The sequence below is a fragment of the Escherichia sp. WS1450 genome (assembly GCF_046487395.1).
Lineage (GTDB): Bacteria > Pseudomonadota > Gammaproteobacteria > Enterobacterales > Enterobacteriaceae > Escherichia > Escherichia coli.
Genome location: NZ_JBJQJO010000016.1, coordinates 57,672 through 115,342, shown reverse-complemented (window position 1 = coordinate 115,342; position 57,671 = coordinate 57,672). Strand labels below are relative to the sequence as shown.

Below are 57,671 nucleotides of genomic sequence, written 5' to 3'. Positions count from 1 at the left end.
AACCACCAAAGACAAGATCTACGACTTCTTTATGAATTACGGCAAAACGCCGGAAGAGAAAGCGGTGCTGGAACGCCTGGGCTGGGCCCCGTTCCGCGCCTCCAGCGACCTGCAACTGGTGCCGATTCGCCAGCTCGCGCTGTTTAAAGAGATGCAGGGCGTGAAAGGCAATAAAGGGCTGAATGAGCAGGACAAGCTGGCAAAAACCAGCGCCATTCAGGCGCAACTGGATGACCTGGACCGCCTGAACAACGCGTTAAGCGCGATGAGTTCGGTGAGTAAAGCGGTGCAGTAATGTGCTCGATCGGTCCCCTCTCCCTTGAGGGAGAGGGTTAGGATGAGGGGAAAATGCGCACGCTGATGCCCTCACCCCGGCCCTCTCCCACAGGGAGAGGGAGAAAACATTAAACGGAGCCAAACATGCAAACCATCACCATCGCCCCAACCAAGCGCAGCTGGTTCTCGCTTCTGAGCTGGGCCATTGTTCTCGCCGTGCTGGTCGTCTCGTGGCAGGGCGCGGAAATGGCCCCGCTCACGCTGATTAAAGACGGCGGCAACATGGCGACGTTCGCTGCCGACTTCTTCCCGCCCGATTTCAGCCAGTGGCAGGATTACCTCACCGAAATGGCCGTCACGCTGCAAATCGCCGTCTGGGGCACCGCGCTGGCGGTGGTTCTCTCCATCCCCTTTGGCCTGATGAGCGCCGAAAACCTGGTGCCGTGGTGGGTTTACCAACCCGTTCGCCGCCTGATGGACGCCTGCCGCGCCATTAACGAGATGGTCTTCGCCATGCTGTTCGTGGTCGCCGTCGGTCTCGGTCCGTTCGCTGGCGTACTGGCGCTGTTTATCCACACCACCGGCGTGCTCTCCAAACTGCTTTCCGAAGCGGTAGAAGCAATTGAACCCGGCCCGGTGGAAGGTATTCGCGCCACCGGTGCCAACAAGCTCGAAGAGATCCTCTACGGCGTGCTGCCGCAGGTGATGCCGCTGCTGATCTCCTACTCCCTCTATCGCTTCGAATCCAACGTCCGTTCGGCCACCGTTGTTGGCATGGTCGGCGCGGGCGGGATCGGCGTCACCCTGTGGGAAGCGATTCGCGGTTTCCAGTTCCAGCAAACCTGCGCCCTGATGGTGCTGATTATCGTCACGGTCAGCCTGCTGGATTTCCTCTCTCAACGGTTGCGTAAGCACTTTATCTGATAAGCGAGGCATTGATATCTATGCACTTGTCTACACATCCGACCAGCTACCCAACACGCTATCAGGAGATAGCCGCAAAACTTGAGCAGGAGCTTCGTCAACACTACCGCTGCGGCGACTATCTTCCCGCCGAGCAGCAACTGGCGGCGCGCTTTGAGGTGAACCGCCACACCCTGCGCCGCGCCATCGACCAACTGGTGGAAAAAGGCTGGGTACAGCGCCGTCAGGGCGTCGGCGTGCTGGTGCTGATGCGCCCGTTCGATTACCCGCTCAACGCCCAGGCGCGTTTTAGCCAGAACCTGCTGGATCAGGGCAGCCATCCCACCAGCGAAAAACTGCTGTCTGTGCTGCGCCCGGCCTCCGGTCACGTCGCTGACGCGCTGGGGATAACCGAGGGCGAGAACGTTATCCACCTGCGCACCCTGCGCCGGGTCAACGGCGTCGCGCTCTGTTTAATCGACCACTACTTTGCGGACCTCACCCTCTGGCCGACGCTGCAACGCTTCGACAGCGGCTCGCTGCACGATTTTCTGCGCGAGCAAATGGGGATTGCGCTGCGCCGCAGCCAGACGCGGATCAGCGCCCGCCGCGCCCAGGCCAAAGAGTGCCAGCGTCTTGAAATCCCGAATATGTCGCCGCTGCTGTGCGTGCGCACCCTTAACCACCGTGACGGTGAAAGCAGCCCGGCGGAGTACTCCGTCAGCCTGACGCGCGCCGACATGATTGAATTCACTATGGAGCACTGAATGCACGCAGATACCGCGACCCGCCAGCACTGGATGTCCGTACTGGCACACAGCCAACCGGCGGAACTGGCAGCCCGCCTGAAGGCGCTGAACATCACTGCCGACTATGAAGTAATCCGCACTGCCGAAACTGGCCTGGTGCAGATTCAGGCTCGAATGGGCGGCACCGGCGAACGCTTTTTTGCTGGCGACGCCACGCTCACCCGCGCCGCCGTCCGCCTGACTGACGGCACGCTCGGCTACAGCTGGGTGCTGGGGCGCGACAAACAGCACGCCGAACGCTGCGCGCTGATCGACGCGCTGATGCAGCAATCTCGCCACTTTCAAAACTTATCAGAAACTCTTATTGCCCCGCTGGACGCTGACCGTATGGCACGCATTGCCGCACGCCAGGCCGAAGTAAACGCCAGCCGGGTCGACTTCTTTACGATGGTTCGCGGAGACAACGCATGACCCTGGAAACCGCTTTTATGCTTCCCGTGCAGGATGCCCAGCACAGTTTTCGTCGCCTGTTAAAGGCCATGAGCGAGCCGGGCGTGATTGTCGCCCTGCATCAGCTCAAACGCGGCTGGCAGCCGCTGAATATCGCCACCACCAGCGTGCTGCTGACACTGGCCGATAACGACACGCCGGTGTGGCTTTCTGCGCCATTAAGTAACGATATCGTCAGCCAGAGCCTGCGTTTTCATACCAACACGCCGCTGGTCAGCCAGCCGGAACAGGCGACCTTCGCGGTAACGGATGAGGCGATTTCCAGCGAACAGCTCAACGCTCTTTCCAGCGGCACCGCTGTTGCGCCGGAAGCGGGCGCGACGCTGATTTTACAGGTCGCCAGCCTGAGCGGCGGGCGCATGCTGCGCCTTACTGGCGCGGGTATTGCCGAAGAACGAATGATCGCCCCGCAGCTGCCGGAGTGCATTCTGCACGAACTTACCGAGCGCCCGCACCCGTTCCCGCTCGGCATCGACCTGATCCTGACCTGCGGCGAGCGGCTGCTGGCTATCCCGCGAACCACTCATGTGGAGGTGTGCTGATGTACGTTGCCGTGAAAGGGGGCGAGAAGGCGATCGACGCCGCCCACGCCCTGCAAGAGAGCCGACGCCGGGGCAATACCGATTTGCCTGAACTGAGCGTCGCCCAGATTGAACAGCAGCTTAACCTCGCGGTAGATCGCGTGATGACCGAAGGCGGCATTGCCGACCGCGAACTGGCGGCGCTGGCGCTGAAACAGGCCAGCGGCGATAACGTCGAAGCAATTTTCCTGCTGCGCGCCTACCGTACCACGCTGGCGAAGCTTGCGGTAAGCGAGCCGCTCGACACCACCGGGATGCGTCTCGAACGGCGTATTTCAGCGGTGTATAAAGATATTCCCGGCGGCCAGCTGCTTGGCCCAACCTACGACTACACCCACCGCCTGCTCGATTTCACCCTGCTGGCAAACGGCGAAGCGCCGACGCTGACCACAGCCGACAGCGAACAACAGCCGTCGCCGCACGTTTTCAGCCTGCTGGCGCGTCAGGGGCTGGCGAAGTTTGAAGAAGATAGCGGCGCACAGCCGGACGACATCACCCGCACGCCGCCGGTTTACCCCTGCTCACGCTCCTCCCGCCTGCAACAATTAATGCGCGGCGACGAAGGCTATTTGCTGGCGCTGGCCTACTCCACCCAGCGTGGTTACGGACGCAATCATCCGTTCGCAGGCGAAATCCGCAGCGGCTATATCGACGTGTCGATTGTGCCGGAAGAGCTGGGATTTGCGGTGAACGTCGGCGAACTGCTGATGACCGAATGTGAAATGGTCAACGGTTTTATCGACCCGCCGGATGAGCCGCCGCACTTCACGCGCGGCTACGGGCTGGTGTTCGGCATGAGCGAGCGCAAAGCGATGGCGATGGCGCTGGTTGACCGTGCATTGCAGGCTCCGGAGTACGGCGAGCACGCGACAGGCCCGGCGCAGGATGAAGAGTTCGTGCTGGCGCATGCCGACAACGTCGAAGCCGCAGGCTTTGTCTCGCACCTTAAACTCCCGCACTACGTCGATTTCCAGGCCGAACTGGAGCTACTCAAACGTCTGCAACAGGAGCAGAACCATGGCTAATCTGAGCGGCTACAACTTTGCCTACCTCGACGAGCAGACCAAACGCATGATCCGCCGCGCCATCTTAAAAGCGGTAGCGATCCCCGGTTATCAGGTACCTTTTGGCGGGCGCGAGATGCCGATGCCGTACGGCTGGGGAACTGGTGGTATCCAGCTTACCGCCAGCGTGATTGGCGAAAGCGACGTGTTGAAGGTGATTGACCAGGGTGCGGATGACACCACCAACGCCGTGTCGATTCGCAACTTCTTTAAGCGCGTGACCGGGGTAAACACCACTGAACGTACGGACGATGCGACGCTTATCCAGACGCGTCACCGCATCCCCGAAACGCCGCTGACCGAAGATCAGATCATTATCTTCCAGGTGCCAATCCCGGAACCGCTGCGCTTTATCGAGCCGCGCGAAACGGAAACCCGCACTATGCACGCGCTGGAGGAGTACGGCGTGATGCAGGTGAAACTGTATGAAGATATCGCCCGCTTCGGTCATATCGCCACCACCTATGCCTATCCGGTGAAGGTGAACGGGCGCTACGTGATGGACCCGTCGCCGATCCCGAAATTCGATAACCCAAAAATGGACATGATGCCCGCCCTGCAGCTGTTCGGCGCAGGACGCGAGAAGCGCATCTATGCGGTGCCGCCGTTTACCCGCGTGGAAAGCCTCGATTTCGACGATCACCCGTTCACCGTTCAGCAGTGGGATGAGCCATGCGCCATCTGCGGATCGACCCACAGCTATCTCGACGAAGTGGTGCTGGATGACGCCGGAAACCGCATGTTTGTCTGCTCCGATACCGATTATTGCCGCCAACAGAGCGAGGCAAAAAACCAATGAATCAACCGTTACTTTCGGTCAATAACCTGACCCACCTTTACGCGCCGGGCAAAGGCTTTAGCGATGTCTCTTTTGATTTATGGCCGGGGGAAGTGCTGGGCATCGTCGGGGAATCCGGCTCCGGGAAGACCACGCTGCTGAAATCAATTTCCGCGCGTCTGACGCCGCAGCAAGGGGAGATTCACTATGAAAACCGTTCCCTCTATGGCATGAGCGAGGCCGACCGCCGTCGCCTGCTGCGCACCGAATGGGGCGTGGTGCATCAGCATCCACTCGACGGCCTGCGCCGCCAGGTGTCGGCAGGCGGCAATATCGGCGAGCGGCTGATGGCGACCGGGGCGCGTCATTACGGCGATATTCGCGCCACCGCGCAGAAGTGGCTGGAAGAGGTGGAGATTCCCGCTAACCGGATCGACGACCTGCCAACCACCTTTTCCGGCGGCATGCAGCAGCGTTTGCAGATTGCCCGCAACCTGGTGACGCATCCGAAGCTGGTGTTTATGGATGAACCGACCGGCGGGCTGGATGTATCGGTACAGGCGCGCCTGCTCGATCTGCTGCGCGGTCTGGTGGTGGAGCTGAATCTGGCGGTGGTGATTGTCACCCACGATCTGGGCGTCGCCCGCCTGCTGGCGGACCGTTTGCTGGTGATGAAACAGGGGCAAGTGGTGGAGAGTGGGTTAACCGACCGCGTGCTCGACGACCCGCACCACCCGTACACCCAGTTGCTGGTGTCATCGGTTTTGCAGAATTGAGCCAGTGCTGGATACGGCGTAAACGCCTTATCCGGCCGACAAATGCGCTCCCCGTAGGTCGGATAAGACGCGTCAGCGTCGCATCCGACACCCGAACCACGAGGCGAAAAATGATTAACGTACAAAACGTCAGTAAAACCTTCATCCTGCACCAACAAAACGGCGTGCGCCTGCCCGTCTTACAACGTGCCTCGCTCACCGTCAACGCAGGCGAATGCGTGGTGCTTCACGGCCACTCCGGCAGCGGAAAATCAACCCTGCTGCGCTCGCTGTACGCCAACTATCTGCCCGACGAAGGGCAAATCCAGATCAAACACGGTGAGGAATGGGTAGACCTGGTCACCGCGCCAGCCCGCAAAGTGGTGGAGATCCGCAAAACCACCATCGGCTGGGTGAGCCAGTTTCTGCGCGTCATCCCGCGTATTTCGGCACTGGAAGTGGTGATGCAGCCTCTGCTCGATACCGGCGTACCGCGTGAAGCCTGCGCCGCTAAAGCCGCCCGATTACTGACGCGCCTGAACGTGCCTGAACGCCTGTGGCACCTTGCACCATCGACCTTCTCCGGCGGCGAACAGCAGCGCGTCAACATCGCCCGTGGCTTTATCGTCGACTACCCCATTCTGCTGCTCGACGAACCTACCGCCTCGCTGGACGCCAAAAACAGCGCCGCGGTGGTGGAACTAATTCTCGAAGCTAAAGCCCGTGGCGCAGCCATCGTCGGTATCTTCCATGACGAAGCCGTACGCAATGACGTCGCCGACCGCCTGCACCCGATGGGAGCCTCTTCATGATTATCAATAACGTCAAACTGGTGCTGGAAAATGAAGTGGTGCACGGTTCACTGGAAGTACAGGATGGCGAAATTCGCGCCTTTGCCGAAAGCCAGAGCCGCCAGCCGGAAGCGATGGACGGCGAAGGTGGCTGGCTACTGCCCGGACTGATTGAGCTGCATACCGACAACCTCGATAAATTCTTCACCCCGCGCCCGAAAGTCGACTGGCCCGCCCATTCGGCGATGAGCAGCCACGACGCGCTGATGGTGGCAAGCGGCATCACCACCGTACTGGACGCCGTGGCGATTGGTGATGTGCGCGACGGCGGCGATCGGCTGGAGAATCTGGAGAAGATGATCAACGCCATCGAAGAGACGCAGAAACGCGGCGTCAACCGCGCCGAGCACCGCCTGCACCTGCGCTGCGAACTGCCGCACCACACCACGTTGCCGCTGTTTGAAAAACTGGTGCAGCGCGAACCGGTGACGCTGGTATCGCTGATGGACCACTCGCCGGGCCAGCGCCAGTTCGCCAATCGCGAGAAGTATCGCGAATATTATCAGGGCAAATATTCCCTCACCGATGCGCAGATGCAGCAGTACGAAGAAGAGCAATTGGCGCTCGCCGCACGCTGGTCGCAGCCAAATCGCGAAACCATCGCCGCAATGTGCCGCGCGCGACACATTGCGCTCGCCAGCCACGATGACGCCACGCACGCCCACGTTGCCGAATCCCACCAGCTTGGCAGCGTGATCGCCGAATTTCCCACCACGTTCGAAGCGGCACAAGCCTCGCGCAAGCATGGCATGAACGTGCTGATGGGCGCGCCGAATATCGTGCGCGGAGGTTCGCACTCCGGCAACGTGGCGGCCAGTGAACTGGCGCAGCTTGGCCTGCTGGATATCCTCTCTTCCGACTACTACCCCGCCAGCCTGCTCGATGCGGCATTTCGCGTCGCCGATGACGAGAGCAACCGCTTTACGCTGCCGCAGGCGGTGAAGCTGGTGACTAAAAATCCGGCGCAGGCGCTTAATCTTCAGGATCGCGGAGTGATTGGCGAGGGCAAACGCGCCGACCTGGTGCTGGCGCATCGCAAGGGCAACCACATTCATATCGACCACGTCTGGCGTCAGGGTAAAAGGGTGTTCTGATGACGGGAAAACTGATTTGGTTAATGGGGGCCTCTGGCTCCGGAAAAGACAGTCTGTTGACGGAACTCCGCCAGCGGGAACAAACTCAGCTACTGGTAGCGCATCGCTACATCACGCGCGCCGCCAGCGCCGGAAGTGAAAACCATATCGCCCTGAGCGAGCAGGAGTTTTTTACCCGCGCGGGGCAGAACCTTCTGGCCTTAAGCTGGCACGCCAACGGCCTGTATTATGGCATCGGCGTCGAGATTGATCTCTGGCTGCACGCTGGATTTGACGTGCTGGTCAACGGCTCACGCGCCCATCTGCCGCAGGCGCGGGCGCGCTATCAATCGGCGCTGCTGCCCGTTTGTTTACAGGTTTCGCCAGAGATCCTGCGCCAGCGCCTGGAAAACCGTGGTCGTGAAAATGCCAGTGAAATTAACGCCCGACTAGCACGCGCTGCCCGCTATACTCCTCAGGATTGTCTTACGCTCAATAATGACGGCAGCCTGCGCCAGTCGGTCGACAAGCTGCTGACGCTGATTCATCAGAAGGAGAAACACCATGCCTGCTTGTGAGCTTCGCCCGGCTACGCAGTACGACACCGACGCGGTTTACGCGCTGATTTGTGAGCTAAAACAGGCGGAGTTTGACCATCACGCGTTTCGCGTGGGCTTTAACGCTAACCTACGCGACCCGAACATGCGCTACCATTTGGCGCTGCTGGATGGCGAAGTTGTCGGCATGATCGGCCTGCATTTGCAGTTTCATCTGCATCATGTCAACTGGATCGGCGAAATTCAGGAACTGGTGGTGATGCCGCAGGCGCGCGGTCTGAACATCGGCAGTAAATTACTGGCATGGGCAGAAGAAGAAGCCCGCCAGGCCGGGGCAGAAATGACCGAGCTTTCCACCAACGTCAAGCGCCACGACGCGCACCGTTTCTATCTGCGCGAAGGCTACGAGCAGAGCCACTTCCGCTTCACCAAGGCGCTGTAACATGAGCCTGACCCTCACACTTACTGGCACTGGCGGCGCACAGGGCGTTCCCGCATGGGGCTGTGAGTGCGTGGCCTGCGTCAGAGCGCGGCGCTCACCGCAGTATCGCCGCCAGCCATGTAGCGGCGTCGTGAAGTTTAACGACGCGATCACCCTGATCGACGCCGGGCTGCACGATCTCGCCGATCGCTGGTCGCCCGGATCGTTCCAGCAGTTTTTGCTGACGCACTACCATATGGATCACGTGCAGGGGCTGTTTCCGCTGCGCTGGGGCGTGGGCGATTCGATCCCGATCTACGGCCCGCCGGATGAACAGGGCTGCGACGATCTGTTTAAACATCCGGGCCTGCTTGATTTCAGCCACACGATGGAACCGTTTGTGGTGTTTGATTTACAGGGGTTACAGGTCACGCCCCTGCCGCTCAACCACTCAAAACTGACCTTCGGTTATCTGCTGGAAACGGCACACAGCCGGGTGGCGTGGCTGTCTGACACCGCTGGCCTACCGGAAAAAACGCTGAAATTTTTACGCAATAATCAGCCGCAGGTAATGGTGATTGATTGCAGCCACCCGCCGCGCGAGGATGCACCGCGTAATCACTGTGATTTAAACACCGTGCTGGCGCTGAATGAGGTTATCTGCTCGCCGCGCGTGATTCTGACGCATATCAGCCACCAGTTTGATGCGTGGCTGATGGAGAACGTACTGCCGTCGGGGTTTGAGGCGGGGTTTGATGGGATGGAGATTGGGGTGGAGTGATGGGTGAGGGGCGATGCCTGCTCTAGACTCAACATCACCGCCCATACTCATCTTCCATTCTCCGCTCTTCATCTTCTAGCTGCCGACGCTCCTGATCCAGCTGGCGCTGGCGATCGTCCAGATGCCTGCGGCGATCTTCAAACTGGCGGCGGCGATCGTCATATTGTCTGCGCCGATCGTCGTTCACTTCACGCTGCCAGCCGTCGTCGCGCGAATCTTCATAGTCTCGCCCACGGTCAGGGTTATAAGCATCGTTAATCGCCTGCTGAATATTGCCAATGGTGTCGTCGATAATATCGGCCTGGGCCGGAACGGTGGACAGCGTGAGCAGGGTGAATAAAAGAAATAGCGGAAAGCGTTTCATTAGCCAACCTCAAAAAAGAAACTCTATCCACATTAGTCATTACTCATCCATGCAAGTAGTGGATGAATCTCAATTTCTCCGCTGCTCTATTGCCGTAATCGCCTCCACGCGTTGTTGATGACGACCGCCTTCGTACTGTGCGCCCAGCCACGCATCCACAATCATTTTTGCCAGTTCGAGGCCAACCACTCGTGAACCAAAAGCCAGCACGTTGGTGTCGTTATGCTGCCGCGAAAGTTGCGCGGAATAAGGTTCGCTACAGACGACCGCGCGAATTCCGGCAAACTTGTTCGCCGCTATCGAAATACCGACGCCAGTACCACAAATCAAAATCCCGCCATCAACCTCTCCGCCAGCAACAGCCAGTGCGACTTGACTGGCGTAATGCGGATAATCAGTACGCTCTGACGACCAGGTTCCTTTATCAATCACTTCAACGCCACGCTCAACTAAATGTGCCACTATTTCATGTTTTAAAATGAAACCGACATGATCACAGCCAAATGCAATCTTTTTCATTCATCTTCCCCGCCCGTGCAAAACTTCACAATCAAAAAACATTTGTGATGTAAATGAATTAAAAACACCCAAAATCGATGAAACCCGCCTTCCTGATCTGTTTTACAGAGTTACATCTGACAGCGCAATAGCGTTAAAGACACTCACCATCCAGCAACATCTATCATCTAAAAAACCAGAAAAACAAATAACATCATGTTTTTAAAGTAATTGAATGAAATAAAATTTTAAGCCACTCTCCATTGTTCACAATAAAATAAACTTTATAAATTTTATTTTTTTGTGAAGTCGCCAGCATCTTTTCTGTTCTTGCTGTGGTGATATAGTGGCGTCTTCAATTCAAGGACAAGAGAACGTGATGAGCCAGTCAGAGTTTGATTCAGCGCTTCCGAACGGTATAGGGTTAGCGCCTTACCTGCGAATGAAGCAGGAAGGAATGACAGAAAATGAAAGCCGCATCGTGGAGTGGTTACTCAAACCCGGTAACCTGAGTTGTGCACCCGCAATTAAAGATGTCGCAGAAGCTCTGGCGGTATCTGAAGCGATGATAGTTAAGGTATCAAAGCTGCTGGGGTTTAGCGGCTTTCGTAACTTACGCAGTGCGTTGGAAGATTATTTTTCTCAGTCAGAACAGGTATTGCCTTCCGAGTTGGCTTTTGATGAAGCGCCGCAGGATGTGGTGAATAAGGTATTTAACATCACTTTACGCACCATTATGGAAGGTCAGTCGATCGTCAACGTTGATGAGATCCACCGTGCCGCTCGCTTTTTCTATCAGGCCAGACAGCGGGATTTGTACGGTGCCGGAGGATCAAATGCTATCTGTGCTGATGTACAGCACAAGTTCTTGCGCATTGGCGTACGCTGTCAGGTCTATCCGGACGCTCACATCATGATGATGTCCGCTTCGTTGTTACAGGAAGGAGATGTTGTGCTGGTAGTGACCCATTCCGGGCGAACCAGTGATGTAAAAGCGGCCGTAGAACTGGCAAAAAAGAACGGGGCAAAGATTATTTGTATAACGCATAGCTACCATTCACCAATAGCGAAACTGGCCGATTATATTATTTGCTCACCAGCCCCGGAAACGCCGTTATTAGGTCGTAATGCCTCGGCAAGAATATTACAACTAACTTTGCTGGACGCTTTTTTTGTTTCTGTCGCCCAGCTCAACATTGAACAAGCTAATATTAATATGCAAAAAACCGGCGCAATTGTTGATTTCTTCTCACCAGGCGCGCTGAAATAAGAAAAAGGTAATTCCGCCATCGCGGAGTTACCTGTCCCCTTACCGTGAGAACATTATTATGAATAAATATCTGAAATATTTCAGCGGCACACTCGTGGGCTTAATGTTGTCAACCAGCGCTTTTGCTGCCGCCGAATATGCTGTCGTATTGAAAACACTCTCCAACCCATTTTGGGTAGATATGAAAAAAGGCATTGAAGATGAAGCAAAAACACTGGGCGTCAGCGTTGATATTTTTGCCTCTCCTTCAGAAGGCGATTTTCAATCTCAATTGCAGTTATTTGAAGATCTCAGTAATAAAAATTACAAAGGTATCGCCTTCGCTCCATTATCCTCAGTGAATCTGGTCATGCCTGTCGCCCGCGCATGGAAAAAAGGCATTTATCTGGTTAATCTCGATGAAAAAATCGACATGGATAATCTGAAAAAAGCTGGCGGCAATGTGGAAGGTTTTGTCACCACCGATAACGTTGCTGTCGGGGCGAAAGGCGCGTCGTTCATTATTGACAAATTGGGCGCTGAAGGGGGTGAAGTCGCAATCATTGAGGGTAAAGCCGGTAACGCCTCCGGTGAAGCGCGTCGTAATGGTGCCACCGAAGCCTTCAAAAAAGCAAGCCAGATCAAGCTTGTCGCCAGCCAGCCCGCCGACTGGGACCGCATTAAAGCACTGGATGTCGCCACTAACGTGTTGCAACGTAATCCGAATATTAAAGCGATCTATTGCGCGAATGACACGATGGGAATGGGTGTTGCTCAGGCAGTCGCAAACGCCGGAAAAACGGGCAAAATATTGGTCGTCGGTACAGATGGAATTCCGGAAGCCCGCAAAATGGTGGAAGCCGGACAAATGACCGCGACGGTTGCCCAGAACCCGGCAGATATTGGCGCAACGGGTCTGAAGCTGATGGTTGACGCTGAGAAATCCGGCAAGGTTATCCCGCTGGATAAAGCACCGGAATTTAAACTGGTCGATTCAATCCTGGTCACTCAATAAAACTGAATGATGCCGGATGATGATGCTAATGAAGTGTCTTATCCGGCCAACAAAATAACCTGAACGTAGACCTGATAAATGTAGCCATCAGGCAATAATACGATATTTCGTGCAGAGAGGTTATTTATGGCCACGCCATATATATCGATGGCGGGGATCGGCAAGTCCTTTGGTCCGGTTCACGCATTAAAGTCGGTTAATTTAACGGTTTATCCTGGTGAAATACATGCATTACTAGGAGAAAATGGCGCGGGTAAATCCACGCTAATGAAAGTTTTATCCGGAATACATGAGCCGACCAAAGGCACCATTACCATTAATAACATTAACTATAACAAGCTGGATCATAAATTAGCGGCACAACTCGGCATCGGGATTATTTATCAAGAACTCAGCGTTATTGATGAATTAACCGTACTGGAAAATTTATATATTGGTCGTCATCTGACGAAAAAAATCTGTGGCGTCAATATTATCGACTGGCGAGAAATGCGTGTCCGCGCCGCCATGATGTTATTACGCGTGGGCTTGAAAGTTGATTTAGATGAGAAAGTGGCGAATTTATCTATCAGCCACAAGCAGATGCTGGAAATTGCCAAAACGCTGATGCTCGATGCCAAAGTCATCATCATGGATGAACCCACCTCCTCACTCACCAATAAAGAGGTGGACTATCTGTTTCTGATCATGAATCAGTTGCGTAAAGAGGGTACGGCCATCGTCTATATCTCGCATAAGTTGGCGGAAATTCGCCGTATTTGCGACCGCTATACGGTGATGAAAGACGGCAGCAGCGTTTGCAGCGGCATGGTGAGCGATGTATCAAATGACGATATCGTCCGTCTGATGGTAGGCCGCGAACTGCAAAACCGTTTTAACGCGATGAAGGAGAATGTCAGCAACCTTGCGCACGAAACGGTTTTTGAGGTGCGGAACGTCACCAGCCGTGACAGAAAAAAGGTCCGGGATATCTCATTTAGCGTCTGCCGGGGAGAAATATTAGGCTTTGCCGGGCTGGTCGGTTCCGGACGTACTGAACTGATGAATTGCCTGTTTGGCGTTGATAAACGCGCTGGCGGAGAAATCCGTCTTAATGGCAAAGATATCTCTCCACGTTCCCCCCTGGATGCCGTGAAAAAAGGGATGGCTTACATCACTGAAAGCCGCCGGGATAACGGTTTTTTCCCCAACTTTTCCATCGCTCAGAACATGGCGATCAGCCGCAGTCTGAAAGACGGCGGCTATAAAGGCGCGATGGGTTTGTTTCATGAAGTTGACGAGCAACGTACCGCTGAAAATCAACGCGAACTGCTGGCGCTGAAATGTCATTCGATAAACCAGAATATCACCGAACTCTCCGGGGGGAATCAGCAGAAAGTACTGATCTCCAAATGGCTGTGCTGTTGTCCGGAAGTGATTATTTTCGATGAACCTACCCGCGGCATCGACGTTGGCGCGAAAGCCGAAATTTACAAAGTGATGCGCCAACTGGCGGACGACGGAAAAGTCATCCTGATGGTGTCATCTGAACTACCTGAAATTATCACCGTCTGCGACCGCATCGCCGTGTTCTGCGAAGGACGACTGACGCAAATCCTGACGAATCGCGATGACATGAGCGAAGAGGAGATTATGGCATGGGCTTTACCACAAGAGTAAAAAGCGAAGCGAGCGAGAAGAAACCGTTCAACTTTGCGCTGTTCTGGGATAAATACGGCACCTTTTTTATCCTGGCGATCATCGTCGCCATCTTTGGTTCGCTGTCACCAGAATATTTTCTGACCACCAATAATATTACCCAGATTTTTGTTCAAAGCTCCGTGACGGTATTGATCGGCATGGGCGAGTTTTTCGCTATCCTGGTCGCTGGTATCGACCTCTCGGTTGGCGCGATTCTGGCGCTTTCCGGTATGGTGACCGCCAAACTGATGTTGGCAGGTGTTGACCCGTTTCTCGCAGCGATGATTGGCGGTGTACTGGTTGGCGGCGCACTGGGGGCGATCAACGGCTGCCTGGTCAACTGGACGGGGCTACACCCGTTCATTATCACCCTTGGCACCAACGCGATTTTCCGTGGGATCACGCTGGTGATCTCTGATGCCAACTCGGTATACGGCTTTTCATTTGACTTCGTGAACTTCTTTGCCGCCAGCGTAATTGGGATACCTGTCCCCGTTATCTTCTCGCTAATTGTCGCGCTCATCCTTTGGTTTCTGACAACGCGTATGCGGCTCGGGCGCAACATCTACGCACTGGGCGGCAACAAAAACTCGGCGTTCTATTCCGGGATTGACGTGAAATTCCACATCCTGGTGGTGTTTATCATCTCCGGTGTTTGTGCAGGTCTGGCAGGCGTCGTCTCAACTGCACGACTCGGTGCCGCAGAACCGCTTGCCGGTATGGGTTTTGAAACCTATGCCATTGCCAGCGCCATCATTGGCGGCACCAGTTTCTTCGGCGGCAAGGGGCGCATTTTCTCTGTGGTGATTGGCGGGTTGATCATCGGCACCATCAACAACGGTCTGAATATTTTGCAGGTACAAACCTATTACCAACTGGTGGTGATGGGCGGATTAATTATCGCGGCTGTCGCCCTTGACCGTCTTATCAGTAAGTAAGGAATTGAACATGAAAATCTCCCCCTCGTTAATGTGTATGGATCTGCTGAAATTTAAAGAACAGATCGAATTTATCGACAGCCATGCCGATTACTTTCACATCGATATCATGGACGGTCACTTTGTTCCCAATCTAACACTCTCACCGTTCTTCGTAAGTCAGGTTAAAAAACTGGCAACTAAACCGCTCGACTGTCATCTGATGGTGACGCGGCCGCAGGATTACATTGCTCAACTGGCGCGTGCGGGAGCTGATTTCATCACTCTGCATCCGGAAACCATCAACGGCCAGGCGTTCCGCCTGATTGATGAAATCCGCCGTCATGACATGAAAGTGGGGCTGATCCTTAACCCGGAGACGCCAGTTGAGGCCATGAAATACTATATCCATAAGGCCGATAAAATTACGGTCATGACTGTGGATCCCGGCTTTGCCGGACAACCGTTCATTCCTGAAATGCTGGATAAACTTGCCGAACTGAAGGCATGGCGTGAACGAGAAGGTCTGGAGTACGAAATTGAGGTGGACGGTTCCTGCAACCAGGCAACTTACGAAAAACTGATGGCGGCAGGGGCGGATGTCTTTATCGTCGGCACTTCCGGCCTGTTTAATCATGCGGAAAATATCGACGAAGCATGGAGAATTATGGCCGCGCAGATTCTGGCTGCAAAAAGCGAGGTACAGCCTCATGCAAAAACAGCATAACGTCGTAGCGGGCGTGGATATGGGGGCAACGCATATCCGCTTTTGTCTGCGGACAGCAGAAGGTGAAACGCTACACTGCGAAAAAAAGCGGACCGCAGAAGTCATTGCTCCCGGCCTGGTGTCGGGTATCGGCGAAATGATTGACGAGCAACTCAGGCGCTTTAACGCTCGCTGTCATGGTCTGGTGATGGGATTTCCGGCGCTGGTCAGTAAAGATAAACGCACCATTATTTCTGCGCCTAACCTGCCGTTAACAGCGGCGGATTTATATGATCTCGCCGATAAGCTCGAAAATACGCTGAATTGTCCGGTTGAGTTTTCCCGCGACGTTAACCTGCAACTCTCCTGGGACGTAGTAGAAAACCGCCTTACGCAACAACTGGTTCTGGCGGCCTATCTCGGTACGGGGATGGGGTTCGCAGTGTGGATGAACGGTGCGCCGTGGACGGGTGCACACGGTGTGGCAGGCGAACTGGGTCATATCCCCCTGGGAGATATGACCCAACACTGCGCGTGTGGCAATCCTGGGTGCCTGGAAACCAATTGCTCTGGAATGGCGCTAAGACGCTGGTACGAACAACAGCCCCGAAATTACCCATTGCGCGATCTTTTCGTCCATGCGGAAAACGCCCCTTTCGTCCAGAGTCTGCTTGAAAACGCGGCACGGGCCATTGCCACCAGCATTAATCTGTTCGATCCCGATGCGGTGATTCTGGGCGGTGGCGTGATGGATATGCCCGCCTTCCCACGCGAGACTCTCATTGCCATGACCCAAAAGTACCTGCGCCGTCCACTGCCGCATCAGGTCGTGCGCTTTATTGCCGCCTCATCTTCTGACTTTAATGGCGCTCAGGGTGCAGCAATATTGGCGCATCAACATTTTTTGCCACAGTCCTGTGCTAAAGCCCCATGAGTAAAGCGTTGGCACAGTAGCGCAATGTCCCGCTGTGCCAACGACAGGTACAATATATATAATAAACACATAAAACGGCTCATATTATTTTCTGCAATGATAGTTTTACTGTAATTTTCCCTCTTCAGCACAAATGCCTAATAAAATGGCTCGTTCCGCTCACACTTCCACTTATTAAAGTCGCAATTTCCCAATTATGATAACGCCAGCTTTAAATGACGTATTTTGCATGGATTATATATTTACGACACAAATGATAAATGGAGATTTATATGAATAACTCTCGGTTATTCCGTTTGAGCAGGATTGTTATTGCGTTAACTGCCGCCAGCGGCATGATGGTAAATACCGCTTACGCAACAGATGAAGCGAAAGCCGCCACTCAATATACCCAACAGATTAATCAGAATTACGCCAAATCATTACCGTTTAGCGATCGTCAAGATTTTGACGATGCCCAGCGTGGATTTATCGCTCCGCTGCTGGATGAAGGTATTCTGCGTGATGCTAACGGCAAAGTTTACTACCGCGCGAATGATTACAAATTTGATATTAATGCCGCTGCGCCGGAAACCGTAAACCCCAGCCTGTGGCGTCAGTCGCAGATCAACGGCATTTCTGGCCTGTTCAAAGTCACCGATAAAATGTATCAGGTGCGCGGCCAGGATATCTCTAACATTACATTCGTTGAGGGCGAGAAAGGCATTATTGTTATCGACCCACTGGTGACGCCGCCTGCCGCAAAAGCCGCACTTGACCTTTACTTCCAGCATCGTCCGCAAAAACCGATTGTTGCTGTGATTTACACCCACAGCCACGCCGACCATTATGGCGGTGTGAAAGGCATTATCTCTGAAGCGGATGTTAAATCCGGCAAAGTACAGGTGATCGCTCCGGCAGGCTTTATGGACGAAGCCATCAGCGAAAACGTGCTGGCGGGTAATATTATGAGCCGCCGTGCGCTCTACTCTTACGGTCTGTTACTGCCGCACAACGCGCAAGGCAACGTGGGTAATGGCCTGGGCGTGACGCTGGCAACCGGCGACCCGAGCATTATTGCACCGACTAAAACTATCGTCAGAACTGGCGAGAAGATGATTATCGACGGCCTGGAGTTTGACTTCCTGATGACCCCAGGTAGCGAAGCACCAGCCGAAATGCACTTCTATATTCCGGCCCTGAAAGCCCTGTGTACCGCCGAGAACGCCACGCATACTCTGCACAACTTCTACACTCTGCGCGGCGCGAAAACCCGCGATACCAGCAAGTGGACCGAGTACCTGAACGAAACGCTGGATATGTGGGGTAACGACGCGGAAGTACTGTTTATGCCTCACACCTGGCCGGTCTGGGGCAATAAGCATATCAATGATTATATTGGTAAATATCGCGATACCATCAAGTACATTCACGACCAGACCCTGCACCTGGCGAACCAGGGCTACACCATGAATGAAATCGGCGACATGATTAAGCTGCCGCCTGCACTTGCCAATAACTGGGCCAGCCGCGGCTATTACGGTTCTGTCAGCCACAACGCCCGCGCGGTGTATAACTTCTATCTTGGCTATTACGACGGTAACCCGGCTAACCTGCATCCGTATGGTCAGGTGGAGATGGGTAAACGTTACGTGCAGGCTCTGGGCGGTTCTGCCCGCGTTATTAACCTGGCGAAAGAAGCGAACAAGCAAGGTGATTATCGCTGGTCGGCAGAACTGCTGAAACAGGTGATTGCCGCCAACCCGGGTGACCAGGTCGCGAAGAATCTGCAAGCGAATAACTTTGAACAGCTGGGCTATCAGGCTGAGTCCGCCACCTGGCGCGGTTTCTACCTGACCGGCGCGAAAGAGCTGCGCGAAGGGGTACATAAGTTCAGCCACAGCTCCACCGGTTCCCCGGACACCCTTCGCGGGATGTCGGTCGAAATGCTGTTCGACTTTATGGCCGTTCGCCTCGATAGCGCGAAAGCCGCAGGTAAGAATATCAGCCTGAACTTCAATATGAGCAACGGCGATAACCTCAACCTGACGCTGAACGATAGCGTGCTTAACTACCGTAAAACGCTGCAACCTGAAGCCAACGCCTCTTTCTACATCAGCCGTGAAGATCTTCACGCCGTGCTGACCGGACAAGCCAAAATTGCGGATCTGGTAAAAGCGAAGAAAGCCAAAATTATTGGCAATGGCGCGAAACTGGAAGAAATTATTGCCTGTCTGGATAATTTCGATTTGTGGGTGAATATCGTAACCCCAAATTAATGCCTCTCACTTTTGGGGGCGCTTAAGCCCCCAAAAGCATTTATTTTAAAAATACATACAACAAATTAATTCATAAAATATATAAGTTATGAATGCGGTGGCTGAATAAAGCTATTTTTATTCATCGAGAAAATAGCCATACTGACGCCTTCAATGGAAATTGATATTCACTACAGATATTGTTCGCAGCAGACAGGATGTATTTAATATGCCAACAGTTCTCTCTCGCATGGCGATGCAACTCAAAAAAACAGCCTGGATAATTCCCGTCTTCATGGTTTCGGGTTGCTCATTATCTCCGGCAATCCCGGTGATCGGCGCTTATTATCCCAGCTGGTTTTTCTGCGCCATTGCCAGCCTTATTTTGACGCTCATCACGAGGCGAATTATTCAGCGGGCAAATATCAATCTGGCATTTGTCGGAATTATTTATACCGCCCTTTTTGCTCTCTACGCCATGCTGTTCTGGCTGGCATTTTTCTAATCTATTTGAGACGCGCTCATGGAAAGTACGCCGAAAAAAGCTCCTCGCAGTAAATTCCCTGCTCTGTTAGTGGTTGCGTTGGCGCTGGTTGCCCTTGTTTTCGTTATCTGGCGCGTAGACAGTGCGCCATCAACTAATGACGCCTACGCGTCAGCAGATACCATTGATGTGGTGCCGGAAGTCAGCGGTCGCATTGTAGAACTGGCGGTCACCGACAACCAGGCGGTGAAACAGGGCGATTTGCTGTTCCGCATCGACCCGCGCCCGTACGAAGCCAATCTGGCGAAAGCCGAAGCCTCCCTCGCGGCGCTGGATAAGCAAATTATGCTCACCCAGCGTAGCGTTGACGCACAACAGTTTGGTGCCGACTCGGTTAATGCCACGGTAGAAAAAGCCCGTGCCGCCGCGAAACAGGCCAGTGATACATTACGCCGCACCGAGCCATTACTGAAAGAAGGTTTCGTCTCAGCGGAAGACGTTGACCGTGCAAGAACGGCGCAGCGCGCCGCAGAAGCCGATCTTAATGCCGTATTGTTGCAGGCGCAGTCAGCCGCCAGCGCCGTCAGCGGCGTGGATGCATTAGTTGCCCAGCGTGCGGCAGTGGAAGCGGATATTGCGTTGACGAAACTGCATCTGGAAATGGCGACCGTTCGCGCGCCGTTTGATGGCCGGGTCATTTCCCTCAAAACCTCCGTCGGGCAATTTGCTTCTGCCATGCGCCCTATTTTCACCCTAATCGACACTCGTCACTGGTACGTGATCGCCAACTTCCGCGAAACTGATCTGAAAAATATTCGCTCAGGTACACCCGCAACCATTCGCCTGATGAGCGACAGCGGCAAAACCTTCGAGGGTAAAGTGGATTCGATTGGCTACGGCGTGCTACCGGATGACGGCGGCCTGGTGCTGGGCGGCCTGCCGAAAGTGTCTCGTTCTATTAACTGGGTCCGCGTTGCCCAGCGTTTTCCGGTCAAAATCATGGTTGATAAACCTGACCCGGAAATGTTCCGCATCGGCGCTTCGGCAGTCGCTAATCTTGAGCCGCAATAATGAGCGCGCTCAACTCCCTGCCATTACCGGTGGTCAGGCTGCTGGCGTTCTTTCATGAAGAGTTAAGCGAGCGGCGACCAGGCCGCGTGCCGCAGACTATGCAACTCTGGGTAGGCTGCTTGCTGGTGATTCTGATCTCGATGACTTTTGAGATCCCTTTTGTGGCGTTATCACTGGCAGTGCTGTTTTACGGTATTCAGTCGAACGCGTTTTACACCAAATTTGTCGCGATCTTGTTTGTGGTCGCCACGATGCTGGAAATCGCCAGCCTGTTTTTGATCTACAAATGGTCATATGGCGAACCGTTGATCCGATTGATCATTGCCGGACCGATCCTGATGGGCTGTATGTTTTTGATGCGCACCCATCGGTTGGGGCTGGTCTTTTTCGCCGTCGCCATTGTCGCTATTTACGGGCAAACCTTCCCCGCCATGCTCGACTATCCCGAAGTGGTCGTGCGCTTAACCCTGTGGTGTATTGTTGTCGGCCTCTACCCGACGTTATTGATGACGTTAATCGGCGTGCTGTGGTTTCCCAGCCGCGCTATCACGCAGATGCATCAGGCGCTTAATGATCGGCTTGATGATGCCATTAGCCACCTGACGGACAGCCTCGCACCGCTACCCGAAACGCGGATTGAAAGAGAGGCGCTGGCGCTGCAAAAACTCAATGTCTTTTGCCTCGCGGACGATGCCAACTGGCGAACTCAGAGCGCATGGTGGCAAAGCTGCGTGGCAACGGTAACCTACATTTACTCGACGCTGAATCGCTACGATCCCACCTCTTTTGCTGATTCTCAGGCAATTATTGAATTTCGGCAAAAATTAGCCTCAGAAATCAACAAACTGCAGCATGCCATTGCCGAAGGTCAGTGCTGGCAAAGCGACTGGCGGATCACTGAAAGTGAAGCAATGGCGGCACGGGAATGTAACCTGGAGAATATCTGCCAGACGTTATTGCAACTGGGTCAGATGGACCCGAATACGCCGCCAACGCCCGCCACCAAACCGCCATCAATGGTCGCCGATGCTTTTACCAATCCAGACTATATGCGCTACGCGGTAAAAACGCTGCTCGCCTGTTTGATCTGTTACACCTTCTACAGCGGCGTGGACTGGGAAGGCATTCACACTTGTATGCTGACCTGCGTGATCGTCGCTAACCCGAATGTTGGTTCGTCGTATCAGAAAATGGCGCTGCGTTTTGGCGGTGCCTTCTGCGGTGCAATTCTGGCGCTGTTATTCACGTTACTGGTCATGCCCTGGCTGGACAATATTGTCGAATTGCTATTTGTGCTGGCACCGATTTTCCTGTTGGGCGCATGGATTGCCACCAGCTCTGAACGCTCTTCTTATATCGGCACACAGATGGTGGTCACCTTCGCGCTCGCCACGCTCGAAAACGTTTTTGGCCCGGTGTACGACCTGGTGGAAATTCGCGATCGCGCCCTGGGTATCATCATTGGTACCGTGGTGTCCGCGGTGATTTACACCTTTGTCTGGCCTGAAAGTGAAGCGCGCACACTGCCGCAAAAACTGGCTGGCGCGCTGGGTATGTTGAGTAAAGTAATGCGGATCCCACGCCAGCAGGAAGTCACGGCTCTACGCACTTATCTGCAAATTCGTATAGGTCTGCATGCGGCGTTTAATGCCTGTGAAGAGATGTGCCAACGCGTGGCGCTGGAGCGTCAACTGGACAGCGAAGAACGCGCTTTACTGATGGAACGTTCGCAAACGGTTATTCGTCAGGGCCGCGATATTCTTCACGCCTGGGATGCAACCTGGAACTCGGCGCAGGCGCTGGATAACGCACTACAGCCGGACAGAGCAGGTCAGTTTGCCGACGCACTGGAGAAATACGCTGCCGGTCTGGCAACCGCACTCAGCCGTTCTCCTCAAATAACGCTTGAAGAGACACCCGCCTCGCAGGCCATCCTGCCCACCTTATTAAAACAGGAACAACACGTCTGCCAGCTTTTCGCCCGCTTGCCAGACTGGACAGCCCCGGCATTAACGCCCGCCAAGGAACAGGTACAAGGAGCCACGCAATGATCAATCGTCAACTTTCACGTCTGCTGTTGTGCAGCATTCTCGGCAGCACGACGCTGATTTCCGGCTGTGCCCTGGTACGTAAGGATTCTGCACCTCATCAACAGCTCAAACCGGAACAAATCAAACTGGCCGATGATATTCATCTTGCCAGCTCCGGCTGGCCGCAGGCGCAGTGGTGGAAACAACTCAATGACCCGCAGCTGGATGCGCTGATCCAACGGACGCTAAGTGGTTCACACACCCTCGCCGAAGCGAAACTGCGGGAAGAAAAAGCGCAGTCGCAGGCCGATTTGTTAGATGCCGGTTCACAATTACAGGTCGCAGCGTTAGGGATGCTCAACCGCCAACGTGTCTCGGCGAACGGCTTTTTAAGCCCTTATGCGATGGATGCGCCAGCACTGGGTATGGACGGGCCGTACTATACGGAAGCCACAGTAGGTTTGTTTGCCGGACTGGATCTCGATTTGTGGGGTGTGCATCGCTCAGCGGTTGCCGCTGCCATTGGCGCGCATAATGCCGCGCTGGCAGAAACCGCAGCAGTAGAGCTATCGCTGACCACGGGCGTAGCGCAGCTTTATTACAGTATGCAGGCCAGCTATCAGATGCTCGATCTGTTAGAACAAACTCGCGATGTGATTGATTACGCGGTAAAAGCGCACCAGAGTAAAGTGGCGCACGGTCTGGAAGCGCAAGTGCCTTTCCACGGCGCGCGGGCACAGATTCTGGCGGTCGATAAACAAATTGCTGCCGTTAAAGGGCAAATCTCCGAAACGCGAGAATCTCTGCGCGCATTGATTGGCGCGGGAGCCAGCGATATGCCGGAGATCAGACCGGTGGCATTACCGCAAGTCCAGACCGGCATTCCGGCGACACTCTCTTATGAGTTGCTCGCCAGACGCCCGGATCTGCAAGCCATGCGCTGGTATGTTCAGGCGTCATTAGATCAGGTGGATTCCGCGCGGGCGTTGTTCTACCCGAGCTTTGATATCAAAGCGTTTTTCGGCCTGGATTCTATCCACCTGGATACCTTATTCAAAAAAACCAGTCGCCAGTTCAACTTTATCCCAGGTCTGAAATTGCCGCTGTTTGACGGTGGACGGTTGAATGCCAATCTCGAAGGCACTCGCGCCGCCAGCAACATGATGATTGAACGTTACAACCAGTCAGTGCTGAATGCGGTGCGCGACGTTGCCGTCAACGGCACGCGTCTGCAAACGCTCAACGACGAGCGAGAGATGCAGGCTGAACGCGTGGAAGCAACGCGCTTCACCCAGCGCGCTGCCGAGGCCGCCTATCAGCGCGGCTTAACCAGCCGCTTACAGGCCACCGAAGCCCGGTTGCCAGTGCTTGCCGAGGAGATGTCATTACTGATGCTGGACAGCCGCCGGGTGATCCAAAGCATTCAGTTGATGAAATCGCTGGGCGGCGGGTATCAGGCAAGTCCCGTCGTCGAGAAAAAATAAAATGTCTGCCGCGTGATGGCTGTCACGCGGTATTTCGTTTCGTCACGTCAAAACTGACGACAGCCTGTTTTTCGTCAGAGTTTTGAATAAATAGTGCCCGTAATATCAGGGAATGACCCCAAATAAAATGTGGCATAAAAGATGCATACTGTAGTCGAGAGCGCGTATGCGTGATTTGATTAACTGGAGCGAGACCGATGAAAAAAGTCGTCACGGTTTGCCCCTATTGCGCATCAGGTTGCAAAATCAACCTGGTCGTCGATAACGGCAAAATCGTCCGGGCGGAGGCAGCGCAGGGGAAAACCAACCAGGGTACCCTGTGTCTGAAGGGTTATTATGGCTGGGACTTCATTAACGATACCCAGATCCTGACCCCGCGCCTGAAAACCCCCATGATCCGTCGCCAGCGTGGCGGCAAACTCGAACCTGTTTCCTGGGATGAGGCACTGAATTACGTTGCCGAGCGCCTGAGCGCCATCAAAGAGAAGTACGGTCCGGATGCCATCCAGACGACCGGCTCCTCGCGTGGTACGGGTAACGAAACCAACTATGTAATGCAAAAATTTGCGCGCGCCGTTATTGGTACCAATAACGTTGACTGCTGCGCTCGTGTCTGACACGGCCCATCGGTTGCAGGTCTGCACCAATCGGTCGGTAATGGCGCAATGAGCAATGCTATTAACGAAATTGATAATACCGATTTAGTGTTCGTTTTCGGGTACAACCCGGCGGATTCCCACCCAATCGTGGCGAATCACGTAATTAACGCTAAACGTAACGGGGCGAAAATTATCGTCTGCGATCCGCGCAAAATTGAAACCGCGCGCATTGCGGACATGCACATTGCACTGAAAAACGGCTCAAACATCGCGCTGTTGAATGCGATGGGTCATGTCATTATTGAAGAAAACCTGTACGACAAAGCGTTCGTCGCTTCCCGTACAGAAGGCTTTGAAGAGTATCGTAAAATCGTTGAAGGCTACACGCCGGAGTCGGTTGAAGATATCACCGGCGTCAGCGCCAGTGAGATTCGTCAGGCGGCACGGATGTATGCCCAGGCGAAAAGCGCCGCCATCCTGTGGGGCATGGGTGTAACCCAGTTCTACCAGGGTGTGGAAACCGTGCGTTCTCTGACCAGCCTCGCGATGCTGACTGGTAACCTCGGTAAGCCGCATGCGGGTGTAAACCCGGTTCGTGGTCAGAACAACGTGCAGGGTGCCTGCGATATGGGCGCGCTGCCGGATACGTATCCGGGCTATCAGTACGTGAAAGATCCGGCTAACCGCGAGAAATTCGCCAAAGCCTGGGGCGTGGAAAGCCTGCCAGCGCATACCGGCTATCGCATCAGCGAGCTGCCGCACCGCGCAGCGCATGGCGAAGTGCGTGCCGCGTACATTATGGGCGAAGATCCGCTGCAAACTGACGCGGAGCTGTCGGCAGTACGTAAAGCCTTCGAAGATCTGGAACTGGTCATCGTTCAGGACATCTTTATGACCAAAACCGCGTCGGCGGCGGATGTTATTTTACCGTCAACGTCGTGGGGCGAGCATGAAGGCGTGTTTACTGCGGCTGACCGTGGCTTCCAGCGTTTCTTCAAAGCGGTTGAACCGAAGTGGGATCTGAAAACGGACTGGCAAATCATCAGTGAAATCGCCACCCGTATGGGTTATCCGATGCACTACAACAACACCCAGGAGATCTGGGATGAGTTGCGTCATCTGTGCCCGGATTTCTACGGTGCGACTTACGAGAAAATGGGCGAACTGGGCTTCATTCAGTGGCCTTGCCGCGATACTTCAGATGCCGATCAGGGGACTTCTTATCTGTTTAAAGAGAAGTTTGATACCCCGAACGGTCTGGCGCAGTTCTTCACCTGCGACTGGGTAGCGCCAATCGACAAACTCACCGACGAGTATCCGATGGTACTGTCAACGGTGCGTGAAGTTGGTCACTACTCTTGCCGTTCGATGACCGGTAACTGTGCGGCACTGGCAGCGCTGGCTGATGAACCTGGCTACGCACAAATCAATACCGAAGACGCCAAACGTCTGGGTATTGAAGATGAGGCATTGGTTTGGGTGCACTCGCGTAAAGGCAAAATTATCACCCGTGCGCAGGTCAGCGATCGTCCGAACAAAGGGGCGATTTATATGACCTACCAGTGGTGGATTGGTGCCTGTAACGAGCTGGTTACCGAAAACTTAAGCCCGATTACGAAAACGCCGGAATACAAATACTGCGCCGTGCGCGTCGAGCCGATCGCCGATCAGCGCGCCGCCGAGCAGTACGTGATTGACGAGTACAACAAGTTGAAAACTCGCCTGCGCGAAGCGGCACTGGCGTAATACAGTCCTTTCTACAGCCTCCTTCCGGAGGCTGTTTTTTTATCCATTCGAACTCTTTATACTGGTTACTCCCTACCCAATCGTATTATCAAAATGAAAAAAATTATCGCATTGATGTTGTTTTTGACATTCTTTGCCCACGCGAACGACTCCGAGCCTGGCAGCCAGTATTTAAAGGCAGCAGAAGCCGGGGACCGACGCGCACAATATTTTCTTGCCGACAGCTGGTTTAGCTCCGGCGATTTGAGCAAAGCCGAATATTGGGCACAGAAAGCCGCCGACAGCGGTGATGCTGATGCCTGCGCGCTGTTGGCGCAGATCAAAATCACCAATCCGGTCAGTCTGGACTATCCACAAGCAAAAGTTCTTGCAGAGAAAGCAGCGCAAGCGGGGAGTAAAGAAGGTGAAGTAACGCTGGCGCATATTCTGGTAAATACGCAAGCGGGTAAACCGGATTATCCAAAGGCGATTTCGCTGTTAGAAAACGCTTCGGAAGATCTGGAGAACGACTCTGCCGTCGATGCCCAAATGCTGCTTGGTTTGATTTACGCCAACGGCGTGGGCATTAAGGCCGACGATGACAAGGCAACCTGGTATTTCAAACGCAGCTCTGCGATTTCCCGAACCGGTTATTCCGAGTACTGGGCGGGAATGATGTTCTTAAACGGTGAAGAAGGTTTTATCGAGAAGAACAAGCAAAAGGCGCTGCACTGGCTGAACCTGAGCTGTATGGAAGGGTTTGATACCGGTTGTGAAGAGTTTGAGAAATTAACCAACGGTTAAGGTAGGCCTGATAAGACGCGACAAGCGTCGCATCAGGCATTGATGTCGGATGCGGCGTAAACGCCTTATCCGACCTACAAAATCACGCTAAATCAGGCTATTGCGCAGTCTGGCGTAGGCCTGATAAGACGCGGTAAGCGTCGCATCAGATATTGATGTCGGATGCGGCGTAAACGCCTTATCCGACCTACAAAATCACCCTAAATCAAGCTATTGCGCAGTCTAGCGTAGGCCTGATAAGACGCGGCAAGCGTCGCATCAGGCATCCACACATTGCCGGGTGGATATCCCCGGCAATCTTCAATTATTGATCCGCAGTTTTATCAAATTTGCCCAGCACTTCGCGCTCATAAGCCAGCGCTTTCTTACGGTCAAATTTGTGTTCCCACTTGGCAATCACCAGCACCGCCAGCGCATTACCCACCACGTTCAGCGCAGTACGCGCCATGTCGAGGATACGGTCAACACCGGCAATAAACGCCAGACCTTCCAGCGGGATCCCTACGCTGCCCAGCGTTGCCAGCAACACCACAAACGACACGCCCGGCACTCCAGCAATCCCTTTCGAGGTCACCATCAGCGTCAGTACCAGAATGATTTCCTGCCAGATGGACAGGTCAATGCCATACAGCTGAGCGATGAAAATAGCGGCAATACTTTGATACAGCGTCGAACCATCAAGGTTAAAAGAGTAACCGGTCGGCACCACGAAACTGGTGATCGACGCCGGTGCACCGTAGGCTTCCATCTTCTCAATAATTCGCGGCAGCACGCTTTCAGAGCTGGCAGTGGAGTACGCCAGAATCAGCTCATCTTTCAGAATACGAATCAGGATCCAGACGCTTAACCCGCACAGGCGCGCCACAATTCCCAGCACTACCAGCGCGAAGAACAGAATGGCGAAATGCACCAGCAGCACCAGTTTCGCCAGTGGCCACAGAGACGAGAAACCAAAGTTAGCCACCGTCACCGCAATCAGCGCAAACACACCCACCGGCGCATAACGCATCACCATATGAGTCACTTTAAACATGGTTTCAGAGATGGAGCGGAACACGGTCACCAGCGGTTCACGATGCGTCGCGGGCAGGGAGGAAAGCCCCAGACCAAACAGCACCGAGAAGAAGATGATCGGCAGCATTTCGCCTTTCGCCATCGACGCCACAATGTTCGTCGGCACCAGCGACAAAATCGTGCCCATAATGCCGTGGGAACTGCTTTGTACCGCTTCCGTAGTGCTCTGATATTTCGAGATATCGACGGTCGCCAGCTGCGACATATCCACCCCGGCACCGGGCTGGAAGACGTTCGCCAGAGTGATCCCCAAAATGATGGCGACGGTGGTGATCACCTCGAAGTAAATAATGGTTTTCGCGCCAATACGCCCGAGCTGTTTGGCATCACCAACACCCGCGATACCCACCACCAGCGTGGAGATCACAATCGGCACAACAATCATTTTGATCAGATGGATGAAGATATCACCCGCCGGAGAGAGCAAATTGACGACCAGCCAGTCGCGGCTGTCGCTATGGTAGTGCAGGTAGCTTCCCAGGAGAATGCCCAGCACCATAGCAAACAGAATCTGCCAGGCCAGGCTGAATTTTAGATTTTTCATCAGAATAACTTCCTCAATGGAGCGCCGTTCCCCGTTCAGAAACGTGAGAACGTGACATACTGCCAGGGCATGAATTGTGTTGCGTTGGTTTGTAGATTTTTTTAACGCTTATGATCAGTATCATTTGCGCGGTATGTTGCGCAACCCTTTAACAACAGAGCTTTTCGCTGCATTAATGCATAATAACGCGAGTTTATGGCAGGATTAATGAATAACCATTTGTTATGGAAAGATTTTTATTTGTTTAATCTGCAATAATACTGATTGGTGATTATTTTTGGCATATGTTCATTCGATTATTTTTTATGCAGCTCAATAACATAATCTTCATCACCAGATGATTAATCTGATCTCCGCTGCAACAATTTCGCCATATTAATCGACTCGACCAGCTGTGTCCGGTTGATCCGGGGTGAGTTGAGATCCATCACTTTTTGCCATAGTTCGATGGCTTGCGCGTAATTCGCCTGCATAAACGCATCGGAAGCCAGCAGCATCAGAGCGGTGATTTCGTTAGAGTCCAGCGCGAGGGCTTTGTCGATCATTGCGCGAGTCTGGGCGGTCATATGCTGGCTGGCCTGGTAATAAAGCACCGTCGCCAGCGCCGCATACAGTTCAGCGTTCTCACCACGTAGTTGCAACGCCTGACGGTACGCCAGCAGCGAATTGCTGTAATCGTTTTGCCACAGATAATACTCGCCCAGTAACGCCCATTGTTCGCTGTTTTGTGGATTAGCGCGGATTTTATCCTGCAATGCCTGAAGCTGCGCTTCCGGGGTTTGCTGGCTGGCAAACTGATGTAGCGGATCGCGCTGACGCTGATACTCCGCACGCACCGCCTGCCATTTTGGACTTAGCAGATAACTGCCGACACAGAGAAATACCATCAATATCGTGAGTATTGTCAGCATTTTCACCGGTATTTGAGGCTGTTTCATCGCTTAGCCCTTACCCGCCAGAGGATCAGTATCATCAGCAGTAACAACACCACTGGCAGCGCCCACAACACCAGAGTCTGACCGGTTAACGGTGGGTTATAGCGAACAAAATCTCCGTAGCGTTCGGTCATCCAGCCAATTATTTCGACTTCACTTTTCCCCTCTTCCACCATGCTGTAAACCTGATGGCGCATACTGACTGCCACCGGCGCATTGGATTCCAGTAAGTTCTGATTCTGGCACTGCGGGCAGCGTAACTGGCTGGCAATATTTAACGCCTGTTCCTGTTGTTGCGGATTAGCGAATTGCCAGGTGTCTACAACCTGAGCGCGCGCAAAACAGGTAAATAACAGCAGTAGCGTGAGAAGCCCTTTATTCATCGCGCTTCCTCCCCCGCCATCCGCTTAACAATGCGCCCGCAATCATCAACAATCCTCCCCCCCAGATCCAGCGCACACCGCATTGTACATACAAACGAAAAGCGTAACGATCCGATCCGGTTTTCTCGCCCATGACCGCATACCAGTCATGGATACCATTCCAGCGAATTGACGGCTCCATCATTTGCTGACGACGTGCTTCGTAAAAACGCCGCTCCGGCGTTAATTCACCAATGCGTTGCTGATGGTCAAACAGCGCCACTATCGCTTTTTCGCTGGTGTAATTGCCTTTGGCTTGCAGATCGAGGCGCTCAAAACGGAAGGTGTATCCTGCCAGCGTCACCTGCTGACCCGGCTGTAAATTCAGGCTGATCTCCTGACGGCTGACGCTGGAGACCACGATCCCTGCGGCAAATAACAGCACGCCCGCATGAGCTACCAGCGCCGGAAGGTGCACGCGTTTGCCAGAGACAAACGTCGCCAGCACAATCACCACCAGCATCAACAGACCAAACGGTAACGTCGCGCGGTTAAAATACGGCGCGCCAACGGAGAGGCGTCCCCAGCCCAGCAGGCCGTAAATCATCGGATAAAGCGTTCCCACCAGCACGATCAATAGCACTGCGCAAAACAGCAACAGCGTAGCGAGGATTAACATTTCCCGCGATAATCCCGAAAAACGCACCGCCGGGCCACCGTCCCGCGCTCGCCAGCCATACAGAGCCAGAGACGAAAGGCTAATCAGTGCAAACAGGCCGAACAACGGCACGGCGCGGACGTTATCCAGTGCGAACGCATGAACCGAAACCAGAATGCCAGAACGGACAATTAAGGTGCCCAGCAGCGACAGCATCAGAGTAACTATCGCCAGCAACAGCGACCAGTGGCGGAAAATCCCCCGCTGGCGTGTCAGGGATAAACTGTGCAGCAGCGCAGTGGCAGAAAGCCAGGGTAATAAAGAGGCGTTTTCCACCGGATCCCAGAACCACCAGCCGCCCCAGCCCAGTTCGCAATAGGCCCACCAGGAACCGAGGATGATCCCCGCCGTTAATGCGCTCCAGCCAGGTAGTGCCCAGCGCCAGCAAATTCGGGCGCTGGCACCATCAAACTCGCCGCGCAGTAAACTCCCCAGCGCCACGCTCGCCGCCACCATCAAACCGCCATAGCCGAGATAAAGCAGCGGCGGATGGAAGATAAGACCGGGATGTTGCAGCATCGGATTGAGATCGCGGCCTTCGATTGCTGGTGGAAATATCCGCACGAAGGGATCGGACCACAGCACCACAAACAGTAGCAGTGCGGCGAGCATGAGAGATAAAACGGCTAGCGTCAGCGGAAATAGCGGATCGGTTTGCTGCCGATAATGCCAGGCAAACAGCGCGCTCCAGGCGGAAAGCAGCAGCACCCAAAGCAGCAGCGAACCTTCATGACCGCCCCACACCGCTGCCAGTTTGAGTTCCCACGACAGCAGGCTGTAGCTATGTTGGGCGACATAAATAACCGAGAAATCGCTGATGAGAAAACAATACGTCAGTACGCCAAAGGCGAGCAGCAGGAGCGCGAACTGCGCCAGAATGCCGATGCAAGTGAGTCGCATCATGGCAGGCCAGCGCAACCGCACTCCCGCGAAGGCCGTCAACGGGGTCAACACGTTGACCCCGAGACTTAACAACAACGCCAGAAAACCGACTTCAGGAAGGAATACGTCCAGAAACCACCTCTGTTCTGGCTTACGCCACCGTTAACTGCCCGGCGTAGAGAATGAAAAATCGCAACATCAACACGCCGACCAGGCTGGCCCCACACGCCGCCAGCACGGCAGGAATGCCGGAACTGCGATTGACCCACGGTTTGAGCAACATTGGCACAATCAGCCCCAGCCCGGCGACACCAAGCCAGAACCACCACGTCCAGAAACCGCCGCCCAATGCCGCCACCAGCGCACGCACTTTACCGTCATCGCCCAGGGCCAGTCCGACAAAAAACGCCACCAGCAGGAAGATTTCGCCCCATACCACAGGGATCTCCATACGGTGTACAAAGTGCGCTTCCGTGGAATGCGGGTTACTGCGTTGGCGTACCGCTATGGCGATCAGCGCCACCGCCGCACCGGACGAGATGCCGGAGAAGAGGAACAACACCGGCAGGATCGGGTTATTGAGGAACGGATACGATTTCAGCGCCGATAGCAGAAAGCCGGTATAAGCCCCCAGCATTACCGCCAGCACCAGCATCAATGTTTCCAGTCCGCGATGAACGGGCGTTAGCAGGCTCAGAACCTTTTGTACGATCCCCAGCTTCGGCAACCAGCGTTGTTGCAGGGCAAGCAAATCATGTTCAAAGATTTTCGCCAGCCATAGCACCAGCACCACCATGTAGAGCTGAAACAGCATCACCCCCATCGACATCACCGAGGTAAAACTGTAGTGGAACATCAGCTTCCAGAAGGTCCACGGCTTTGTCAGGTGGAAGACGAGGATCAACAGACCGAGGATCACCGCGCCAGGCCCGACAATCAGCGTGGTGCGCAGCAACGTACTGTCTGCACCGCCCGCCTGCGGGTAGAAGCGACGTAACAGCACGGCCAGCGTCACCAGACCAGCAGAAATACCAATCAAAAACAGGTAGATGGCAATCGGCCAGTCCCACACCAGCGATTCAAAATGAAATGCGGAAGTCTGCGTCATTGGCTCACCTCCCCGTATTTAAACGGTACGCGGTACAGCTTCGGTTTGGTTCCCAGCGCCAGCTTGTAGCGGTAAGTGGGCTTCTGGCGCAGCAGTTGCGAAATCTCACTGTTGGGATCGTCCAGATTGCCAAACGTCAGCGCCTTCGTCGGGCAAGCTTCAACGCACGCGGGCAGCTTACCGGCCTGCAAATTGGTCTTACGGCAGAAATCGCATTTGTCCGCTGTCTTCGTGACCGGATGGATAAAGCGCACGCGGTACGGACAGGCGGCGATGCAGTACTGACAACCGACGCAGAGATCCGGATTAACATCGACAATCCCGCTAGCGGCATCACGAAAAGACGCACCGGTCGGGCAGACGTCAACGCACGGCGCATGATCGCAGTGCTGGCAAGACTTACGGAAGAAGCGATATTTCACATCAGGAAATTCGCCCTGCGGCTCGCTACGAATAATCGTCAGGCGCGAGGCACCTTCCGGCACCTTGTTCACTTCCCGACAAGCATCCATACAGGCGGTACAGCCGATGCATAACGACTCGTCATGCACCATGCCGTAACGCACCCCATTGATATTCAACGTTTTCGCCACCACGCGTCCTGCGGTGCCGCTGACGGCTGCCAGCACGCCGACGCCGGTGAGAAACTGGCGACGAGACCAGGTCATGGCTGCTCCTTAAGCAACGGAACAGACGCCGGGTTAAAGTTCGGATTGGTACGCTGATCGCTGTGGCAATCGACGCAAATCTTAATCCGTCCTTTGTCACTTAACGTCTGCATCGTATCTTGCTGTGGATGCAGGGAATGGCAGCTGGCGCACGCCACTTTGGTTACGTGGACATCGTGTGGCCAGAACGCTTTTTGCAACTGTTCCGGCAGATGGCAGGACATACAGACGCTGTTCTGCTCTCCAACCTTGTACATCGGCTCGTTAAAGCGCATCACATCTTTCACCCCTTCGCGGTGTTGCGGTGATGGCTGGCCGTGACAGTTGGTGCAGGTGACCGGCAGTTTGTTATTCGGGTTGATAACGGAAGCATGTTTGCCATGCATACCTTCGGTATCTGGCTTATGACAGTCCAGACAGGCGGCATCCGGGTTACGCTGCTGGGTAACTTCGTAGCGATCACCAGATGCCTGCGCCGCAGGGGTAGCGGTAATTCCGTTCAGGCTCCACAACAGGCCCGACGCCAGCACCCCGGCAGTTAATAACGAACGTAATACGCTCATATTCACTCCATTGTGTTTTCCGCCCCTTGCGAGGCGGAACGGGGTTATTGGCTTAACAGACCGTTTTTACGTGCCTGCTCTTCCCACTGCGGGATCACCGTTTTGATGAAGTCCTGCTTCTCGGCCTTGATTTGTTCCATGTTCAGGCCAATGGCCTGCTGGGCTTTCTCTTTGGTCGAGATATCCGGGATCTGGATTTCATGGGTGATGCCTTTGGTCGCCAGCAGGCGCGCCAGTTTGGTGCGTGCATCCGCCGCTTTATCCATCGCCGTACCGAGCATCCTCAGACCTTCTTCCGGCGCGTGCATATGAATGCCGTGGGAAGCGATCGCCAGATCCCAACGCCACTGGGCATGACGGATATCGTCCTGAATCGGCTTCATTTCGGCTTCCGTCGCGCCTGCATCCAGCGCCGCTTTCGCTTCGAAGTGAGCGTGAACCAGTTGATCTTCAACCTTGATTTTCAGGTCGTTAATCGACTGCTTACGTTCCGCGACCACTTTTTGCAAGGCAGCTTTGTCCTGGGTATGGCAGTTCGCACAAGTCTGGGCGAAGTTATCAAACGGATTACCAATTTTATGGTCGGTGTAGAGTTTGCCTTCGGCGTTCTGCACTTTTGGCATATGGCAATCGATACAGGTCACGTTGTTTTTGCCATGAATGCCCGCTGTCCAGGTTTCATATTCCGGGTGCTGCGCTTTCAGCATTGGCGTTTTCGACAGGGAGTTAGTCCAGTCAGAGAAGGCAATTTTGTCGTAATACTGCTCCATATTTTCGACTTTCATGCCGTCATCCCACGGGAATTTAACCGCTTTGTTTTTGCCGTCGAAGTAATACTCCACATGGCACTGACCGCAAACCATCGATTGCTGGTCGAAACGTCCGGCTTTCTCAAAAGGTTTACCAATGGCTTCCATCGCGCGAGCCGCATACGGACGGGAAAGGGTTAACTCCGGTTTGCCTTTGGCGAACTCTGGTGAGGCGGTGTTATGGCAATCGGCACAACCTAAGTTGTTGACGATTTCCGGGCCGCCGCGCGCCCATTTTCCGTGGAAGTAGCCATCTTCGCCGTCTTTCTGGATCAGACGCGCCACATCCGGGCTTTTACAACTCCAGCATGCCATCGGTAGCGGACCATCTTCAGCGTTTTTCGGCGCACCGGTACGCAGGGTTTCACGCACATCGGTCACAGCAAAGGCATGTCCACGCGGCTTGTTGTAATCGCGCGAGAAGGGATACCCCGCCCACAGGATCACCAGCCGTGGATCTTCCGCCAGGGCGTCAACACGCTCTGACTGTTCCGAGGTGGCTTTCCAGGAGAGATATTGATCGGGATGTTGCGGGGCAAAGGTTTCATTCTTCGCTTCCACAGTTACAGGTTTTGCGGGAGTAGCCGTTTGTTCAGCGTGAACAGAAGTGAAAAAGAAAAAAGGAATCAATAAGCTGAAGATACGGCGTGCGTTTATTTTTATCCTTGTCATAGGGCTTCATCCGAATTGCGCCATTGTTGCAATGGCGGTTTTTATTGTTTTTCACGACAGTAACCGCACCTACACTGTCATGACATTGCTCGCCCCTATGTGTAACAAATAACCACACTGTGAATGTTGTCTTTAATCAATTGTAAGTGCATGTAAAATACCACTTTAGAGTTAGTCAGTATCTTCCTCTTTTTCAACAGCATGCATAACTGCATGTTCCTCAAAGAATTAATCAACTTTTGTTGCTGACCTTCAAAAATTACCCTGCCGTTTATTTGCACAATTCTACTTTTGCGTGATCTGTCGCCCAAATACTAAACAAAACTGCCAATACCCCTACATTTAACGCTTATGCCACATATTATTAACATCCTACAAGGAGAACAAAAGCATGAGTCAAATTCACAAACACACCATTCCTGCCAACATCGCAGACCGTTGCCTGATAAACCCTCAGCAGTACGAGGCGATGTATCAACAATCTATTAACGCACCAGATACCTTCTGGGGCGAACAGGGAAAAATTCTCGACTGGATCAAACCTTACCAGAAGGTGAAAAACACCTCCTTTGCCCCCGGTAATGTGTCCATTAAATGGTACGAGGACGGCACGCTGAATCTGGCGGCAAACTGCCTTGACCGCCATCTGCAAGAAAACGGCGATCGTACCGCCATCATCTGGGAAGGCGACGACGCCAGCCAGAGCAAACATATCAGCTATAAAGAGCTGCACCGCGACGTCTGCCGCTTCGCCAATACCCTGCTCGAGCTGGGCATTAAAAAAGGTGATGTGGTGGCGATTTATATGCCGATGGTGCCGGAAGCCGCGGTCGCGATGCTGGCCTGCGCCCGCATTGGCGCGGTGCATTCGGTAATTTTCGGCGGCTTCTCGCCGGAAGCCGTTGCCGGGCGCATTATCGATTCTAACTCACGGTTGGTGATCACTTCCGACGAAGGCGTGCGCGCCGGGCGTAGTATTCCGCTGAAGAAAAACGTTGATGACGCGCTGAAAAACCCGAACGTCACCAGCATTGAACATGTGGTGGTACTGAAGCGTACTGGCGGAAAAATCGACTGGCAGGAAGGGCGCGACCTGTGGTGGCACGACCTGGTTGAGCAAGCCAGCGATCAGCACCAGGCGGAAGAGATGAACGCCGAAGATCCGCTGTTTATTCTCTACACCTCCGGTTCTACCGGGAAGCCGAAAGGCGTGCTGCACACTACCGGCGGTTATCTGGTGTACGCGGCGCTGACCTTTAAATATGTCTTTGATTATCATCCGGGTGATATCTACTGGTGCACCGCCGATGTGGGCTGGGTTACCGGACACAGTTATTTGCTGTACGGCCCGCTGGCCTGCGGCGCGACCACGCTGATGTTTGAAGGCGTACCGAACTGGCCGACGCCTGCCCGTATGGCGCAGGTGGTGGACAAGCATCAGGTCAATATTCTCTATACCGCACCCACGGCGATCCGCGCGCTGATGGCGGAAGGCGATAAAGCGATCGAAGGCACTGACCGTTCGTCGCTGCGCATTCTCGGTTCCGTAGGCGAGCCAATCAACCCGGAAGCGTGGGAGTGGTACTGGAAAAAAATCGGCAACGAGAAATGCCCGGTGGTCGATACCTGGTGGCAGACCGAAACCGGCGGTTTCATGATCACCCCGCTGCCTGGCGCTACCGAGCTGAAAGCCGGTTCGGCAACACGTCCGTTCTTCGGCGTGCAACCGGCGCTGGTCGATAACGAAGGTAACCCGCTGGAAGGGGCCACCGAAGGCAGTCTGGTGATCACCGACTCCTGGCCGGGTCAGGCGCGTACGCTGTTTGGCGATCACGAACGTTTTGAGCAGACCTACTTCTCCACCTTCAAAAATATGTATTTCAGCGGCGACGGCGCGCGTCGCGATGAAGATGGCTATTACTGGATCACCGGGCGCGTGGACGACGTGCTGAACGTCTCGGGTCACCGTCTGGGAACGGCGGAGATTGAGTCGGCGCTGGTGGCGCATCCGAAAATCGCCGAAGCCGCTGTCGTCGGTATTCCGCACAATATTAAAGGTCAGGCGATCTACGCCTACGTCACGCTTAATCATGGGGAGGAACCGTCACCAGAACTGTACGCAGAAGTCCGCAACTGGGTGCGTAAAGAGATTGGCCCGCTGGCGACGCCAGACGTGCTGCACTGGACCGACTCCCTGCCTAAAACCCGCTCCGGCAAAATTATGCGCCGTATTCTGCGCAAAATTGCGGCGGGCGATACCAGCAACCTGGGCGATACCTCGACGCTTGCCGATCCTGGCGTAGTCGAGAAGCTGCTTGAAGAGAAGCAGGCTATCGCGATGCCATCGTAACCCACAATTGCCGGATGCGAGTCGGTAACGGTTTGTAGGCCTGATAAGACGCGACAGCGTCGCATCAGGCATTAATTGCCGGATGCGGCGTAAACGCCTTATCCGGCCTACATTCGGCAACGGCTGTAGGTCTGATAGACGCGACAGCGACGCATCAGGCATTGATTGCCGGATGCGGCGTAAACGCCTTATCCGGCCTACATTCGGCAACGGCTGTAGGCCTGATAAGACGCGACAGCGACGCATCAGGCGTTGATTGCCGGATGCGGCGTATAACGCCTTACCCGGCCTACATTCGGCAACGGCTGTAGGCCTGATAAGACGCGACAGCGACGCATCAGGCGTTGATTGCCGGATGCGGCGTAAACGCCTTATCCGGCCTACATTCGGCAAGGGTTACCCGAGCGTTAACCTTCTCCCATAAGGGAGCGGGAATTAAAACAATCCCTACATTACCTCTGGAGAATCTGTGATGAATGGTACGATTTATCAGCGGATAGAAGACAATGCGCATTTCAGGGAGTTAGTCGAAAAACGGCAACGGTTTGCCACCATCCTGTCGATTATTATGCTGGCAGTTTATATCGGCTTTATTTTACTGATCGCCTTCGCGCCCGGCTGGCTGGGCACTCCGCTGAATCCGAACACCAGCGTCACACGCGGTATTCCGATTGGTGTTGGGGTAATTGTGATCTCCTTTGTTCTCACTGGTATCTACATCTGGCGGGCGAACGGCGAATTCGACCGTCTTAATAATGAAGTCCTGCATGAGGTACAAGCATCATGAAAAGAGTTCTGACGGCGCTTGCCGCCACACTCCCTTTCGCAGCTAACGCCGCGGATGCTATTAGCGGGGCCGTAGAGCGCCAGCCAACAAACTGGCAGGCGATTATTATGTTCCTGATTTTCGTCGTGTTTACGCTCGGCATTACCTACTGGGCGTCAAAACGCGTACGTTCGCGTAATGACTACTACACGGCAGGCGGCAATATCACCGGTTTTCAGAACGGGCTGGCGATTGCCGGGGACTATATGTCCGCCGCCTCATTCTTGGGGATCTCCGCGCTGGTGTTTACCTCCGGCTATGACGGGCTGATCTACTCGTTGGGCTTCCTGGTGGGCTGGCCAATCATTCTGTTCCTGATTGCCGAACGTCTGCGTAACCTGGGACGCTACACCTTTGCCGATGTAGCCTCTTACCGCCTGAAACAAGGGCCGATTCGTATTCTTTCGGCCTGTGGTTCTCTGGTGGTGGTGGCGCTTTACCTTATCGCTCAGATGGTAGGCGCAGGTAAACTGATCGAGCTGCTGTTTGGCCTTAACTATCATATTGCGGTGGTACTGGTCGGCGTGCTGATGATGATGTACGTCCTGTTCGGCGGCATGCTGGCGACCACCTGGGTACAGATTATCAAAGCCGTGCTGTTGCTGTTCGGTGCCAGCTTTATGGCCTTTATGGTGATGAAACACGTCGGCTTTAGCTTCAACAATCTGTTCAGCGAAGCGATGGCGGTACACCCGAAAGGTGTCGACATCATGAAGCCGGGCGGGCTGGTGAAAGATCCCATCTCCGCGCTCTCTCTGGGGCTAGGGCTGATGTTTGGTACGGCTGGCTTGCCGCACATTCTGATGCGCTTCTTTACGGTCAGCGATGCCCGCGAAGCGCGTAAGAGCGTGTTCTACGCTACCGGATTTATGGGCTACTTCTATATTCTGACCTTTATTATCGGCTTCGGCGCGATCATGCTGGTTGGTGCGAATCCGGAATATAAAGACGCGGCGGGCCATCTGATTGGTGGTAACAACATGGCGGCAGTTCACCTGGCGAATGCAGTGGGTGGCAACCTGTTCCTCGGCTTTATTTCAGCGGTTGCTTTCGCCACCATTCTTGCGGTGGTTGCGGGTCTGACGCTGGCGGGCGCATCGGCGGTGTCTCACGACCTGTACGCTAACGTCTTCAAAAAAGGGGCGACCGAACGTGAAGAGCTGCGGGTATCGAAAATCACCGTCCTGATTTTGGGCGTGATTGCAATAATCCTCGGCGTGCTGTTTGAGAATCAGAACATCGCCTTCATGGTAGGCCTGGCGTTTGCCATCGCGGCGAGCTGTAACTTCCCAATCATTCTGCTTTCCATGTACTGGTCAAAACTGACCACGCGTGGCGCAATGATGGGCGGCTGGCTGGGGCTGATTACCGCTGTAGTGCTGATGATCCTCGGCCCGACGATTTGGGTACAGATCCTCGGTCACGAAAAAGCCATCTTCCCGTATGAATACCCGGCGCTGTTCTCTATCAGCGTGGCATTCCTCGGCATCTGGTTCTTCTCGGCAACCGATAACTCAGCGGAAGGCGCGCGTGAGCGTGAACTGTTCCGTGCGCAGTTTATCCGCTCCCAGACCGGCTTTGGCGTTGAGCAAGGCCGCGCGCATTAATCTCTCCCCTTCCCCGGTCGCCTGACCGGGGAATACTCTTCCTCTGCAAAATGCATCACCTTTTCCCATAATATTAAACAAATAAACGCATTAAAAAATGAGCGATTTTTGACAGTCGTAGAAAATGATAATGCAGAGAATATGCCTTTTCTTTCTTGTTAATTATAAGGATATTTTATGTGCTACAATGGTTTAAATAATATGTTTTTCCCTCTTTGCCAGATTAACAATAACCACTCTGTCACAAGTCCATCAAATACAAAGAAAACAAAATCAGATAATTACAGAAAACATCATAAAAACACGTTAATTGACAATAAAGCCCTCTCTCTTTTCAAAATAGATGATCATGAAAAAGTGATAGGCTTGATTCAGAAAATGAAAAGATTTTATGATAGTTTACCATCAGGAAAAATCACGAAAGAAACGGACAGGAAAATACATAAATATTTTATAGATATAGCTTCACATGCAAATAATAAATGTGACGATAGAATTACGAGAAGAGTTTACCTTAATAAAGATAAGGAAGTGTCCATTAAGGTAGTATATTTTATAAACAATGTCACCGTCCATAATAATACTATCGAAATCCCACAGACAGTAAATGGTGGTTACGATTTTTCACACCTTAGCCTGAAAGGCATCGTGATTAAAGATGAAGATTTATCCAATTCGAATTTTGCAGGTTGCAGACTACAAAACGCTATTTTCCAGGACTGTAATATGTATAAAACGAATTTTAATTTCGCTATAATGGAAAAAATACTTTTTGATAATTGTATTCTCGATGACTCAAATTTCGCTCAGATAAAAATGACTGACGGAACTCTAAATGCATGCTCCGCTATGCATGTTCAATTCGTCAATGCAACAATGAATAGAGCCAATATTAAAAATACCTTCCTTGATTATTCAAATTTTTATATGGCGTACATGGCTGAGGTAAATCTTTATAAAGTAATAGCGCCATATGTTAATTTATTTAGAGCCGATCTTAGTTTCTCTAAACTCGATTTAATTAACTTTGAACATGCTGATCTGTCTCGCGTCAATCTGAACAAAGCAACCCTCCAGAATATAAACTTAATTGATAGCAAACTCTTTTTTACGCGGCTGACAAATACATTCCTTGAAATGGTTATATGTACCGGCTCTAATATGGCTAATGTTAATTTTAATAATGCCAATTTAAGCAACTGCCATTTCAACTGTTCTGTTTTAACAAAAGCCTGGATGTTTAATACCCGTCTCTATCGGGTTAATTTCGAAGAGGCTAACGTGCAGGGAATGGGCATTACCATTCTCCGTGAGGAGGAAAATATCCCCATTAATAGTGATACCCTGATAACACTACAGAAATTCTTTGAAGAAGATTGTACCTCTCATACTGGCATGTCACAAACTGAGGATAATATTCATGCAGTCGCTATGAAGATTACTGCAGATATTATGCGAGATGCAGATTGAGGTTAAGCCGAAGAACAGCCAATGAATTGACTTTAAAAGAGAGATAACTTATTTGTTTTAGAATCATGTATGTTAGCCCGAGCTAACCTGTTAAAGGTGCAAAAGATTGCACCTTTTTCAAATTACCTCGGGCCTGGTTACGTCGCTTTCGGCTTACTGATTTTCCTCAATCAACAACGCTTCAAGCAAATCGAGATCGTGCAGTAATTTTTGCAGCGTTTCGTTGCTGATCTCCCGCGTGGCGCGCAGGTGGTACAGTTCAGCACGTTCAGAACGCAATGCCGCCAGACGGAAGCGACGCTCAAGGTTCTCTTCCTGCACGGAACTTTCAACGTCGTTACGTCCATCGGCGCGACGACGCAGGTTACCAATGACGCGAGAACTGACCTCCGTAAGCAGCTGGTTATCGATATTCTCTTCGGTATCCGCCGCCAGACGCTCCTCCATTTTCTGGATCGCCACAATCGCCACTTCTGCCGTTGCCGCTCGCGCAATACGTTCCTCTTTCAATTGTTGCGAATGGTCCGCGACTTCAATGTGTTGTAGCAGAATAGGCAACATCACCACGCCGACAAACAGCGAGAAGAGAATGACACCAGCCGCCAGGAATACCAGCTCGTAGCGCGCCGGGAAGACGTTACCATCCGGCAAGAGCAGCGGGATAGAGAGCACACCAGCCAGAGTGATCGCCCCACGCACCCCGGCGAAAGACGCGATCAGGATTTCTCGTGTGGTCCACGAACCAAACTCCATCGGCTTCTTCTTCAGGAAGCGGTTGCTGAACTTTTTCATCGTCCACAGCCAGCCGAAACGGACCAGCATCAGCGCCGCATAAATCAGAATGATATCGGTAAACAGCATCCAGATTTCGACGTTAGGGTCGATTTCTGCCGCCATCAGCGACGTCTCCAGAATACCCGGCAGCTGCAGACCTAACAGCAGGAATACCATGCCGTTAAAGACAAATTCCAGCATCGCCCAGGTACTGTTTGCGCGCAGGCGCATTGCCAGCGGCGCACGGCGCATCACACCGGAGCGGGTGATGGTCATCCCGGCGGCAACCGCAGCGAGGATGCCGGAAACGCCAATATGTTCGGCAATCAGATAAGAAGCGAATGGCAGCAAGAACAGTAGAACAATCTGCGTCGCGGGTTCATCACCGCCCCAGCGGCTGAGGAATCGCAGCGAGCGACCATACAGCCAGCTCACTACAAAACCGGCGAGAATACCGCCAATGGCCACTTTCATAAATTCGACCGTCGCACCGCCGACGGTGAAGATCATCGTCCCCATCGCCACTGCTACGGCAAACTTCAACGACACCAGGCCAGAGGCGTCATTCATCAACGCTTCGCCCTGCAAAATGCCCATGATTTTTTTCGGGATGCGCCCTTCGCCAACAATCCCGGAGAGCGCCACAGCATCGGTCGGAGAAAGCACCGCCGCCAGCGCAAAGGCGGGGATCAGCGGAATGCCCGGCACCACCCAGTAAATAAGGAAGCCAATGCCGACCACGGTGACCACCACCAGCGCCAGCGCGAGGCCGAAAATCTCTCGACCATGTTCGAGAAATTCACGGGTCGGCGTTTTCCAGCCATCAGCGAACAGCAACGGCGGGATAAACAAGACTAAAAAGAGTTCAGGATCAAACTCCACATGCAAACCAAACGTCGGCCACGCCAGTAGCGCACCGATGGCGATTTGCATAAGCGGAAGCGGGATCTGAAAGGGCATGACACGAGTGACCACCCCGGACAGCGAGACCACGAGGGTCATTATCAGTATGGTGAAGAAGATTTCCATGCGTTCCCTGTTTGCGATGTTTTTTATGATCTGAGAAAGACGTTATGCCTGAATTCTCATTTTTTCAGAATATCGCAAAAGCTCACACAATGTGCGGAGAAAATAAAAACGGGCAGCCATTGCCACCCGTTTTCAGAATCATATGAAAGATTAGATAGCCCAGCCACCCGCATAGAAGGTCACCAGCGCCACAGCGATAACGACCGTACCGATGTTCAACTTGCGCCATTCGCCGGAAACCAGACGACCAATCACCAGAGTCGCGAAGCCGATCATGATGCCTGTTACGATGTTACAGGTCAGCACGATGAATACCGCCGTAACCAGACCCGCCATCGCATCAACAAAATCAGCAAAGTCGATTTTCGCCACGTTACTCAGCATCAGCAGGCCAACGTACATCAGCGCCGGAGCCGTTGCATACCCCGGAACGAGGTAAGAGAGCGGAGAGAGGAACAGAATCAGCAGGAACAGCACGCCAACGGTGATAGCCGTCAACCCGGTTTTACCGCCCGCCGCCGTACCCGCCGCAGACTCGATGTATACCGCTGCCGGAGCTGCACCCACCAGGCCAGAGAAAACGCTGCTCATGGAGTCGGTGGTCAGTGCTTTCCCACCGTCAATGATCTGCCCATCTTTATCCAGCAGGTTCGCCTGACCGGCGACGGCGCGGATAGTTCCGGTGGCATCAAATACTGCCGTCATCACCAGCGCCAGAACGCTTGGCAGGACTACAGGATTCAGCGCGCCCATAATGTCCAGGCTACCAATCAGTGAATTGCCGTTTTCATCGCTCAATGAAGGCATGGCGAAAACGCCGGAGAAATGGACGTTAGGATCGAAGATCAAACCGACAATTGAGATACCGATAATGGTCAGCAGAATGCCACCAGGGACTTTCAGTTTTTCCAGGCCGATGATCACCGCCAGACCTACCAGTGACATAATCACCGGGAAGGTCGCGAAATCACCCAGCGCAACGGGCAGACCATCAAGCGGGTTTTTAATCACCAGACCGACACCATTAGCGGCAATGAGCAGCAGGAACAGACCGATACCGATCCCCGTGCCGTGCGCCACACCGTGCGGCAAGTTGCGCAAAATCCAGCTACGGATACCCGTGGCAGAAATTACCGTAAACAGTACACCCATCAGGAACACAGCACCCAGCGCGACAGGTACGCTAATATGTTGCCCCAGCACCAGACTGAATGCGGTAAACGCCGTCAGGGAGATGGCGCAACCAATCGCCAACGGCAGATTAGCCCACAGACCCATCACGATAGAACCGAGTCCGGCAACCAGACAGGTCGCAACGAAAACTGCCGCAGGCGGGAAGCCTGCTTTACCCAACATGCCTGGAACGACGATAACCGAGTAGACCATCGCCAGAAATGTTGTTAACCCGGCAACCACTTCCTGACGGACAGTGCTTCCACGTTGTGAAATTTTAAACCAGGCGTCGAGTGAACCGCCGGTACGCGCTGATGGCGTAGACATAAGAAAACATCCCCTGAGAGTTTAATTTTCGTCAAGATGCGTGGCGGACAATCCCCTGCCAGCGAAACGTTATCTTCCTGCTCCAGGTTTGCGACAAATTGGTGCGTCGCAAAAAAGCAAACGTTTAGCTCCGCGCATACAAAACGGGTGGTAAAAAAAGCAAACGATTATCCGGCGATCATAGCGGCTTTTTCAACCGAAGTTTGCTGCTTTTTTCTCTTTTATTGTCTTGACGATGAAAAACCAGGCAATTGATGCGCAAACGTTATCGTCGATGCGCAAGATTGCAGCGTTATCGAGCCATATACCGTTCAGGATTGCGATAAAAAATCGTCTGAGATGACAAAAATATTGCGGCTAAAAAGTGTACTTTTACTCTGGCGAAGAAACGCCGGTGACATACAATTAAAGCATCAACACCAACCGGAACCTCCACCACGTGCTCGAATGAGGTGTGTTGACGTCGGGGGAAACCCTCCTGTGTACCAGCGGGATAGAGAGAAAGACAAAGACCGGAAAACAAACTAAAGCGCCCTTGTGGCGCTTTAGTTTTGTGTTTGCGAATAATTCCAAAAGAGCTCGATCAGTCCCCTCGCCCCTTCGGGGAGAGGGTTAGGGTGAGGGGAACAGGCAGCACCAGTGCAAATATTTACCCTCACCCTAAAGGGCGAGGGAGAAAATCGCCCCCATATTAACGATGAGTCAGCTTGCCCTTGTGGCGCTTTAGTTTTGTTCATCTTCCAGCAAGCGTGCGCCTGTGCCTTCTTCTCCTAAGCGGTCGCCCGGGTTACGCAATGGGCAATCACTGCGCGAAAGGCAGCCACAACCAATACATCCGTCCAGTTCGTCACGCAGCGCCACTAAGGTATGAATGCGCCGATCCAACTCTTCTCGCCATTGGGACGAAAGCTGTTTCCACTCTTTCGCACTTAATGTATGCCCTTCGGGCAACACGCCAAATGCTTCACGAATGGTCGCTAGCGGAATGCCAATACGCTGAGCAATTTTGATGATTGCGACATATCGCAACACATCACGTTTATATCGCCGCTGATTGCCACTATTACGGATACTGCTAATCAACCCTTTGCTTTCATAGAAATGCAGCGCCGATACCGCCACACCGCTGCGTTTCGCCACTTCGCCGGGGGTTAGCAGCGCTTTAATGCGGGGTAATTTCTTTTCCATAAATCGCTTTACCTCAAGTTAACTTGAGGAATTATACTCCCCAACAGATGAATTAACGAACTGAACACTGAAAAGAGGCAGATTTATGTCCCATCAGAAAATTATTCAGGATCTTATCGCATGGATTGACGAGCATATTGACCAGCCGCTTAACATTGATGTCGTCGCAAAAAAATCAGGCTATTCAAAGTGGTACTTACAGCGGATGTTCCGCACGGTGACGCATCAGACACTTGGTGATTACATTCGCCAACGCCGCCTGTTACTGGCCGCCGTTGAGTTGCGCACCACCGAGCGTCCGATTTTTGATATCGCAATGGACCTGGGTTATGTCTCGCAGCAGACCTTCTCCCGCGTTTTCCGTCGGCAGTTTGATCGCACTCCCAGCGATTATCGCCACCGCCTGTAGTTTTATTACCCGCGCGTTAACTCCCGCGCGGGTAATTGCTCCATCCATTGCATAAACACCTGCGGCGGCATCGCCTTCGCAAAGAACCATCCCTGGCAATAGCGCACGCCGCGTTTGCGCAGCCAGTTAACCTGCTCCTCAGTTTCGACGCCTTCAGCGATCGTTTTTAATCCCAGGCTGTGCGCCAGCTCGATGATATGTTCCGCAATCAAATGACTGGTTTTATGGGTGGTCAGCGTCTCAACAAACGATTTATCGATTTTCAAAATATCGACATTCAATGATTTAAGGTTATGCAAGTTAGAGTAGCCAATACCAAAATCATCAATTGCCACTTCGTAACCAGCCTGGCGGAAAGCCAGAATAATCGGCGTCATTTTGTCGACATCAAGAAATGCATGTTCAGTCACTTCAAATTTAATTTGCTGCGGACGCACCGCGTATTGCTCTGTTTTCTGGTTGGTTCGCGCTATCAACCGTGACGTATGAAAATCGGAGGCCGACAGGTTAATAGAAACATAGCGATCGGCATGTGTTGCCAGGTACGCGCCCAGATCGCGGAAGACATTATCAATAACATAATCAGTTACCTGTCCGATCATCCCCTCCTTTTCTGCCAGCGGAATAAACTCTGCCGGATTCATTACTTGCCCCTGCTCACCAGGCCAACGTAACAATGCTTCAGCTCCGATACATTTTTCTGTTTTGATATCGATTATTGGCTGGTAATAAAGGCAAAGTTGATGTTTTTCGAGGGCGCGTTGCAATTTGCGTTTGGGAGACAAATAGTTTTGTCGAATACGTAGCCAGAGTAATAACAGAACAAGACTCCCCAAAATACCGGCGGGTAACGCAAAAATAAGATGATTATAAAAATGCGCTATAAGACGTTGATATGAAGTCGCAACAATGGCTGCAATTGGGCGTTTTGTCGAATAAACTGTCGCATATAAATAGCCATTTTTTTGTACGGTTAAATCATTCAAATGAATCAGCGGAGAAAACGTTGCTGCCGAGGCCTCGTTGCTTAACGAGAAAAAGGTTTTCGTTACCGTATCATACACACCCCATTGCAATGTCGGATCATCAGACATCACTTCACTCCAGAAGAGAGGGTTGATGACCACCACATAATTTCCCCGCTGCATATAGGTCATTTTATAGCCAGAGAAAAAAGGCGTATCGCGGTAATAATAGATAGAAACGTTAGGTTCACGCTTATAATCGGCCGGTGTAATCGTATAGCCGTTTACAGGCGCTATCAGCGATGAGCATAAAAAATGGTTATCACGGGCATAGATCAATTCATTAATATAAAGATAGCCACGAATAATATTCAACATTCGCTTTTGATGGGCTGGAGTGCAAACTTGCCCCTGATAGCGTTCTGCTGCATCGCTCACTAAATCTGCCTGGCGAATGACCAGCTCGGATTTATCCAGCGCCAGCTGAGCAAAAGTTTGGAGCTGACTATTCACTTCTGATTTTGCCCAAAGGAAGGCAATCCATAGCGACAGAATGATGGGAAAGAGAACTAAAAAGATAATGCCCGGCAACGCCAGTAATTGGTGTCGTGCATGATGACTCATTGCTATCAATTTCCTGCCTGTTTATACCCGGTCATTGCAAGGTGAAAACCCTGGTTATCGACGTCTTTAGATAAATCTTACGGTATAAATAGCACTTTTGCCTGATTTGAAATTGATACCTTTTTAATCGTCACCTGAATAAAAATAATTCATTGATATTCAAAACTAATTTCCTACAGGAATGCAGAAGCGGCGGGAAGATATGCCCTTAATGCCGCTGAAAAAACACATAATCTGTACGGCAATAAAAGTCACGGCCTAATCTGGCTAACAAACAATCAATTGTGATATAGTTCACAAAATTAATGAAACAAACAGAGTGTTTCTTTTTTGTGTTCTGCAAGCCCCGCGATAGCCAGATTGTATCACGCCTCCCGTGAACAACGCCGCGCTGTCCAGGGCATCGGCTCTTTTCAGAGGAATTGTTTGATGGCTACCCTCACCACTGGCGTGGTTCTTCTTCGCTGGCAACTTCTTAGTGCCGTAATGATGTTTCTGGCCAGTACACTCAACATCCGTTTTCGTCGGTCTGATTATGTCGGGCTTGCAGTGATCAGCAGCGGTCTGGGCGTGGTTTCTGCCTGCTGGTTCGCAATGGGGTTGCTTGGCATCACAATGGCGGATATCACCGCCATCTGGCACAACATCGAGTCGGTGATGATAGAAGAGATGAATCAGACACCGCCACAATGGCCAATGATTTTAACTTGATATGTAGAAGCCTCCATAACGGAGGCTTCTTTTTTATGGCTGGCAGATGCTTTAATCATCCACCTTAAAACAATATAACCTATTGTTTTAATGACAAATCAGAACGGAATGTCGTCATCAAAGTCCATCGGCGGCTCGTTAGACGGCGCTGCCGGAGCGGACTGCTGCGGGCGAGACTGCGCGCCGCCGCTGAACTGATTGCCACCCTGCGGCTGCTGAGGCTGACCCCAACCGCCCTGCGGCTGACCACCACCGATATTGCCACCTGCAGGAGCGCCACCACCCTGACGACCACCCAGCATCTGCATGGTGCCGCCAACGTTCACCACGACTTCTGTGGTGTAGCGATCCTGACCGGATTGATCGGTCCATTTGCGGGTACGCAGCTGACCTTCGATATAAACCTGAGAACCTTTACGCAGATATTCGCTGGCTACTTCTGCCAGTTTGCCGAACAGCACAACGCGGTGCCATTCAGTCTGCTCTTTCATCTCGCCGGTCGCTTTATCACGCCAGGATTCGGAAGTAGCCAGCGTAATGTTGGCAACAGCGCCACCATTTGGCATGTAGCGTACTTCCGGGTCCTGACCCAGATTACCAACGAGAATAACCTTGTTTACGCCTCTGCTGGCCATGTTCGTGTCTCCTGAAAAAAAATCGTTCTGAATAAGTGTAAACGCGCGATTGTACCATTACCAATAGCGCTTTTACTATGTTGTGACCTAGGTTCCGGGAAACAAACCTGGCCAGACATTGTTACACAACACTCCGGGTAATGCATTCCAATACTGTATATTCATTCAGGTCAATTTGTGTCATAATTAACCGTTTGTGATCGCCGGTAGCACCATGCCACCGGGCAAAAAAGCGTTTAATCCGGGAAAGGTGAATGGATAAGATCGAAGTTCGGGGCGCCCGCACCCATAATCTCAAAAACATCAACCTCGTTATCCCCCGCGACAAGCTCATTGTCGTGACCGGGCTTTCGGGTTCTGGCAAATCCTCGCTCGCTTTCGACACCTTATATGCCGAAGGGCAGCGCCGTTACGTTGAATCCCTTTCCGCCTACGCGCGGCAGTTTCTGTCACTGATGGAAAAGCCGGACGTCGATCATATTGAGGGGCTTTCTCCTGCCATCTCAATTGAGCAGAAATCAACGTCTCATAACCCGCGTTCTACGGTGGGGACAATCACCGAAATCCACGACTATTTGCGTTTGTTGTTCGCCCGCGTTGGCGAGCCGCGCTGTCCGGACCACGACGTCCCGCTGGCGGCGCAAACCGTCAGCCAGATGGTGGATAACGTGCTGTCGCAGCCGGAAGGCAAGCGTCTGATGCTACTCGCGCCAATCATTAAAGAGCGCAAAGGCGAACACACCAAAACGCTGGAAAATCTGGCAAGCCAGGGTTACATCCGTGCTCGTATTGATAGCGAAGTCTGCGATCTTTCCGATCCGCCGAAACTGGAACTGCAAAAGAAACATACCATTGAAGTGGTGGTTGATCGCTTCAAGGTGCGTGATGATCTTTCCCAACGTCTTGCCGAGTCGTTTGAAACTGCGCTGGAGCTTTCCGGTGGTACCGCGGTAGTTGCCGATATGGACGATCCAAAAGCGGAAGAGCTGCTATTTTCCGCCAACTTCGCCTGCCCAATTTGCGGCTACAGTATGCGTGAACTGGAACCACGCCTGTTTTCGTTTAACAACCCGGCGGGTGCCTGCCCGACCTGTGACGGCCTTGGCGTACAGCAATATTTCGATCCTGACCGCGTGATCCAGAATCCGGAACTGTCGCTGGCAGGTGGTGCGATCCGAGGCTGGGATCGCCGCAACTTCTATTACTTCCAGATGCTGAAATCGCTGGCAGATCACTATAAGTTCGACGTCGAAGCGCCGTGGGGCAGCCTGAGCGCGAACGTGCATAAAGTGGTGTTGTACGGTTCTGGCAAAGAAAACATTGAATTCAAATACATGAACGATCGTGGCGATACCTCCATTCGTCGTCATCCGTTCGAAGGCGTGCTGCACAATATGGAGCGCCGTTATAAAGAGACGGAATCCAGTGCGGTACGCGAAGAATTAGCCAAGTTTATCAGCAATCGCCCGTGCGCCAGCTGCGAAGGGACACGTCTGCGTCGAGAAGCGCGTCATGTGTATGTCGAGAATACGCCGCTGCCTGCTATCTCCGACATGAGCATCGGTCATGCGATGGAATTCTTCAACAATCTCAAACTCGCAGGTCAGCGAGCGAAGATTGCGGAAAAAATTCTTAAAGAGATTGGCGATCGCCTGAAATTCCTCGTTAACGTCGGCCTGAATTACCTGACACTTTCCCGCTCGGCAGAGACACTTTCTGGCGGTGAAGCCCAGCGTATCCGTCTGGCGAGCCAGATTGGTGCGGGCCTGGTTGGCGTTATGTACGTGCTCGATGAGCCGTCTATCGGCCTGCACCAGCGCGATAACGAGCGCCTGTTGGGTACGCTTATCCATCTGCGCGATCTCGGTAATACCGTGATTGTGGTGGAGCACGACGAAGACGCGATTCGCGCCGCTGACCATGTGATCGACATTGGCCCGGGCGCAGGTGTACACGGCGGTGAAGTGGTCGCAGAAGGTCCACTGGAAGCGATTATGGCAGTGCCTGAGTCGTTGACCGGGCAGTACATGAGCGGCAAACGCAAGATTGAAGTGCCGAAGAAACGCGTTCCGGCGAATCCGGAAAAAGTGCTGAAGCTGACAGGCGCACGTGGTAATAACCTGAAAGACGTGACGCTGACGCTGCCAGTCGGTCTGTTTACCTGCATCACAGGGGTTTCAGGTTCCGGTAAATCGACGCTGATTAACGACACACTGTTCCCGATTGCCCAACGCCAGTTGAATGGTGCGACCATCGCCGAACCGGCACCGTATCGCGATATTCAGGGGCTGGAGCATTTCGATAAAGTGATCGATATCGACCAAAGCCCAATTGGTCGTACTCCGCGTTCTAACCCAGCGACCTATACCGGCGTGTTTACGCCTGTGCGCGAACTGTTTGCGGGCGTACCGGAATCCCGTGCGCGCGGCTATACGCCGGGACGTTTCAGCTTTAACGTCCGTGGCGGACGCTGCGAAGCCTGTCAGGGCGACGGCGTGATCAAAGTGGAGATGCACTTCCTGCCGGATATCTACGTACCGTGCGACCAGTGCAAAGGCAAACGCTATAACCGTGAAACGCTGGAGATTAAGTACAAAGGCAAAACCATCCACGAAGTGCTGGATATGACCATCGAAGAGGCGCGTGAGTTCTTTGATGCCGTACCTGCACTGGCGCGTAAGCTGCAAACGTTGATGGACGTTGGTCTGACGTACATTCGCCTGGGGCAGTCCGCAACCACACTTTCTGGTGGTGAAGCCCAGCGCGTGAAGCTGGCGCGTGAGCTGTCAAAACGCGGCACCGGGCAGACGCTGTATATTCTTGATGAGCCGACCACCGGTTTGCACTTCGCCGATATTCAGCAACTGCTCGACGTACTGCATAAACTGCGCGATCAGGGCAACACCATTGTGGTGATTGAGCACAATCTCGACGTGATCAAAACCGCTGACTGGATTGTCGACCTGGGACCGGAAGGCGGCAGTGGCGGCGGCGAGATCCTCGTCTCCGGTACGCCAGAAACCGTCGCGGAGTGCGAAGCTTCGCATACGGCACGCTTCCTCAAGCCGATGCTGTAATCGTTAAGGCCGCTTTCTGAGCGGCCTTTTCCTTTCAGAGTTGCACCAGCAATTTACGTTTTTCTTCCGGCAGCAAATTCACCGCCTGCTGATAAGACGCATCCACCAGATAATAGATTTGCGAATCCGGTAGCGATCCGTCGAGATACACGGTGCTCCAGTGCGCTTTATTCAGATGGCGGCTTGGACGCACATCGCTGTGCTGCTGACGTAGCAGCTCCGCCAGCTCCGGGCTGGTTTTCAGCGAAACCGCCGGGCGATTTTCTACTTCTTTCACCATCGCAAACAGTACATCTTCCACTTTGATCTGCGTCGCTTTCCAGTCGTTATGCACGCTCTGTTCTGCGCCTGGTTTTGCCATGCAATATTGTAGCAACTCCGAAATGGTCATTTTTTACTCCCCTTGTAGTGTCGCGATAATGCGACGCGATCCGCCGTGGATGCGATGTTCCCCCAGCCAGATGCCTTGCCAGGTGCCGGTCTGAATACGCCCTTTATGCACCGGCAATACAAGCGATGTTCCCAGCATTGAGGATTTGATATGAGAAGGCATATCGTCAGCTCCCTCATAGTCATGCTCATAATTTCCGTTGTCGGGAACGGTGCGGAGGAAAAAACGCTCCATGTCGTGGCGTACGGTGGGATCGCAGTTCTCATTAAGTGTCAGAGAGGCGGAGGTATGTTGCAGCAACAGATGCAGTAAACCGATGTTAACGCGCGGCATATCAGCCAGCTGATTCAGAATTTCATCCGTTACCAGATGAAACCCACGAGATTTGGCGCTAAGCGTGAGCGTCTTTTGATACCACATGTGCTGCTCCTTGATAAAACTCTCTTAATCAGTTTGCAGCAAGACAGAGAAAGGATAAAGGTGTGATTAAAAAAACAGCATTCGGGAGAGTGTCACGCTCTCCCGCTCTGTCAGTATTCTGAATTGACGATCACCTCTTCACCAAACGCACCCGCTTGTGGCAAGGGTTTGTAGGTAGAGTTGGAGGCGCGCAGAATGCGGATACCACGAGCGCCGACATCGCGTGCGGCGGTAATATCGTTATCGGAATCGCCATAAAAAATTCGGATATTTTTATCCTGCAGCCATTGCGATTTTGTATTTTGCCCTGGTTTATCGCCCGCAAAGATCACCGGATTCATGTTGGTGGCAGGAATATGAAAATTATCCGCCAGCGTTTTTGAAACCGTTTCTGTTTTCGTCGGGCTACGACCAGTCACAAAGAAGATCGCGTCACCGCGGCGTACATGCATATCAATCAGCTGGCGAGCGACCTCTTTTGGAATGCTGAATTCATCCCAGCCATTGTTCATTTTTTCCCAGAACACAGGATTTTTCAGATAATCTTCGCTTTCTGGCGAGAAGGTTTTTTTGCCGCGCCAGAAGCCCGGACTGGAAAAAAGTACCGTGTCATCGATATCAAACCCCACCGCCATTGGCGGACGCCCTGCGAGGCTATTTTCAATTTGTGCGACCGAAACCCAATGAATTGGTGCCTGTTCAGCAATCCTGGCAACGTTAGTACCAGGGTTAAGCGGCGAAGGAGATGAGGCCAGGGCAACAGCGGAACTGTTTAGAGCGAACAATAAGCAAACGGCACTGATTACCTGTGTGATCTTGCGCATATTTTTCCCTAAATAGTCAGTATGTTGAAACTTTTTATTGTGAGATTTGTTGCAAAAACCATCTGACCATAACGCCAGCAGCAGGGGAAAGGAAGGATTATCTGCGGTTTTTGTGATGAAAAGCAGGATGATTATATTTAACCCAGTAAATACGTTCCTGTCGTTTTTTTGTAAAAAAATGTTTATTCCTCAATGAAGGATACATTAATTTTACGTTTATTATGATGAATCCTCTGCAAATGAGCGAAATTTGATAGAACATTTATCTGCTGTACGATTTAATGAACTTAATGATACAGCATTACAAAAACAATCGAAGTTTATAAAGATGATTTCTGATTGACCAGAACCCTAACATACAATGGTGACTAATTTTATTACTCTCGAAGGAGATGATGATATGAATATATCATATGTGAATAGCAACAAAATGACATCTTTACCTGTTGAGCTAGATGCACTAAATAATAAAGATATCTCTTATTCCAAAGATTTTTCTTATGCCAAAGATCTCTTTTTATATATAGAAACACAGTTAAAAATTGCAAAAGATTTTTGTAGACCAGGAGAGGAAGTATCAAGATCTATTGCAAATAAAGTTTTTCATGCATTTATTGATTTAGTTAACAAAATCAGAGGCAAGAAAGATTGTATGTATATTTGCACACTTTGCTGTTTTGCCGAGGAGGTTAAAGGTGATTATTCTCATTACAGAACCTTTTTATTTGATATTGGTAATCAATATAAGGTTAAACTTACACAAAGCGGAAAAAAAGAGTTCTCTTTAACATTAGAATTTAACGATACTATAATTGAATCTCAGAAAGTCACAGGCAATAAGGCAAAGCATATTCTTGAGGATATAGAAATATTCTATCGTAACAAACCCGATACTTATTATTAAATTTAATAATGGTTAGATGTGCAGAAATTATTACTCCACACGGTAAAACAGGGAAAAGCACTCCAGAACATTGGGATAAACTTAACAAGTTAGAACTAACAACGTTTTATTACCTCTCACGTAGAACGATGGCATCAAAAAAATCATCTATAAAGCAAGAGTGAAAGCGACGACAGTTTAATTTCACTGCAGGCTGGATAACTCCAGCCTGCTTTCCTGCATTACATCACCGCAGCAAACGCCTTTGCCACACGTTGTACATTTGCCGTATTTAACCCGGCGACACACATGCGACCGCTGGCGATGAGATAGACACCAAATTCTTCACGTAGTCGGTCAACCTGAGCGGCACTTAAACCGGTATAACTGAACATGCCGCGCTGATTAAGCAGATAATCGAAATTGCGTTCTGGCATCTCTGTGCTTAATACCTTCACCAGTTCCTGACGCATTGCCAGAATGCGAGTACGCATCTCTTCTACTTCCGCCAGCCAGCTGGCTTTCAATGCCTCGTCATTCAGCACTGCAGCCACCACCTGCGCACCAAAATTCGGCGGGCAGGAGTAGTTGCGGCGAACTGTTGCTTTCAATTGCCCCAGTACGCGGCCAGCGGCTTCGGCATCTTCACACAGAACAGAAAGTCCGCCAACGCGCTCGCCGTAAAGGGAGAAAATTTTCGAGAACGAATTGCTCACCAGAGCGGGTAATCCAGCGCTGGCAATGGCACGAATGGCGTAGGCATCCTCTTCCATACCGGCACCAAATCCTTGATAGGCAATATCGAGGAATGGAATAAGCTCGCGGGCTTTGAGAATTTCAATCACCGCATCCCACTGGTTATTAGTGAGATCGGCACCCGTTGGGTTGTGGCAACATGGGTGGAGCAACACAATACTGCGGGCAGGTAATGTTTTTAGCGTCGCCAACAGGTCATTAAAGCGCACGCCGTTAGTCGCTTCGTCATACCAGGGGTAAGTACTCACTTCGAATCCAGCCCCGGCGAATATTGCTACGTGGTTTTCCCAGGTAGGATCGCTGACCCAGACGCCTGATTCCGGGAAGTAGCGTTTCAGGAAATCTGCGCCCACTTTCAATGCCCCTGAGCCGCCAAGGGTTTGAATGGTTGCTACGCGCTGTTGTTGCAGTACCGGATGGTCCGCACCAAACAGCAGCGGCGCAATGGCATGGCGATAGCTATTAAGCCCTTCCATCGGTAAATAAAGCGAAGCGCCATGAGGCTGCGCATTCAGGCGCGCTTCCGCATCCGCCACGGCTTTCAGTTGGGGAATAATTCCGTCTTCGTTGTAGTACAGACCGATACTTAAATTCACTTTGTCGCTGCGAGGGTCTTCTTTGAAACGCTCCATAAGCGTAAGAATCGGGTCGCCAGCGTAGGCGTCAACTTTTTGAAACACGCGATGGTTCTCCAGGTTTACGGGCAGGTGGTTAAAACACAATAAACCGGAAGAAGGCGAAGATCGAGTGGATGTTCAGGGGCGAACGGCAATTAGCAACAGAGTGAGACTCATGACAAACGTACATCCGCCAGAGGCTCGGCCTTCATAAGAGCATGAAAGAATATCAACTTATTGAATTTGTAGGATTTTATTGGCCGGATAAGGCATTCACGCCGCATCCGGCACAAACAATCAAATATTACAGAACGATTAATCCACGTATTTCATCGCGACCCTTGAAGTCAGGCGCGTAATAAGTTCGTAAGCGCTTACTTTCGTCATTTCAGCGATACGTTCTACGGGCAAACCTTCGCCCCATAAAATGACCGGGTCCCCGGCTTTGTCCTGCGCCTGTGGACCTAAATCTACGCAGATCATATCCATCGCCACGCGCCCGACAATCGGCACTTCGCGACCGTTCACCAGCACTGGCGTACCGGACGGCGCGGCGCGCGGATAACCATCGCCATAGCCCATCGCGACTACGCCCAGGCGGGTATCACGTTCGCTTACCCAAGTTCCACCATAACCGACAGGCTCTCCGGCTTTATGCTCACGCACGGCAATCAGGCTGGAGGTTAGTGACATCACTGGCTGACAGCCAAAATCGGCACCGGTGGAGCGATCTTCCAGCGGAGAGACGCCATAAAGAATGATGCCCGGGCGCACCCAGTCAAAATGCGACTGTGGCCACAGCAGAATGCCACCCGACGCGGCAATGGAACGTTGACCTGGTTTGCCTTCACAAAAGGTATTAAAGATAGCGAGTTGTTTCTCGGTTGCGTCGCATTTTGGTTCATCCGCGCGCGCAAAATGGCTGACGATATTCACCGGCTGACGAACGTTTTTGCACTGGGTCAGGCGATGATAAAACGCCTCAGCCTGTTCCGGCCTTACGCCCAGACGGTGCATACCGGTATCGAGTTTCATCCAGACGGTAACCGGCTCGTCCAGGCTGGCCTCTTCCAGCGCAGCAAGCTGTTCTTCGTTATGCACGGCGGTATGAAAATGTTGCGCAGAAATCGTCGGTAGATCTCTGGCATCAAAAAAGCCTTCGAGTAACAGTACAGGTTTGGTGA

At 52.6% G+C, this 57,671-nt stretch carries 53 protein-coding genes and 1 pseudogene (2 of these 54 cut by a window edge); 34 read left to right on the top strand and 20 right to left on the bottom strand.

Features of this window, described 5'->3' with window-relative positions; all coding sequences use genetic code 11:
• From phnD to phnP, 13 genes are all read left to right on the top strand, one after another.
• On the top strand, nt 1-295 hold the final stretch of the coding sequence (gene phnD / locus ACJHYR_RS18280; protein WP_000991995.1) for a phosphonate ABC transporter substrate-binding protein. The gene continues 722 nt to the left of window position 1, outside the view; the window shows 295 of its 1,017 coding nt (coding positions 723-1,017); its start codon lies off the left edge, out of view; its stop codon occupies nt 293-295.
• A 125-nt stretch (nt 296-420) separates the two neighbouring features.
• Complete coding sequence (gene phnE / locus ACJHYR_RS18275; RefSeq protein ID WP_001193512.1) at nt 421-1,200, top strand: phosphonate ABC transporter, permease protein PhnE; 780 nt, start codon at nt 421-423, stop codon at nt 1,198-1,200.
• Between the two features lie 20 nt (nt 1,201-1,220).
• Nucleotides 1,221-1,946, top strand: coding sequence for a phosphonate metabolism transcriptional regulator PhnF (gene phnF, locus ACJHYR_RS18270; RefSeq protein WP_001309142.1), 726 nt, complete (start codon nt 1,221-1,223; stop codon nt 1,944-1,946).
• Nucleotides 1,947-2,399 carry a phosphonate C-P lyase system protein PhnG gene (gene phnG, locus ACJHYR_RS18265; protein WP_000542776.1) on the top strand — a complete coding sequence of 151 codons (453 nt, stop codon included), beginning with the start codon at nt 1,947-1,949 and terminating at the stop codon, nt 2,397-2,399.
• Nucleotides 2,396-2,980, top strand: a complete 585-nt coding sequence (phnH, locus tag ACJHYR_RS18260; RefSeq protein WP_000171627.1) for a phosphonate C-P lyase system protein PhnH — start codon at nt 2,396-2,398, stop codon at nt 2,978-2,980. The genes phnG and phnH overlap by 4 nt, the downstream gene beginning before the upstream one ends.
• Nucleotides 2,980-4,044, top strand: a complete 1,065-nt coding sequence (phnI, locus tag ACJHYR_RS18255) for an alpha-D-ribose 1-methylphosphonate 5-triphosphate synthase subunit PhnI (RefSeq protein WP_001305710.1) — start codon at nt 2,980-2,982, stop codon at nt 4,042-4,044. The genes phnH and phnI overlap by 1 nt, the downstream gene beginning before the upstream one ends.
• Nucleotides 4,037-4,882, top strand: coding sequence for an alpha-D-ribose 1-methylphosphonate 5-phosphate C-P-lyase PhnJ (gene phnJ / locus ACJHYR_RS18250; RefSeq protein WP_000002283.1), 846 nt, complete (start codon nt 4,037-4,039; stop codon nt 4,880-4,882). Before phnI ends, phnJ begins: the two co-directional genes overlap by 8 nt.
• Nucleotides 4,879-5,637 carry a phosphonate C-P lyase system protein PhnK gene (gene phnK / locus ACJHYR_RS18245; RefSeq protein ID WP_001075518.1) on the top strand — a complete coding sequence of 253 codons (759 nt, stop codon included), beginning with the start codon at nt 4,879-4,881 and terminating at the stop codon, nt 5,635-5,637. The genes phnJ and phnK overlap by 4 nt, the downstream gene beginning before the upstream one ends.
• Before the next feature lie 110 nt (nt 5,638-5,747).
• Nucleotides 5,748-6,428: a phosphonate C-P lyase system protein PhnL gene (gene phnL / locus ACJHYR_RS18240; RefSeq protein ID WP_000611434.1), complete on the top strand. Its 681-nt coding sequence runs from the start codon at nt 5,748-5,750 to the stop codon at nt 6,426-6,428.
• On the top strand, nt 6,425-7,561 hold the full coding sequence (phnM, locus tag ACJHYR_RS18235) for an alpha-D-ribose 1-methylphosphonate 5-triphosphate diphosphatase (RefSeq protein ID WP_000586311.1): 1,137 nt from the start codon (nt 6,425-6,427) through the stop codon (nt 7,559-7,561). The genes phnL and phnM overlap by 4 nt, the downstream gene beginning before the upstream one ends.
• Entirely contained in the window at nt 7,561-8,118 is a 558-nt protein-coding gene (gene phnN, locus ACJHYR_RS18230; RefSeq protein WP_000145983.1) for a ribose 1,5-bisphosphokinase, read from the top strand. The genes phnM and phnN overlap by 1 nt, the downstream gene beginning before the upstream one ends.
• Nucleotides 8,105-8,539 (top strand): aminoalkylphosphonate N-acetyltransferase, encoded by a 435-nt coding sequence (gene phnO / locus ACJHYR_RS18225; protein ID WP_001110486.1) that lies wholly within the window; start codon nt 8,105-8,107, stop codon nt 8,537-8,539. Before phnN ends, phnO begins: the two co-directional genes overlap by 14 nt.
• Before the next feature lies 1 nt (nt 8,540).
• The gene (phnP, locus tag ACJHYR_RS18220; protein WP_000059954.1) at nt 8,541-9,299 is read left to right on the top strand and encodes a phosphonate metabolism protein PhnP; all 759 of its coding nucleotides are present in this window, start codon (nt 8,541-8,543) and stop codon (nt 9,297-9,299) included.
• Nucleotides 9,300-9,333: 34 nt separating this feature from the next.
• Here phnP and yjdP read toward each other — a convergent pair whose 3' ends face one another.
• Nucleotides 9,334-9,663, bottom strand: a complete 330-nt coding sequence (gene yjdP, locus ACJHYR_RS18215; protein WP_000819738.1) for a DDRRRQL repeat protein YjdP — start codon at nt 9,661-9,663, stop codon at nt 9,334-9,336.
• A 69-nt stretch (nt 9,664-9,732) separates the two neighbouring features.
• Nucleotides 9,733-10,182, bottom strand: a complete 450-nt coding sequence (rpiB, locus tag ACJHYR_RS18210; protein ID WP_000716794.1) for a bifunctional allose-6-phosphate isomerase/ribose-5-phosphate isomerase RpiB — start codon at nt 10,180-10,182, stop codon at nt 9,733-9,735.
• Between the two features lie 358 nt (nt 10,183-10,540).
• Here rpiB and alsR point away from each other — a divergent pair, with 358 nt between their 5' ends.
• The 13 genes from alsR to yjcO all read left to right on the top strand — a co-directional run bounded on the left by alsR (nt 10,541) and on the right by yjcO (nt 27,096).
• A complete protein-coding gene (alsR, locus tag ACJHYR_RS18205; RefSeq protein WP_072837431.1) occupies nt 10,541-11,431 on the top strand; it encodes a D-allose utilization transcriptional regulator AlsR in 891 nt (296 codons plus the stop codon).
• Nucleotides 11,432-11,489: 58 nt separating this feature from the next.
• On the top strand, nt 11,490-12,425 hold the full coding sequence (gene alsB / locus ACJHYR_RS18200; RefSeq protein WP_001046190.1) for a D-allose transporter substrate-binding protein: 936 nt from the start codon (nt 11,490-11,492) through the stop codon (nt 12,423-12,425).
• Between the two features lie 126 nt (nt 12,426-12,551).
• On the top strand, nt 12,552-14,084 hold the full coding sequence (alsA, locus tag ACJHYR_RS18195) for a D-allose ABC transporter ATP-binding protein AlsA (protein WP_000235248.1): 1,533 nt from the start codon (nt 12,552-12,554) through the stop codon (nt 14,082-14,084).
• A complete protein-coding gene (gene alsC / locus ACJHYR_RS18190; protein WP_000507106.1) occupies nt 14,063-15,043 on the top strand; it encodes a D-allose ABC transporter permease in 981 nt (326 codons plus the stop codon). Before alsA ends, alsC begins: the two co-directional genes overlap by 22 nt.
• 10 nt (nt 15,044-15,053) lie before the next feature.
• A complete protein-coding gene (gene alsE / locus ACJHYR_RS18185) occupies nt 15,054-15,749 on the top strand; it encodes a D-allulose-6-phosphate 3-epimerase (protein WP_001305713.1) in 696 nt (231 codons plus the stop codon).
• On the top strand, nt 15,733-16,662 hold the full coding sequence (alsK, locus tag ACJHYR_RS18180) for an allose kinase (protein WP_001171685.1): 930 nt from the start codon (nt 15,733-15,735) through the stop codon (nt 16,660-16,662). Before alsE ends, alsK begins: the two co-directional genes overlap by 17 nt.
• Nucleotides 16,663-16,934: 272 nt before the next feature.
• On the top strand, nt 16,935-18,920 hold the full coding sequence (gene yjcS / locus ACJHYR_RS18175) for an alkyl sulfatase YjcS (RefSeq protein ID WP_001305714.1): 1,986 nt from the start codon (nt 16,935-16,937) through the stop codon (nt 18,918-18,920).
• Between the two features lie 208 nt (nt 18,921-19,128).
• A complete protein-coding gene (locus ACJHYR_RS18170) occupies nt 19,129-19,404 on the top strand; it encodes a YtcA family lipoprotein (RefSeq protein ID WP_001305715.1) in 276 nt (91 codons plus the stop codon).
• Nucleotides 19,405-19,422: 18 nt separating this feature from the next.
• Nucleotides 19,423-20,454, top strand: a complete 1,032-nt coding sequence (gene mdtN, locus ACJHYR_RS18165) for a multidrug efflux transporter periplasmic adaptor subunit MdtN (protein WP_000446360.1) — start codon at nt 19,423-19,425, stop codon at nt 20,452-20,454.
• Nucleotides 20,454-22,505 (top strand): multidrug efflux transporter permease subunit MdtO, encoded by a 2,052-nt coding sequence (gene mdtO, locus ACJHYR_RS18160; protein ID WP_001545108.1) that lies wholly within the window; start codon nt 20,454-20,456, stop codon nt 22,503-22,505. Before mdtN ends, mdtO begins: the two co-directional genes overlap by 1 nt.
• Nucleotides 22,502-23,968, top strand: a complete 1,467-nt coding sequence (gene mdtP / locus ACJHYR_RS18155) for a multidrug efflux transporter outer membrane subunit MdtP (RefSeq protein WP_000610563.1) — start codon at nt 22,502-22,504, stop codon at nt 23,966-23,968. The genes mdtO and mdtP overlap by 4 nt, the downstream gene beginning before the upstream one ends.
• A gap of 197 nt (nt 23,969-24,165) precedes the next feature.
• On the top strand, nt 24,166-26,313 hold the full coding sequence (fdhF, locus tag ACJHYR_RS18150; protein ID WP_001300547.1) for a formate dehydrogenase subunit alpha: 2,148 nt from the start codon (nt 24,166-24,168) through the stop codon (nt 26,311-26,313).
• A 93-nt stretch (nt 26,314-26,406) separates the two neighbouring features.
• Complete coding sequence (yjcO, locus tag ACJHYR_RS18145; RefSeq protein ID WP_000719886.1) at nt 26,407-27,096, top strand: Sel1 family TPR-like repeat protein YjcO; 690 nt, start codon at nt 26,407-26,409, stop codon at nt 27,094-27,096.
• 304 nt (nt 27,097-27,400) lie between these two features.
• Here the strand turns inward: yjcO and gltP are convergent, their stop codons facing one another.
• The 8 genes from gltP to nrfA form a co-directional block, all read right to left on the bottom strand.
• Nucleotides 27,401-28,714 carry a glutamate/aspartate:proton symporter GltP gene (gene gltP, locus ACJHYR_RS18140; protein ID WP_000793102.1) on the bottom strand — a complete coding sequence of 438 codons (1,314 nt, stop codon included), beginning with the start codon at nt 28,712-28,714 and terminating at the stop codon, nt 27,401-27,403.
• A gap of 341 nt (nt 28,715-29,055) precedes the next feature.
• Entirely contained in the window at nt 29,056-29,652 is a 597-nt protein-coding gene (nrfG, locus tag ACJHYR_RS18135; RefSeq protein ID WP_000812965.1) for a heme lyase NrfEFG subunit NrfG, read from the bottom strand.
• Nucleotides 29,649-30,032 carry a heme lyase NrfEFG subunit NrfF gene (gene nrfF / locus ACJHYR_RS18130; protein WP_001032534.1) on the bottom strand — a complete coding sequence of 128 codons (384 nt, stop codon included), beginning with the start codon at nt 30,030-30,032 and terminating at the stop codon, nt 29,649-29,651. Before nrfF ends, nrfG begins: the two co-directional genes overlap by 4 nt.
• Nucleotides 30,025-31,743 carry a heme lyase CcmF/NrfE family subunit gene (locus tag ACJHYR_RS18125; RefSeq protein ID WP_071593577.1) on the bottom strand — a complete coding sequence of 573 codons (1,719 nt, stop codon included), beginning with the start codon at nt 31,741-31,743 and terminating at the stop codon, nt 30,025-30,027. Before ACJHYR_RS18125 ends, nrfF begins: the two co-directional genes overlap by 8 nt.
• Before the next feature lie 19 nt (nt 31,744-31,762).
• Nucleotides 31,763-32,719, bottom strand: coding sequence for a cytochrome c nitrite reductase subunit NrfD (gene nrfD / locus ACJHYR_RS18120; protein ID WP_000195155.1), 957 nt, complete (start codon nt 32,717-32,719; stop codon nt 31,763-31,765).
• Nucleotides 32,716-33,387 carry a cytochrome c nitrite reductase Fe-S protein gene (nrfC, locus tag ACJHYR_RS18115; RefSeq protein ID WP_000220267.1) on the bottom strand — a complete coding sequence of 224 codons (672 nt, stop codon included), beginning with the start codon at nt 33,385-33,387 and terminating at the stop codon, nt 32,716-32,718. Before nrfC ends, nrfD begins: the two co-directional genes overlap by 4 nt.
• Entirely contained in the window at nt 33,384-33,950 is a 567-nt protein-coding gene (gene nrfB / locus ACJHYR_RS18110) for a cytochrome c nitrite reductase pentaheme subunit (protein WP_001296647.1), read from the bottom strand. Before nrfB ends, nrfC begins: the two co-directional genes overlap by 4 nt.
• A gap of 44 nt (nt 33,951-33,994) precedes the next feature.
• Nucleotides 33,995-35,431, bottom strand: a complete 1,437-nt coding sequence (nrfA, locus tag ACJHYR_RS18105; protein WP_000196881.1) for an ammonia-forming nitrite reductase cytochrome c552 subunit — start codon at nt 35,429-35,431, stop codon at nt 33,995-33,997.
• A gap of 391 nt (nt 35,432-35,822) precedes the next feature.
• On the opposite strand from nrfA, the gene acs reads away from it, so the two are divergent.
• The 4 genes from acs to espX5 all read left to right on the top strand — a co-directional run bounded on the left by acs (nt 35,823) and on the right by espX5 (nt 41,684).
• Nucleotides 35,823-37,781, top strand: coding sequence for an acetate--CoA ligase (gene acs, locus ACJHYR_RS18100; protein WP_001562445.1), 1,959 nt, complete (start codon nt 35,823-35,825; stop codon nt 37,779-37,781).
• A gap of 472 nt (nt 37,782-38,253) precedes the next feature.
• On the top strand, nt 38,254-38,568 hold the full coding sequence (locus ACJHYR_RS18095; protein WP_001014565.1) for a DUF485 domain-containing protein: 315 nt from the start codon (nt 38,254-38,256) through the stop codon (nt 38,566-38,568).
• Nucleotides 38,565-40,214: a cation/acetate symporter ActP gene (actP, locus tag ACJHYR_RS18090; RefSeq protein ID WP_000832550.1), complete on the top strand. Its 1,650-nt coding sequence runs from the start codon at nt 38,565-38,567 to the stop codon at nt 40,212-40,214. The genes ACJHYR_RS18095 and actP overlap by 4 nt, the downstream gene beginning before the upstream one ends.
• Before the next feature lie 177 nt (nt 40,215-40,391).
• A complete protein-coding gene (gene espX5 / locus ACJHYR_RS18085) occupies nt 40,392-41,684 on the top strand; it encodes a T3SS effector pentapeptide repeat protein EspX5 (protein ID WP_059327779.1) in 1,293 nt (430 codons plus the stop codon).
• Nucleotides 41,685-41,837: 153 nt separating this feature from the next.
• Here espX5 and ACJHYR_RS18080 read toward each other — a convergent pair whose 3' ends face one another.
• From ACJHYR_RS18080 to soxR, 3 genes are all read right to left on the bottom strand, one after another.
• Entirely contained in the window at nt 41,838-43,487 is a 1,650-nt protein-coding gene (locus ACJHYR_RS18080; RefSeq protein ID WP_000402207.1) for a Na+/H+ antiporter, read from the bottom strand.
• A gap of 150 nt (nt 43,488-43,637) precedes the next feature.
• On the bottom strand, nt 43,638-44,987 hold the full coding sequence (gene ghxP / locus ACJHYR_RS18075; RefSeq protein WP_000106882.1) for a guanine/hypoxanthine transporter GhxP: 1,350 nt from the start codon (nt 44,985-44,987) through the stop codon (nt 43,638-43,640).
• Between the two features lie 723 nt (nt 44,988-45,710).
• Nucleotides 45,711-46,175 (bottom strand): redox-sensitive transcriptional activator SoxR, encoded by a 465-nt coding sequence (gene soxR / locus ACJHYR_RS18070; protein WP_000412424.1) that lies wholly within the window; start codon nt 46,173-46,175, stop codon nt 45,711-45,713.
• An 85-nt stretch (nt 46,176-46,260) separates the two neighbouring features.
• On the opposite strand from soxR, the gene soxS reads away from it, so the two are divergent.
• Entirely contained in the window at nt 46,261-46,584 is a 324-nt protein-coding gene (gene soxS, locus ACJHYR_RS18065) for a superoxide response transcriptional regulator SoxS (RefSeq protein ID WP_000019358.1), read from the top strand.
• Nucleotides 46,585-46,589: 5 nt separating this feature from the next.
• On the opposite strand, the gene pdeC is transcribed toward soxS, so the two are convergent.
• Entirely contained in the window at nt 46,590-48,173 is a 1,584-nt protein-coding gene (gene pdeC, locus ACJHYR_RS18060; RefSeq protein ID WP_072837432.1) for a c-di-GMP phosphodiesterase PdeC, read from the bottom strand.
• Nucleotides 48,174-48,602: 429 nt separating this feature from the next.
• Between pdeC and ACJHYR_RS18055 the strand changes: the two genes are divergently transcribed.
• Entirely contained in the window at nt 48,603-48,884 is a 282-nt protein-coding gene (locus ACJHYR_RS18055) for a YjcB family protein (protein WP_001295689.1), read from the top strand.
• Nucleotides 48,885-48,982: 98 nt separating this feature from the next.
• Here the strand turns inward: ACJHYR_RS18055 and ssb1 are convergent, their stop codons facing one another.
• The gene (gene ssb1, locus ACJHYR_RS18050) at nt 48,983-49,519 is read right to left on the bottom strand and encodes a single-stranded DNA-binding protein SSB1 (RefSeq protein ID WP_000168305.1); all 537 of its coding nucleotides are present in this window, start codon (nt 49,517-49,519) and stop codon (nt 48,983-48,985) included.
• A 254-nt stretch (nt 49,520-49,773) separates the two neighbouring features.
• Here ssb1 and uvrA point away from each other — a divergent pair, with 254 nt between their 5' ends.
• The gene (uvrA, locus tag ACJHYR_RS18045) at nt 49,774-52,596 is read left to right on the top strand and encodes an excinuclease ABC subunit UvrA (protein ID WP_059327781.1); all 2,823 of its coding nucleotides are present in this window, start codon (nt 49,774-49,776) and stop codon (nt 52,594-52,596) included.
• Nucleotides 52,597-52,630: 34 nt separating this feature from the next.
• Here the strand turns inward: uvrA and ACJHYR_RS18040 are convergent, their stop codons facing one another.
• The 3 genes from ACJHYR_RS18040 to aphA all read right to left on the bottom strand — a co-directional run bounded on the left by ACJHYR_RS18040 (nt 52,631) and on the right by aphA (nt 54,231).
• Nucleotides 52,631-52,987 (bottom strand): MmcQ/YjbR family DNA-binding protein, encoded by a 357-nt coding sequence (locus ACJHYR_RS18040; protein WP_000155657.1) that lies wholly within the window; start codon nt 52,985-52,987, stop codon nt 52,631-52,633.
• Between the two features lie 3 nt (nt 52,988-52,990).
• Nucleotides 52,991-53,407, bottom strand: a complete 417-nt coding sequence (locus ACJHYR_RS18035; RefSeq protein ID WP_000270375.1) for a secondary thiamine-phosphate synthase enzyme YjbQ — start codon at nt 53,405-53,407, stop codon at nt 52,991-52,993.
• Between the two features lie 110 nt (nt 53,408-53,517).
• Complete coding sequence (aphA, locus tag ACJHYR_RS18030) at nt 53,518-54,231, bottom strand: acid phosphatase AphA (protein WP_072837433.1); 714 nt, start codon at nt 54,229-54,231, stop codon at nt 53,518-53,520.
• Between the two features lie 400 nt (nt 54,232-54,631).
• Between aphA and ACJHYR_RS18025 the strand changes: the two are divergent.
• Nucleotides 54,632-54,994: pseudogene (locus tag ACJHYR_RS18025) on the top strand (hypothetical protein); the annotation flags it as partial.
• 362 nt (nt 54,995-55,356) lie between these two features.
• Here ACJHYR_RS18025 and tyrB read toward each other — a convergent pair.
• Nucleotides 55,357-56,550: an aromatic amino acid transaminase gene (gene tyrB / locus ACJHYR_RS18020; RefSeq protein ID WP_059327783.1), complete on the bottom strand. Its 1,194-nt coding sequence runs from the start codon at nt 56,548-56,550 to the stop codon at nt 55,357-55,359.
• Nucleotides 56,551-56,802: 252 nt separating this feature from the next.
• Nucleotides 56,803-57,671, bottom strand: the 3' portion of a protein-coding gene (gene alr / locus ACJHYR_RS18015; RefSeq protein WP_001147321.1) for an alanine racemase. It continues 211 nt past the right edge of the window; 869 of the gene's 1,080 nt are visible here — the last part of the coding sequence; its start codon lies beyond the right edge, outside the window — the gene reads right to left on this strand; the stop codon is at nt 56,803-56,805.

What these genes read in the sequence shown, in the direction of transcription:
- phnE (WP_001193512.1), top strand. Translation starts at nt 421, where the DNA reads ATGCAAACCATCACCATCGCCCCAACCAAGCGCAGCTGGTTCTCGCTT.
- phnF (WP_001309142.1), top strand. Translation starts at nt 1,221, where the DNA reads ATGCACTTGTCTACACATCCGACCAGCTACCCAACACGCTATCAGGAG.
- phnG (WP_000542776.1), top strand. Translation starts at nt 1,947, where the DNA reads ATGCACGCAGATACCGCGACCCGCCAGCACTGGATGTCCGTACTGGCA.
- phnH (WP_000171627.1), top strand. Translation starts at nt 2,396, where the DNA reads ATGACCCTGGAAACCGCTTTTATGCTTCCCGTGCAGGATGCCCAGCAC.
- phnI (WP_001305710.1), top strand. Translation starts at nt 2,980, where the DNA reads ATGTACGTTGCCGTGAAAGGGGGCGAGAAGGCGATCGACGCCGCCCAC.
- phnJ (WP_000002283.1), top strand. Translation starts at nt 4,037, where the DNA reads ATGGCTAATCTGAGCGGCTACAACTTTGCCTACCTCGACGAGCAGACC.
- phnK (WP_001075518.1), top strand. Translation starts at nt 4,879, where the DNA reads ATGAATCAACCGTTACTTTCGGTCAATAACCTGACCCACCTTTACGCG.
- phnL (WP_000611434.1), top strand. Translation starts at nt 5,748, where the DNA reads ATGATTAACGTACAAAACGTCAGTAAAACCTTCATCCTGCACCAACAA.
- phnM (WP_000586311.1), top strand. Translation starts at nt 6,425, where the DNA reads ATGATTATCAATAACGTCAAACTGGTGCTGGAAAATGAAGTGGTGCAC.
- phnN (WP_000145983.1), top strand. Translation starts at nt 7,561, where the DNA reads ATGACGGGAAAACTGATTTGGTTAATGGGGGCCTCTGGCTCCGGAAAA.
- phnO (WP_001110486.1), top strand. Translation starts at nt 8,105, where the DNA reads ATGCCTGCTTGTGAGCTTCGCCCGGCTACGCAGTACGACACCGACGCG.
- phnP (WP_000059954.1), top strand. Translation starts at nt 8,541, where the DNA reads ATGAGCCTGACCCTCACACTTACTGGCACTGGCGGCGCACAGGGCGTT.
- yjdP (WP_000819738.1), bottom strand. Translation starts at nt 9,663, where the DNA reads ATGAAACGCTTTCCGCTATTTCTTTTATTCACCCTGCTCACGCTGTCC.
- rpiB (WP_000716794.1), bottom strand. Translation starts at nt 10,182, where the DNA reads ATGAAAAAGATTGCATTTGGCTGTGATCATGTCGGTTTCATTTTAAAA.
- alsR (WP_072837431.1), top strand. Translation starts at nt 10,541, where the DNA reads ATGAGCCAGTCAGAGTTTGATTCAGCGCTTCCGAACGGTATAGGGTTA.
- alsB (WP_001046190.1), top strand. Translation starts at nt 11,490, where the DNA reads ATGAATAAATATCTGAAATATTTCAGCGGCACACTCGTGGGCTTAATG.
- alsA (WP_000235248.1), top strand. Translation starts at nt 12,552, where the DNA reads ATGGCCACGCCATATATATCGATGGCGGGGATCGGCAAGTCCTTTGGT.
- alsC (WP_000507106.1), top strand. Translation starts at nt 14,063, where the DNA reads ATGGGCTTTACCACAAGAGTAAAAAGCGAAGCGAGCGAGAAGAAACCG.
- alsE (WP_001305713.1), top strand. Translation starts at nt 15,054, where the DNA reads ATGAAAATCTCCCCCTCGTTAATGTGTATGGATCTGCTGAAATTTAAA.
- alsK (WP_001171685.1), top strand. Translation starts at nt 15,733, where the DNA reads ATGCAAAAACAGCATAACGTCGTAGCGGGCGTGGATATGGGGGCAACG.
- yjcS (WP_001305714.1), top strand. Translation starts at nt 16,935, where the DNA reads ATGAATAACTCTCGGTTATTCCGTTTGAGCAGGATTGTTATTGCGTTA.
- ACJHYR_RS18170 (WP_001305715.1), top strand. Translation starts at nt 19,129, where the DNA reads ATGCCAACAGTTCTCTCTCGCATGGCGATGCAACTCAAAAAAACAGCC.
- mdtN (WP_000446360.1), top strand. Translation starts at nt 19,423, where the DNA reads ATGGAAAGTACGCCGAAAAAAGCTCCTCGCAGTAAATTCCCTGCTCTG.
- mdtO (WP_001545108.1), top strand. Translation starts at nt 20,454, where the DNA reads ATGAGCGCGCTCAACTCCCTGCCATTACCGGTGGTCAGGCTGCTGGCG.
- mdtP (WP_000610563.1), top strand. Translation starts at nt 22,502, where the DNA reads ATGATCAATCGTCAACTTTCACGTCTGCTGTTGTGCAGCATTCTCGGC.
- yjcO (WP_000719886.1), top strand. Translation starts at nt 26,407, where the DNA reads ATGAAAAAAATTATCGCATTGATGTTGTTTTTGACATTCTTTGCCCAC.
- gltP (WP_000793102.1), bottom strand. Translation starts at nt 28,714, where the DNA reads ATGAAAAATCTAAAATTCAGCCTGGCCTGGCAGATTCTGTTTGCTATG.
- nrfG (WP_000812965.1), bottom strand. Translation starts at nt 29,652, where the DNA reads ATGAAACAGCCTCAAATACCGGTGAAAATGCTGACAATACTCACGATA.
- nrfF (WP_001032534.1), bottom strand. Translation starts at nt 30,032, where the DNA reads ATGAATAAAGGGCTTCTCACGCTACTGCTGTTATTTACCTGTTTTGCG.
- nrfD (WP_000195155.1), bottom strand. Translation starts at nt 32,719, where the DNA reads ATGACGCAGACTTCCGCATTTCATTTTGAATCGCTGGTGTGGGACTGG.
- nrfC (WP_000220267.1), bottom strand. Translation starts at nt 33,387, where the DNA reads ATGACCTGGTCTCGTCGCCAGTTTCTCACCGGCGTCGGCGTGCTGGCA.
- nrfB (WP_001296647.1), bottom strand. Translation starts at nt 33,950, where the DNA reads ATGAGCGTATTACGTTCGTTATTAACTGCCGGGGTGCTGGCGTCGGGC.
- nrfA (WP_000196881.1), bottom strand. Translation starts at nt 35,431, where the DNA reads ATGACAAGGATAAAAATAAACGCACGCCGTATCTTCAGCTTATTGATT.
- acs (WP_001562445.1), top strand. Translation starts at nt 35,823, where the DNA reads ATGAGTCAAATTCACAAACACACCATTCCTGCCAACATCGCAGACCGT.
- ACJHYR_RS18095 (WP_001014565.1), top strand. Translation starts at nt 38,254, where the DNA reads ATGAATGGTACGATTTATCAGCGGATAGAAGACAATGCGCATTTCAGG.
- actP (WP_000832550.1), top strand. Translation starts at nt 38,565, where the DNA reads ATGAAAAGAGTTCTGACGGCGCTTGCCGCCACACTCCCTTTCGCAGCT.
- espX5 (WP_059327779.1), top strand. Translation starts at nt 40,392, where the DNA reads ATGTGCTACAATGGTTTAAATAATATGTTTTTCCCTCTTTGCCAGATT.
- ACJHYR_RS18080 (WP_000402207.1), bottom strand. Translation starts at nt 43,487, where the DNA reads ATGGAAATCTTCTTCACCATACTGATAATGACCCTCGTGGTCTCGCTG.
- ghxP (WP_000106882.1), bottom strand. Translation starts at nt 44,987, where the DNA reads ATGTCTACGCCATCAGCGCGTACCGGCGGTTCACTCGACGCCTGGTTT.
- soxR (WP_000412424.1), bottom strand. Translation starts at nt 46,175, where the DNA reads ATGGAAAAGAAATTACCCCGCATTAAAGCGCTGCTAACCCCCGGCGAA.
- soxS (WP_000019358.1), top strand. Translation starts at nt 46,261, where the DNA reads ATGTCCCATCAGAAAATTATTCAGGATCTTATCGCATGGATTGACGAG.
- pdeC (WP_072837432.1), bottom strand. Translation starts at nt 48,173, where the DNA reads ATGAGTCATCATGCACGACACCAATTACTGGCGTTGCCGGGCATTATC.
- ACJHYR_RS18055 (WP_001295689.1), top strand. Translation starts at nt 48,603, where the DNA reads ATGGCTACCCTCACCACTGGCGTGGTTCTTCTTCGCTGGCAACTTCTT.
- ssb1 (WP_000168305.1), bottom strand. Translation starts at nt 49,519, where the DNA reads ATGGCCAGCAGAGGCGTAAACAAGGTTATTCTCGTTGGTAATCTGGGT.
- uvrA (WP_059327781.1), top strand. Translation starts at nt 49,774, where the DNA reads ATGGATAAGATCGAAGTTCGGGGCGCCCGCACCCATAATCTCAAAAAC.
- ACJHYR_RS18040 (WP_000155657.1), bottom strand. Translation starts at nt 52,987, where the DNA reads ATGACCATTTCGGAGTTGCTACAATATTGCATGGCAAAACCAGGCGCA.
- ACJHYR_RS18035 (WP_000270375.1), bottom strand. Translation starts at nt 53,407, where the DNA reads ATGTGGTATCAAAAGACGCTCACGCTTAGCGCCAAATCTCGTGGGTTT.
- aphA (WP_072837433.1), bottom strand. Translation starts at nt 54,231, where the DNA reads ATGCGCAAGATCACACAGGTAATCAGTGCCGTTTGCTTATTGTTCGCT.